Here is a 57,671-nt window from a genome sequence, read left to right on the forward strand (position 1 = left end):
GTTATTGTCGGAGCTGGACCAGCAGGAAGCATGACTGCTAAATATGCAGCAGAAGGTGGCGCTCGAGTGCTGATGATCGAGAAGAGGCAGGAAATAGGTTCCCCCGTTAGGTGCGGTGAGGGGATCTCAAGGGCTTCTCTGGAAGAAGTTGGGATTAGGCCAGATAAGAGATGGATTGCTGCGGAAGTGGAAGGGGCAAAAATCGTTTCTCCAGGCGGCTATATATTCAGAATAAACGAAAGAATGGCAGGTAATGAGGTCGGAATGGTATTGGAAAGAGTACTTTTTGACAAAGCGCTGGCAGCTGAGGCCGCAAGAGCTGGTGCCGAAATAATGGTGAAGACCTCGGCCACCGGTTTGATAAGAGAAGATGGAAAGATTACTGGGATAAGGGCTGTACATCATGGAGAGTCGATAAGAATTAAAGCTAAATGCGTCGTTGGAGCCGATGGATTCGAATCGCAGGTTGGTCGATGGGGTGGATTGGATACCACACTGAAACCAAATGATATCACGAGCTGCTTTCAATACAGATTGACGAACATTGATCACGACTATAGATATTGCGAATTCATCGTAGGGAGTCTTGCACCTGGTGGGTATATTTGGATTTTCCCAAAAGGCGAAGACACAGCAAACGTCGGCATAGGCGTATTATTATCCAAGATAAAATATCCAGGTCAGGTTAAGGATTTGCTTGATCAATTCATCTCAAGGGATGACCGCTTGAAAGATGGCCAGCCACTAGATTGTGTGAGCGGTGCTGTGTCGGTGTCACCACCTCCAGACAAACTCGTTGCAGATAGCTTATTACTTGTAGGGGATGCTGCCAGAATTATTGACCCCATCACCGGAGGGGGTATCGCTCATGCTTGCATATCTGGCATGATGGCTGGAAAAGTCTTAGCAGAAGCATGCCAGGAACAAGATTTCAGTGAAAATAGGTTAATGGCATATGAAGAATCGCTGCGTGACAGATTGGAGAATAAACTGTGGAGAAACTGGATGGCGAAAGAAAAGCTCATAACACTATCTGATGAGATCTTTGACAAAATTGTAAAGACATTAGCAGAAGTCGGTGTAGAAAAAATGTCCGTCGGTAATATATTAAAGGTCATCAAGGCCCGTCATCCGGAACTCATCAAGGAATTTGAAGAGCTTATCTAATGAAGGGGCGAACGATCACGATCATTCAAATATTTGAAGGGGCGGCGAACTCGATACAGCGAGCAGCATGCCTAAACTTCATTATTTGACACGCTAAGAAGCAATCCGGGCAATTTCGTTTCCACGATGTACGGTACTCCACCCTTTTTCCTAATCGCTTCGCTCACTTTTTCGGGTTGATCGGTAAGCGCTATTATGCTTCCTCCGCCACCCGCTCCAGTTAATTTTGCTCCAAATGAATGGGGAGAACTCGCTGTAATGAGCTTTTCTAATGCGGGGGTAGATACGCCCAACATCGACAACAGTTCTTGATTTCTTTTCATCAGTTCACCGAGAGCGACCAGGTCATTAACTCTGAGCTTTTTAATGCCATCAATCGCTATCTGGCCAATCTCCTCAATGATATCGATTCCTGATCTGTTTGTCTCAACAAAGCGCCTTACCCTCTCCACAAGGGGGCCGGTTGGCGCGCTTATCCCGGTAAAGCCGATGACGATTTTCATACGAGGCACTTCGCAATGATGCACAAACCACTCCTTTAACCCGCTTGAGATTCTCCAAAGTAAATCGTCTCCGGGAATACTATTTATAAAAATCCCATGTCCGTGAACGCACGTAGAGGTATCGACTGGACTAGCTCTTCCTTGGACAGCGAGCTCGACATCAAATGCTTTCTTTGCAACTTCCTCAGCCTTCAAGGTTCCCTTCATTGCGAAAAGTCCGCCTATCAAAGCCCCCGTAATAGCTGCCGATGATCCGAGACCGGATCCAGATGGCAAATCCGAATTCACTTTGATTTTCAAAGGTCCTCCTGTCCAATTCTTCTCGAGTGCGGCTACAATATAAGGATGATGTTTTCTTGAGAGGGGTTGATCATTGAACGTAAATTGCATGTCATGAGCAAGGGTGCATCGAAGTCGAAGAGAGATCGCGATCGCAATAGCTGGCTTTCCAAAAACGACGGCATGTTCGCCAAATAAAATGATCTTACCAGGCGCTGAGCTTGTGAGCATCCAGACAATGGATATAATTACATCGGATTAAAGATTGCTACCTATTGCTTCGATGATTAATTCAAGACCTTGAATTATTCGCGCATATTCACATTATTTTTCTTCTCTTTTCCTTTTAATAAAAAAAGACCTCCCATAATAATCAGCAAACCAGCTACCAGAAAAGGTTCTATCCCGATCTTATCCGAGGAGTTGTTTGCAATAATTGAAAGGATTAATGGTCCTGCGACGAATCCCAAATCACTCATCATCCTGAAAACCCCCATAGCCACACTTAGATTTTTGCCACCGGCGCAGTCTGAAACCCATGCCATGATGGGACCAGAAAATCCAAATGCAAACCCCAGGGATGTCATAACCAGGGCGAGAGAAATCATCCCCTCGGCAAATGGGATCAACAGAGTCAAAATACCCGTCAATAACAAGCTTGAGATCATAAACCATTTCCGTCCATATCTATCTGTTAGAGCGCCGGCCGGCAGCATCGTGGCAAAATTCGACAGTGCTGTCAATGTAAGCAATATGCCAATTGTCTCTAGACTCATCCCCAGATTCCTACTTGCAAAAATCGGAACTACAGTAGAGACAACCCCGATGCGAATGAAGAATATGCAGAAAATTGAGAAATTTATTGCCATCAGAGTGTAATTTTTGAAAATACTACCAACTTTTGTACTATCATTTTGTACGCTTGGCCCGAGCTGTGCAATAAGTCTTTCCTCAACTGCAAAGTTCACCAGCAAACTCGAGACCAATGAAAGTAAACCATAAAATACGAAGGGCGTGCGCACACCGTAATTCTCTCCTAGAAATCCTCCTATTGCTGGTCCACTGACTGGTCCGAGAAGCAACATTCCTAAATAGAAACTCATGTACCTTCCTCTCTGAGTCTCTGGAGCTACAATGCCTATGCATGTGAACGAGGTTACTGTGTAAACTGCATAACCAACACCACTGATGAGTCTGCCGAAGAGAAGCATTGTGTAATTGATCGCAAAGGCGCATATCATCGCAGAGACAAATATCAGAAGCAGTCCAGAAACCAATAACCGCTTAGCTCCGAATCTTCGGAGTAGAATTCCGCTCGGCATGTCGATTAATACGCTTGCGAGTCCAAAACTTGAAACGAGTACGCCAACAAGAGCGACGGATACATTAAAAGAAAGGGCATAAAAAGGCAAGATGGGGGAAATTAGCGAGCTACCTAATAACGATACAAAAGCCGCAGAAGACAAGACTAGTATGCACTTTATTCTTGGATTCATGACATTCCCTGGATCTCATCTGATCCAGAATGCTAAAACTATGCATCACAATCCGTATCTTAGCATGACTTCTTCGATAAGCTCATTTGGCGTCTTACCATTTAACTCTTTGCGGGGGTTGTTCCACCATTTCTCTTCAAATTCTTCTAGAACTTTGAAAAATTGAATGTCATCGGCAAAATCGGAACCCATTTCCTTTTCAAATTCATCTTGAAAAGCTTGCAACAAGTCCACATCATACTCGTGATTTACGACCATCACAGCTAAGTAATCATCAAGATTGCGAGCGAGAAGAGTTGAAATGTTTTCCGGGAGAATATCCATCATCATATCTAAAATTGCATTTGAGAGTGCCAAGAACATCAATTCCCTCTTCGCACGTTCTGGCATTTCTTCACCGTCAATTACTGAAGATAGGCCATCAAACCAAAGATCCCGTAATATGTAAGAGCGCTTCGGATTCTTCTCAAACAATTCCTTCTCAAGTAGTTCGTCCTGCATTTCGTCAACATTCCTTTCTAATATACCAATATTGTTTGCCTTTACTTCTGATTTCCCTTTATTCTTTTTTTCTTTAGACACAATCCTACACTCCTGTCCTCGATTGCATGGCTGCACACTCACAGCTCAAAAAATGAAAGGCCGCGAGAATGCATATAACTGAAGTTACTCTTGCATCCACAATCATGCATAAACCGTTCAGGGCTATTCTTAAATTGACATAAGGCTAATTTTTGATATTAAGGTGTCGATCGCAACCCAACGACGACCGCTGTTTACAATGCTGCTCTATATACGGATAATCGAAATCTCATTTTCTCGTATTGAATTGTGTACGAGTGAAATTTCCAAATAACTAAGCTATTTTTAACGCAAATTTTGCGTCTCACAGAGCACTCGAATCATGTATTTCGAAAATCGACTATTTCGCGAAGTGCTATCCTATGCTTAATTAGGCTACCATCACGCATATTGATGGCAAATTTGCCGTTTCAAAAGAAGTCAATTCTGTGGGCTATCAATCAAAGATATACCCACCACAGCAGATCCTTTTGCAAACGATTCCAAACATATTCTATCTATATCTCCTACTTCTTTATATCGCCTCCAGACACGGCATATGGAGATGCGATGCACATATGAGCAAAAGTTCTTCAATTGTCGATAATCGACTAGCTAGGGCCGTTTATTGTGAGTAGCTTCTTGACAAAGATGTTACAGAAATATTTGAAACAATCACAAAGAAAATCATTATAATTTACAGAATCCTGTTAACATATCGTTTGAAAATTTGTATAACCGCAAAAGGGAATAAGATAAACTCGGAATTTGATGAGTGCTTCTGCTCTTCTCCGTATTATCTTTTGTTGGATGATGAAACTTGTGAATTCTTAGTTTTAAGAAATACTGACGTTACTTTTGAAGCAAAGGGATTAAAATTGCAGAGACGCTTATCGAGAATGATATCGATATTTTAATTACTGGTCGTATTGGCCATGCCGCATTGAGAAGGCTTGAACGCAAAAGCATTTGCGTAAGAATCGTGCGGGAATCAAAAAAAGTAATAGATATGCTCGAAAACAATTATCCACGGATCGCTATCCAGCTATGCCAGAAATATTCCTTTTGAAAATACGGTTGAAATCTGTGTAAACAAGAGTGATCAATCAAAGTGACAAGAGCAGTTCCAGAAAGCAATTGATCCTCAATGCCTCCGGGACCGATTTTTTGAAAAATCCTCGAAGAAGCTCCAGAAGTGCGAGGGGCCGGATTTGAACCGGCGAACCTCTTCAGGAACAGATCTTGAGTCTGTCGCCATTGGCCGATGTGATCTCGCCCATCATTGACCAGGCTTGGCTACCCTCGCAACAACGGATTTTCCTTATCAGCGGGTTCCTAATTAAATTTTATTCGAATGCCGTAATTCGGATCAATCGTGAGGAGTACTTGAAGATGCGATGCAGAGGATTTCCTCTCATGCGCATAACGAGCTCATCATGATAAGATTGTGCTATTATGAGCAGTCGTCGATAATCCAAGGACAATGATCAAGGAGCTACAGTGCCAGCTCCAATTGCAGATTCAAACTACTCATTGTAACTACTACTAATATTTGTGACAAAGGGATATCATTAGTTTTTTGATATTTTCTACAATCAACCAAATCCAGAGAAAATAGTGTTTGTCCAAATGTGAACCTGCTCTGAGTATAAATATGCGAATTTGTATCATGGTCGAATGAGTCTTATGAAACGTCCTCGCTTTTCAAAGCTGGTCTCTGCAATGCTGGAAAAACCCTCAGCGATCAAATCAATGATGAAACTTGCAGATGAAAGGAATATCAGAAGAATCGGACTGGACCCTAGTCAAGTTATTTCCCTCGGTGGAGGATGGGTAGGACATCACCCCCCTGAGCGACTGAGGGAAATATATGCCGAAATTGCACTTGACCGGGAGAAATTCTATAGAGTCAGTGGTTATCCGCCAATCCCAGGTGTTCCAGAATGCAGAAAGTCGCTGGCGGAGATGGACCGGTATCTTTTTGGCGCTGATATTATGGAAGAGAATGTTATTATTGGTGCTACCTCAACTGAAATCACGTATGACTTACTCCGGGCACTTTTAGATCCAGATGATCGAATGCTGCTCCTAGATCCTACATACACAAACTATCCTGGTCAGACGATGCTTGCATTGAACGACCCTTCGATCGATTTGTCCTACGATAATTCATCAATTACCGAGTCGAATTCTAAGATTATCCACTTGAAAGTCTTTGATTCGTCGAGCTGGCGGTATATGCCTGACGTTGATCGCTCTATCTGCGAGCTCGAAGAACTGTTCAAAAAACACAAACCGAAGGCAATGATGATTGCGACTCCTGATAATCCCACCGGCCAAATTATTCCGCAAAAGTTCGTAGAAGCTGCAATGGAACTATGCACGGAGAACGATTCATATCTCATTATTGATTTCACTTACAAATGGCAAAACTTTAGCACGAAAAGTCCTGAGTATTTTTCGTGGTCCCCAAGGGAATATGGGAATCTTATTCTTGTTTACTCAGCATCAAAATGGTCCAGAGCCCTTGGGCGCCGATTAGGTTGGATATGTGCCTCCCAGGAAATTGTCGAAGCAATGGAAACGCTGTTGGCATACTCGATTCTCTGTGGAGATCACATGCACCAACTTGCAACTGCTATATATCTAGAAGAATCGATGAACGATGGTAGTCTGAGGAAATACCTGGATTTCTGGAATGAAAGGTACAAGGAAGCGGCAAATATTACGGTTAATTCTATCGATAAGTACTGCGGCTGCCGAAGACTCGTGCCGATGGGGGCGCTTTACACTGTAATGGATTTGGGAATGACTGCGGAGCCAATGGTCGAGAAAATCCTGAAGAACACAGGTGTTCTCTTAATACCTGGCATCATGTTCGGAAGCTCGCTTATCAACGGAGTTCGAATTTCTTACGGACCTCTTGTCGAGAAGCCTAGCCTTATTGAAGAGGGACTCCATAGGGTCGGAGAATATATAAATACATTGAGAAAAAGGTAATTGCCATCATCAACAGACAATTTTCTCCTGGCCCACTCACGGTTTTCTCAACGTCGTTATTTCTTTTCTTGAATTGTGAATAAAAACTGTGTGCTCCGCCTGGCTGACAACCCCGCCATCGACTTCGACAAGAACTGGGTATCCTGAAATCAAACCATGACGATAAAGATATTTGATCAGTACCGATGCCTCTTTGCTGATATCCTGACACCACCTATCACAAAATGGTAAAGTTTTAAATCTCTTCTTTAATTCGTCAAAAAACTCCTTCGCTTTTACGTCTTTAACCGGCTTCTCTACTGAGATTCTGTAGATATTTCCAAGTTTGCCACTCCTGACCTCGCCAGCTCCATTAGTGGCGAATGGTTCGATCGCTACTACCATATCGTTGCACACCTTTGCTGTTATACCATCATCGATGTTAGGGATGCTGAGTCCAGCGTGGAGATTATACTGAGTCATGCTGTGCCCCGTGAGATTGACCACAGGCTTAAAACCTGCATCTTTTATAGTGCGTTCGATGGTTCCTCCAATAACACTTGCAGAAACTCCGTCATTTACGACGTCAATAGCTATACGCAAAGCTTCTTCAGCGGCGCGTATCAGCTCCTCATAGTTTCTTGTTCCTACTTCAACGGTTGCAGCGGTATCACCAATGAAACCCTCGACATGCGCACCAACATCGATCTTTACTAGATCGCCACGCTTTAAGCGTGCACCATCATTTGGAGCTGGTGTGAAATGTGCCGCTATCTCGTTAACGCTGATATTGACGGGAAAGGCTGGCCTTGCACCCTTTTTCTTTATGAACTCTTCAACTTCTAAAGCAATGTCAATGTAACGAACTCCCTCGTCGATCAGATTCTCAGCCATTTCCAAGGCTTCACCTGCGATAGCTCCAGCTTTTCGTATACATTCAAGTGCATGATTATTCATGGAGGGCAGCCTCGATCAGATTTTTCGGAATTGCTCCTTGCCTCACTATTTCTATACCATTCTCCATGACCTGAACAATCGTGGAAGGCTTTCCGATCCTGCAAGGACCACAGTCAATGCAATATTCCACCTTATCGCCTATGTCGGCAATTGCCATCTGCGCGTTAATAGGATCTGGATGGGAATGCAGATTCGCGCTTGTTGAAATGATAGGCCCACATCGTCTTATAAGTCTCAAAGCAAGAGGATGATCTGGGATACGTATTCCTATTTCCATTGAGGAGGAGGTGAGGATGTCAGGAATATTCCCTTTCTTTGTCAAGAGAAGTGTTATGGGACCAGGTGTAAACTTTGACAAGAGCTTTCTCGTTTTGCCGTCGAGCACGGCGATGTCCTCAAGCATATCTATATCTGCAACGGCTACGGATAATGGCATATCAAACGGTCTCCGTTTTACCATATAAACCCTTGTTATAGCCGCTTCGTCAAACGGGTTTGCACCCAGTCCATACAGAGTTTCCGTCGGATATATGACGAGTTTTCCTTTTCGCACCGCATTCGCCATCTCTTCAATTCTACCATCGGGTAGATCGCATATAGCGCAATCTTTCTTTTTGCACGATATAAGCTCCATTCACACCTCCCCCAAGCTATCTAGCGCTCTAAGTACTTGCATCCTCGCATCCTTCAAGGAGTAAGGACCATGACCAGGATATAGATCAGTAATCTCGAATAAAAGGAGACGACGAAGAGACCTCACAAGATCATCATAGCTTCCCGAGGGAAGATCCCAACGCCCAACGCCTCCTATAAACAACAGATCCCCGCAGATCAAAGCGCCTGTAATTTTATCAATAAGCACAATGCTGCCCTCTGAGTGACCTGGCGTGTGATAGACAACGAATTCGTGATCACCAGTCGAGAACACACAACCTTCAGAGAGGGGATGTACTTCAACCGGCTCCATTCTTATTCCTCCGAATTTGGCAAGAGTGGCCCACCCATCACCCTGCACCAGTGGGGGCGCATCTAATTCATGAATGTATACTTCGGCATCGAGAGATCTCATCAGAAAACGAGCGCCACCAACATGATCAAAGTGCCTGTGCGTGAGAATAATTCTATCAATCCTTGAAGGCGGAACTATTTCGGAGATCTGACCAAGTATACTCTTGGTGTGAACGCCGGTACCCGTATCGACCAGAAAAGGATCGCTACCAGTGACCACATAAATATTTGAATCCAGTCCTACTCCTGGCAGGCAATGAACGGTCATTTCAAAATTCTGAAGTTCCATTCAATATATAATATCTTGCACCGATGGGGCATGCCTGTACATTGTTAATGTAATTGCTAAAAAGACATCTAAATGGAGTCCTCTGAGAATGCCATTAGTTACTGCGATATTATGAAAATTGGCGCTGCATAAACACGCCAATGCAGATTAATATAAGTCCGCAAATTAACCATTTGATCGGAAAATTGTATCCATGATTTGGGTGGTTTGATGAATCTTCCTGAGCACTATTCGAAAAAACTCCTACATTCAAAGGGTGTGCCTATTCCCAATGGATATCTTATCAGAAAGCCTGACGAAATTAGGGATTTCCCGATGCCAGCTATCCTAAAGGCGCAGGTGCCTATCGGAAGACGGGGGAAATTGGGTGGCATAAGGAAGGTCAACGATCTGGTTGATGCAGAGAAGAGCGCTTGTGAGATTTTCAAAATGCGATTTAATGGTTTTACTCCAAAAGAAATTCTCGTCGAAGAGTTTGTTGATGCTGCCATGGAAACATATGTTGGAATTACGATCAATAGAGATGTCGGTTTACCCGAGGTTATTGCGAGCGCAGAAGGTGGCGTTGAAATAGAAGAGGTTGCTGATAGTAACATAAAAAGAATCACCGTTCATCCATTTATTGGTATCACAGAATATCAGATTCGGGAACTCTTAGATGCTCTTGATATCCCGCAAGATCTCAGAGATGCCGGAAGGACGCTCCTAAGAACCCTGTGGGAATTATTCTGGACGTTTGACTGCGAATTATTGGAAATCAATCCATTAATGATAACAATGGATAGAAGGCTAGTAGCAGCTGATGCAAAGATCACTATCAATGACGATGCACTCTTTCGCCATCAGCAAATTGGGCTTCTGGATATGAATGTCGACACGCTTGAAGCGGAGGCTAGAAAAAATTCGCTCGTTCTTGTCAAACTCGACGGAAATGTTGCAGTCATAGCCAACGGTGCAGGTTTGACGATGGCTACGCTGGACAATCTTGTATACCATGGAGGGAAAGGGGGATTATTCCTTGATCTTGGTGGAACCGACGATCCCAGGAAGGTTGAATGCGCTCTAGAACTGGCGTTGAAAACATTACCAAAAGTTATCCTAATAAACATCTTTGGTGGAATGACTCGTTGCGATACAGTAGCATCTGGGATAATCGCTGTGAAGAGGAAAACCTCACTGAACATACCCATCGTGATTAGACTCAAAGGCACTAATGAAGGAGTAGCTCACGAAATGCTCAAGAAGGAGGGGTTCCTCGTCTACGAGGAACTTGACGAGGCGTGCAAGACGGCAAGCAAGATGGGAGGCAACTGATTTATGGCAATAATCGTTTCTCATGAAACACGAGTGCTCGTCCAGGGTATTACTGGTCATCAGGGCAGGCAGCAGACATTGGCCATGAAGGAATTTGGTACAAAGATGGTCAGTGGCGTCACGCCTGGTAGAGGCGGAGAATACATACATGGTGTCCCCGTTTTTGACACGGTCAAAGAGGCTGTGGCAAAGACGAACCCTAACACCTCGATCGTCTTCGTTCCTGGACCACATGCCAGAGACGCGGTAATAGAAGCGCTTGATGCAGGAATCAAAACGATAGTTGTCATTACGGAGCATATCCCAGTTCACGACACGATAGAATTTGTCGAATATTCAAAAATCAAAGGTGCCAGAATCATTGGCCCTAATTGCCCAGGAATAGCTGCGCCAGGTATTGCAAAAGTAGGTATCATGTCAAACTCAATTTTCTTAAAGGGACACGTTGGCGTAGTGTCCCGAAGCGGCACATTAACATATGAAATTGTTAATGCATTGAGTCATTCTGGAATTGGTCAGTCAACATGTATTGGGATAGGCGGAGATCCAGTTATCGGCACGAGTTTCACAGAGGTACTCGACTTGTTTGAAAAAGATGATGATACACACGCCATTGTTTTAATCGGGGAAATTGGTGGTATTGCAGAAGAAATCGCTGCGCAGTTCATAAAAGAGTATGTTTCAAAGCCTGTGGTTGCTTATATAGCCGGTAGAACGGCGCCTCCTGAGAAGCGCATGGGACACGCAGGAGCCATAATTGCCAGAGGAATGGGTACTGCTGATAGTAAGATAACGGCTCTGCAGAAGGCCGAAGTTTCTATCGCAAGGCTTCCTTTCGAGATACCCAATTTAATAAAGAGCCGTTTGACGGAGGTATAAGAAAAATGGAATTTGAATTGATTGAGGAGAAATCGGCATTCTTTTTCAGCGCGACCGATACCCTGATGACATACAAAGGTGGAAGGGAGGGCATTCTCGTTGATGCTTTGAAGGAGTTGGGAATTCAAATCACGGTACCACAGGCGAAGATAGGATTTCTTGCCACAGAATTGCAGATTTCCACAAGAGGATACACGATCAAACCAAAAGAAGAACGGGAGAAGTTATTGAATGACTTTTCAAAAGCAGTCATCTCGAACTGCGGTATTAAGGATGACGGGAGGATTGCGGCCTTCGTGGCAAATAGATTCAGATCTTCAGATATATGGATTGCATATCCTGACGCAGAGCCGACCCTCAAATCATTGAAGAAGAGAGGATGTATTCTCGGCGTAATAGCAAATGGGGAAAGGATCATTCGGGAGGCACTCCGAAAATTGTCATTGTCTCAGTATCTAGATGACATCACGCTTTCGGAAGAAGCAGGCGTGGAAAAGCCAGATCCACGAATTTACCAGATGGTGATTGAAAAATTCGGGTTGCGACCTCAAGAATGTGTATTCGTTGGCGATACTATAGACGTTGATCTAAGAGGGGCGAGAATGGCGGGAATGTCCGCCGTCTGGATCGACAGAAATAGGCTTGCGAAGAGAGTCGGAGACATTACTAAAATTGAAGTACTCACAGACGTCGAATTCATATTCCCTATCAAGGCTGTGAAAAACTAAGATTGTCTGGATCTCATTACACAAGCATCGCTTTACCATCAACGATGAAGAAAATAAAAACTGCAGTGTACGGATTGTTGCCATATCACAAATAGCAGCGATGTGAGTTATATCATACCAGCGAACATATTAATAAATTAACGAAGTCTACATTATACAAGTGAACTCAAACGAGAAGATTACAACAAGAAAACAATAGAGGTTCGAAATGCTTAAATAACAACCTTATGATAAAAGAATTTGCCCATTTCAAGGATCACTTGTCGTTGTTTCCCAAAGGAACAACGTATTTATAGACCCTTGAATATGGAGGCAAGCTGCCGTGGGCAGAATATGTATGTTGGCTCATGGCTGATCATGATTCACGATGTGCACCCGCGAAGAGATCCTTCTCGGGGAAGCGGAGAGAACTGCCGAGGAAAGGAAGGTTCTCGGCGTTCCGTGATTCCAATCATACGCAGCCCGGACGTGTGTTAAGCCGATAGTCAGCGGCCTGCTACGCCGTTTGGGGGATGGCTTGGCTCGAGCGCCGAGGAAGGTCGTGTCAAGCTGCGAAAAGCGCCGGGTAGGTGCAAGAAGCCTATGATCCGGTGATCGCCGAATGGGACTTCCTATTCTTCGGAATGATCCGTGAGGATCGGGAACGCGGGGAATCGAAACATCCTAGTACCCGCAGGAAAAGAAATCAACCGAGATGCCGTTAGTAAAGGCGATCGAACGCGGCTTAGGGCAAACCGAATCCTGCTCAGAAATGAGTAGGAGATGTGGAGTTGTTGGGACTCGGTTACCTCTTCGTCAACCAACCCGAAATTGGCTGGAACGCCATACCATAGAGGGTGATAGTCCCGTAGGGGCAAGTTGAAAAGAGGATTGCCGAGAATCCCGAGTAGCGTGCGTTGGATTTCGCGCGCGAAGCTGGGAGTCATTCACTTCCAACCCTAAATACGTCTCGAGACCGATAGCGCAGTAGTAGCGTGAGTGAAAGCTGAAAAGTACCCTTAGCGGGAGGTGAAAAGAGCCTGAAACCAGACGGCTATAAACTGATACGGCGTGAAAGGGAAGAAACCCGAAAGGGTGGACCAACGTCGTATCGTCCGTTTTGAATAACGGGCCAGGGAGTTCCGATCAATGGCGAGACTAAGCGTTTTACGCGCGGAGTCGAAGGGAAACCGACTTGCCCGCAACTTCGAAAGAAGTGAGGGGCGGGGTGAGCTCGCCCGGAGTCATTGGTGGGATACCCGAAGCCAGTTGATCTAGGCGTGGGTAGGTTGAAGCCTCTCGAAAGGGAGGTGGAGGACCGAACCGATGTTGATGTGCAAATCACTCGGATGACCTGCGTCTAGGGGTGAAAGGCCAATCTAAACTGGGAATAGCTGGTTCCTCCTGAAACTAGTCGCAGCTAGACCTCAGCCGAGGCCGACCATGGGGTAGAGCACCGATTGGGTGTTTAGGCGGAGAAATCCGTCGACATCCTGTCAAACTCCGAACTTGTGGTCGCCGTAGACGCTGGGAGTGAGGGCCTCTGGGGTAAGCTTGGGGTCCATAAGGGAGTGCAACCCAGCCTGAGGTTAAGGTCCCTAAGTACTGGCTAAGTGTAATAACAAAGGTAGTCCGCAGTCTAAGACAACTGGGAGGTGGGCTTAGAAGCAGCCACCCTTTAAAGAAAGCGTAACAGCTCACCAGTCGAGATTGCGGGCGCTGAAAATGGACGGGGCTAAGCCAGTCACCGATACCTCAGAGCACCGAAAGGTGATCTGGTAAGGAGGCGTCGTGCACGGGCAGAAGCTTGGCCGTGAGGTCAAGTGGACCGTGTTCGAACGAGGATCCTGGTAGGAGTAGCAGCAAAGAGCGGTGAGAATCCGCTCCGCCGTAGGGGCCAGGGTTCCTCGGCAATGATCGTCAGCCGAGGGTTAGCCGATCCTAAGGCATTCCTTAATCGAGAATGCCGAAAGGGAAGCAGGTTAATATTCCTGCGCCATGTCAGTCTTTGCCTCATATCTGACGCATCGGGATAGACCGAGCAGATATGCCTGTCTGTTCAAGCGTAGAAGCCCGGGGAGAACCGTAATGGTGAGAACCGGGTGAATGCGCGAGTAGGGGGGCGAAGGCCCCCTTCGGTTGATTCCTGGTGCCAATGAAAAGGATGTGAGTTAACAACTGGCATGATCGTACCAAGAACCGACACAGGTGCCCCTGGGTGAGAAGCCTAAGGCGTGTCGGCGTAATCCAGGCGAGGGAACTCGGCAAATTAGCCCCGTACCTTTGGTAGAAGGGGTGCCAGCCACGAGAGTGGCTGGTCGCAGTGACAGGGGAGCTCCGACTGTTTAATAAAAACATAGGTGGCAGCAAGTCCGAAAGGATGTGTATTGCCGCTGAAGCCTGCCCAGTGACGGTATCTGAAACTCCGGTTCAACGGAGCGAAGGACCGTTAAACGGCGGGGGTAACTATGACCCTCTTAAGGTAGCGTAATACCTTGTCGCTTAATTGGCGACTTGCATGAAGGCCCAACGAGAGCTCTACTGTCCCCGCCTGGAGGCCGGTGAAACTGATAGTACCGGCGCACAATCCGGTATCTTCCACCTGAAAGCGAAGACCCCGTGGAGCTTTACTGCAGCCTGTGGCTGTGATATGAACCCGACTGTGTAGGGTAGGCGGGAGACGTTATCAGGGCCTGCCGCTAGGTAGGTACCGAGTCGACGATGAAACACCGCCCTCTTGGATTCGTATCACTAACTCCTTCGGGAGGACAACTATAGGTGGGCAGTTTGGGTGGGGCGCCACGCCCTCAATAAGGAAACAAGGGCGCCCAAAGGTCAGCTCAGGCAGGTCAGAAATCTGCCGTAGAATGTAAGGGTAAAAGCTGGCTTGACGCGGATCCGGACAACAGGGATCCGCGATGCGAAAGCAGGGCCTAGCGAACCAATGAGCCTTCTGAGTGGGGGCCATTGATGACAGAAAAGTTACCCCGGGGATAACTGAGTCGTCTCCAGCAAGAGTCCATATCGACCTGGAGGCTTGCTACTTCGCTGTCGGCTCTTCCTATCCTGGTGGTGCAGCAGCTGCCAAGGGTGGGGTTGTTCGCCCATTAAAAGGGATCGTGAGCTGGGTTTAGACCGTCGTGAGACAGGTTTGTTGCTTTTTGGTGGAAGTGTCTTGGTGCCTGACGAGAAGAACCCTTTAGTACGAGAGGAACGGGGGTTCGCGGCCTCTAGTTCACCAGCTGTCCGGCAGGGCAGGCTGGGCAGCCACGCCGTCGTGGATAAGAGCTGAAAGCATCTAAGCTCGAAACCACCTCGGAAAAGAGGCACCTTACAGCGCTCGTAAATGACGAGCTTGATAGGACCGGGATGTACGTACCAAGGTTCGCCGAGGTACTCAGTCCGCGGTCACTAACGCTGTTATGGTCGCATAATACTGTCGGCAGTGCAATGCGGTTGGCTTCGGCTTAACCGTCATACGGGCTGCGTATGTCCTTCCTTTAAAAGAAAAAAAACTATCTTAATCGATCAGAATCTTTCTTATTATGTTGCACAACATAGGTTCTCGAGTAAAATTTATTACCAAATCAATCCATTTTTTTCCAAGAAATAACGGGAACGGTTTCCTTCTTATTTTCAAGGATTTAAGAAATAATCAATGAATTGAGAGGGCAAAGCAGAATTTTTGAAACATGAGTATCAACTCATTTTACGATTCAAATGAATATTTTTTCATAACACCTCCGCTAGTGATATTCTCAAGCACTGTTTAGACCTCGGAAATTGCATGGCTATGTCTCGTGAATCGAATATTCGTATTTCATCATTCTTCCAAGGAGAAGATAGTTTGCTTCGACTCATTAAGTTAGTTTCCATAAACCATTCAGTTAACCAAACTCACGAGTTATGGTTATAAATCTGCTAGATCTGGATCAATTCAAATTTACCTCTAATCGTTAAAGAAGTTGGAAGAATAAATAAACGGATTTGGAGGTTTTCATAACTGCCAATTAATTTGAGACTGCAACATACTGTGTCAAAAGTTTTGCTAACCCTTGAGCTATTGTATTTACTTTTCGGAGCGATTTTAGAATGAATTTTCGATCATATTCTTTTTGATTTTCAAGAATTTCCAACAATTATAGTAATTTATAAACGCATGAAATATATATATTTCAAAAGCAATTAGAAAATAAATAACTCAAAAAGGGGGGATGAATTGTGTCGCTTGTGTTAGGAGCCATAAACATCATAGCGGGCCTCATACTAGCAATGGGCATTCTGAACAGCATTCCAGCTCTTGGAAAGCACCTGGAGAAACTCGCTAAATGGCTGGGGAGATTTCAAACCATAATCGGGATCATTGCTATAATCGTAGCGATAATTTGGTGGGGATCATTACTTGGAAGTATCGTTGCGATAATCGCTGGTCTTGTACTGTTGACAGGGATATTACCAAGCATACCTGTTTTTGGCAAGCACTTAGAGAAACTTGCAAAGTGGCTAGGTAGATTCCAAACCATAATTGGAATCATCGCGATTATTGTTGGTATTTTGGAATTGTTGTGAGAACGGAAAAAAATTCTTATCCATTAATTTTTTTTCTTATTCGAAATTGTGCTTTTTTTGGCCATAGGATTTATCACTAGAAGTCCCGCGAAATTTGACAAGCTAGACGATTAAAGCAAACAACCGAGTAAAGATTCGTTCAGAGAACTTTTTGAAGAAGATATCACCAATTACAATCTTACCAATACATCAGTTTCATTCATCTATATCGGTAAAATAAACGTACGTCTCCAATTACAAGATTGATATGAATAATCCTATGTGGAATTTTCTGATCCTGATTGGTATAATTTCCTTAGTTGCATACTTGGCTTTCTGCTGTTCTTGAGGTACAAACATATGAACTCTGGACTCTTGCCTCGGCAATGCAGAGGATACCTCACCTGCATCCTCACAATTACAATTATTGGATGAATAATTTACAAATGCAAGTTTAATCTTGCTAATGACATCGCAATAAGATTCATGATCATGCCATCCTCAGAATCGTCATTTTTCAGAATACTTCTCAAGAATACCCATATGATGGTACCAACGATCTTAGACGCTTCAAAGCAGAGAGCTTTTCCTTGTTTCCGAGCTTAGCGCAATAAACGCCATCGATTAACAATTGAATCGATTCGTCCATTGCTTTTCTATCGACGGGGAAAGGCACACCGTCCTTACCGCCCACAGCAAATGAGAACTTGACTGGATCCCTACGGCTTGGCTCCGCACCGTATACGAGCTCACCTATCAGCGCGAGCGCCCTGACCGTGGATGGTCCGATTCCTCGAACTGAAAGAAGTTCCTCGTAATTTGTCGGATGAAATTCATAAGCCTTTCGTAGAACGTTCCAATTGACAGAACGAGGCATATTTAGACGGAATATACGCTCGCCTGTCCAGTATGATAAAAGGGATTGCCCTTTATCTATGTTTACAATTTCTCGCTGAAGTCTTTCAACGCCTTCGTTGACCAAATCCACTGACAATTTCCTTGAATCCCTACTCATTCGCGAAGTCATGTCGAGTACGAGATCCGATTTAACGCCAAGAATCGCACTGTGTGGCTCTTCTACGAACTCGTGTAATTCTCCTGAGAACCAGTGATATCGACGCGCGTAGCCGAGCTTCTCGTCCATTCCCTGTTGAATAACAGTCCAATTACCTTCTCTATCGAATATGAATGAATGGTGATACAAATCGTAACCGTCTTGAACAGCAGAGCTGTCAACTTTAGCAGCCATCCTACTTGCATACACAAGTTCACTTTCCTTTTTTGGAGAGAGTTCATGAGCAGAGGACCACGATCTTATGTCAGCAGGCGCGAGCGTGGAAAACCTCCCTTTGCCTCCTGCCACACACAACTCATCGCTTTGTTTAAGTGCCTCTTTAAGTGCTCCGCATGTTACTGTCGTTGTACCGGAACTATGCCAGTCAAACCCGAGCACACAGGAAAAGGCCTGAAACCAAAATGGATCAGCCATTCGTCGAACGACCTCCTTAGTATCATATTCGATTACAATCACATCAACGATGGCCTTCGCTAATTTCACCATTCTCTCGAACAGCCATCGAGGAGCGCTGCCTCCATGAAGCGGAAGATCGGCAATACCAGTTCTAGGCACACACTATTCTAGACTCTCTGTTCTTAAAAATCTTAGTGAGGCATTTCTGAAATAAGTCGCAATTGGTCTACGGCACAAAAAAGCATGTTGTAGTAGTCGGAAGCTTTTTTCGCAGCTCGAAGAGGTGCGGATAAAATATGCGAATCTCATCTTCTTTTTCTGGTTCACGACCTATGACTTTTGACACGAGCTTGACTTCGATTTTGCCGGATACCCTCCAAGCGCCTCCTGAATCGGTAGTGTCTGTCATAATAATGATTGGCAGTCTCAGCCTTTCTTTGTCATCATCAACCAGGAGTGAGGAAATATAATTGAGTTCTTCTTTTGAGATCGAATACACGTTCCCGTCTTTGCCGCAGTAGGATGGCTTATCTTCTTGAAGGAGATCTGCCAACCTCTTTCTCGCAGTTGGAAGATGTCTATTCATGGATGCAATGAATTTTTCAAATGAGCTTTCACTAAACATTGCGGGCCTCCGCTCTCTTCATCACCAATGGAGAGTCTCTTTCAAGTTATGCATGGATATCATTTAGCTGTGAGACCAATTAATCAACGGGGTTTTAAAATCTTGTGATCTTGCGATAACATTAAATTATAGGATAGCGCAAATCACATGAATGCCCGAATTAGGTAAATCGATAAAAGCAACAGTTGTTTTCACCATCATCGCTGGTTCAGCGATAGGAATCATACTCGCTGGTATCTTGGGCAACAGCAAAATGCTCATCAATGAAAGTTTCGAGAATAATGTGCTTGATTGGCAAATCGGTAAAGATTTGCCGATTGATCCAAACACGCATCTACCAGTGTATGCATCCGTGCAGACCACGAACATTCGCTCGAGGACCGGTGAATTTTCCCTGCTTCTGCAAATTGATGGAAGGCAGGACGATGGGACTATCTGGATAGCGAAAAATATAACCTTAGGGGGAGCCAAATTTGGGAAAATCGAAATGGCGTTCTATGTATTCAGTGAGCAGGCCTCTTTCAATGTCAAGGCTAATGTGGTGGCTTATGTAGGACCATGCCCTCCATTGAATGAATCGTATTTCGAGGTATTAGGTAACGCTGATCGTAAGACAGGATGGACGGAATTTATTGTAGAGAAAAATATTTTTTTCAAAAATACAGACTATGCTTGGATTGCACTCGGCATTACTGTTGCATGGGAGACGATATTGGAATATACTATCGATGATATCACCGTGAGATTGCTGTGGTGATAAATTTCACATCCAGAAATTTCTTTTGCAGAAATTTCTTTTTTTGCTAAGATGCTATTCCACGATTTAATCGGATGCGCACTGTTTTTTAGGTTGCAATCGTCGCATCCTATTTATGTAGTATGCAAGAATTATGACTAGCTATTGACTTAATAAAGTGAAGATGATGGCTTCCAAGGTCGATGAAGAGACGAAGAAAATGCTTGCCTACCACCCTTGCTACAATGAAACGGCTCATAGGCATTGTGCGAGAATGCATGTACCAGTTGCACCACGCTGCAATATCCAGTGCAACTACTGCAATCGCAGGTATGACTGCATGAATGAAAGCAGACCAGGCGTGACAAGTGAAATTCTCTCGCCAATGCAAGCCATCGATAAAATCCGATATGTTAAGCAAAGAATGCCTCATTTAACAGTTATCGGAATAGCTGGACCTGGTGATCCGCTTGCTAATGAAGAAACTTTCGAGACCCTTGGAGGCATCAAAAAAGAATTTCCTGACCTGGTTTTGTGTCTGAGCACTAATGGCCTCCTGCTACCGAAATTCGTCGACAGGCTTGCCACGCTAGGTGTTAAATTCATCACTGTGACAGTTAACGCAATTGACCCCCAAATTGCTGAAAAGATTTACGATTTCGTGATTCTTGACGGAAAGGTCTATAAGGGAGTCGAGGGCGCAAGAATTCTGATCGAGAATCAGCTACATGGCATCGAATTAGCATCGAAATCGGGCATGTTAGTGAAAGTAAACACCGTCATGATACCTGGCATCAATGATGCTCACATTCCGGAAATCGCAAAAAAGCTCAGGGAACTGGGGGCGTATATCGTTAATATCATCCCGCTAATCCCAATTCCTGGGACGAAATTCGGTCAATTAAGAGCTCCGACCCCAAAAGAAAGAAAAATGCTGCAAGATCTTTGCGAAGATACGATCCAGCAGATGCGTCATTGCAGGTTCTGCAGAGCTGATGCTATAGGTTTGCTAGGTGAGGATCGGTCGGCCGAGTTTGCACATGTAACATGTGGCATTAAGTTGACTGAAGCCGGTCCAATTACTGTGCAGCTGGAAGGGAAGACAAAATACAAAGTTGCTGTTGCCTCCAAGGATGGCAGAAATGTTGACGTGCATTTTGGTCATGCTACCAGATTTTTGACTTACGAGGTTGAGGGGAAGAAGATCAAGAGGATTGGCGAGCTTCATGTCGACATCTCCGATGAGGTCCCAATGTTTGGCAGAGATCATTACAACAAGATCGAGCGAGCCGTTGATGCGCTCCAAGGCTTTGATATTATAGTTGCCAAGAAATTTGGCGATCGCGCGGTGGAAGCGTTGAGGCGTAGAGGAATTACGGCAATTGCCAGATCTGGTAGCATAAAACAAGCTATCTTGGATGCAATTGAAATCGCATTTGAAGAGCGAGTCCATACTTTTGAATGAGGTATAGATATGAAAGGGTCGGATCTTCTCGTAAGATGTCTTGAAAACGAAGGTGTTGACAGGATTTTTGGCATACCGGGTGAGGAAAACCTAGACGTCATGGATAGTCTCATCGACTCGAATATTGAATTTGTCTTGACGAAACACGAAGAATCTGCCTCTTTTATGGCGGAGGTCTTTGCTTATCTTACAAATAAACCTGGAGTATGCCTTTCCACACTCGGTCCCGGAGCCACAAATCTGATCACAGGTGTCGCTGATGCTTATTTGAACAATCTGCCGATGATAGTCTTAACCGGACAAACACGTACTGAAAGGGCATATCACCCGCAAAAGCAGTACATCGATCTCGTTGATCTTTATAAGCCTATCACCAAAGACAGTATAAGTGTTCGATCATCTACGAGAATTCCTGTTATCATTCGGAATTCCTTTATGACAGCTTTGCAGGAGAAGCCTGGACCAGTGCACTTAGAGTTACCAGAAGACGTGATGAAATCTGATGCCGAGGGCACGCCACTTCGGAAATCGATGAACATAAGATGTGGCGGAGACGAGAAATCTAAAGAGGCGGCACTAGAAGCAATCCGATCGTCCAGCGCACCACTCATCCTTGCAGGACGAGGAGTGCTGAGGACAGAAGCTTCTAAGGAATTGGTTGCTTTCGCACGAAGCGCCAATATCCCTGTTGTCCACACATGGATGGCAAACGGCATCATGCCTTTTGATGATCCGCTCAGCCTGCATTCCGTAGGTCTGAGGACGCATGACTTCATGAGAAGGGCTTTTGAACTCGCAGACCTCGTTATCACCATTGGATACGATGTTCTAGAGTTTCAGCCAGTTTTTTGGAATATTGGCAGGGCAAAAAAAATCGTTCACATCGGCCAGTCCGAAGCAGAAATTTCGCAGAAGTATAGTCCTGACATTCAGCTGATTGGGGACCTTCAAAAGACTCTAGAAGCACTGACATCGGAGAAAATAGATAAAGAAAATTGGACAGCTGCTTTAAGAGATCAGCTACATGCAAAGTTATCCGAACTGACGCCTGATGGGGGATTAGTGAAACCGCAGACTGCAATTCGATTACTAAGAGAATGCCTTGGGAGGGAGGATATCGCCGTGTGCGATGTCGGAGCTCACCTACTGTGGATGGAGAAACTATATCCAGTATATGCTGAAAAGACGCTCATCGCTTCGAATGGACTTCTGCCAATGGGATTTGGCGTTCCAGCCGCGATCGCCGCTAAGCTGGTATATCCGCAAAGAAAGGTTGTTGCTGTGTGTGGCGATGGCGGGTTCATGATGACCGCGGCAGAGATCGAAACTGCGCTTCGTTTAAAGACCAATTTTGTGACCGTCATTTTTAATGATGGAGGATATGGCATAATAAGAACCAGGCAGCAAAAAAATTTTGGCAGAACGATAGGTGTCGATTTCAAGAACCCTGACTTTGTCAAATTCGCAGAATCCTTTGGAGCAGAAGGATACAGGATCATGACAGCCACCGACTTTAAGGAAATTCTAGAAAAATGTCTAAGAAGCGATGCAACAGCGGTTATCGATGTCCCCGTGGATTACGGAGAGAATAAACGGCTTGTTGACTGAAATTTTTTTGTCTACTAGATTGCCACCTGTGGGTCACCACATTATTAGAACACAGTTCTGGATGTTGAGCACAGATAAAAAGGTTAAATAAAGACCCTCCTAATACGCAAAGCAATGAATCGATCAGAATACGAGCTCGATTATTTCAAACAGAATGGTTTCGTAAAGAAGAAGTGTATCAAGTGCGGTAGATACTTCTGGACACTGGGAGATTGGGAAACTTGCGGTGAACCCCCCTGTGATGAATATACTTTTATAGGCCATTCCCCGATGAAAAAGTCCCTTGGCCTTCATGAAATGAGAGAAGCATATCTTAGTTATTTTGAAAAGAATGGTCATACGAGGATTAACCGATATCCAATTGTTGCCCGTTGGAGAGATGATGTCTTTTTCACTCAGGCATCGATATATGATTTTCAACCATGGGTCATTGAAGGAGTCGTTGATCCACCAGCAAATCCACTTGTGATTTCCCAAACGTGTGTAAGATTCAATGATATTGATAATGTGGGCAAAACCGGAAGGCATTTTACGTTCTTTGAGATGCTCGCGCATCACGCTTTCAATAGGCCTGGAAGAGAGATCTATTTCAAAGATAGAACTGTAGAACTCTGTCATCAATTCTTCACATCTTGCCTCGGCGCTGAGCCAAGCAAAATGAGGTACATCGAAGAGTGGTGGGAGGGAGGAGGGAATTCGGGTCCGTGCCTCGAAGTCATACTCGATGGAGTCGAACTCGCTACCCTCGTCTTTATGATGTATAAGGATACCCCCGAAGGAAGGAAACCTCTTGATATGAAGGTTGTCGATACGGGCTATGGACTTGAAAGAATCACATGGGTTTCGCAGGGAACTTCGTCGGCGTACGAAGCCGTTTTTGGACCGATTTTAACATATCTCAAAAAAGAATCCGAGATATCCACCGACAAGAGGATTCTCGAAGAATACAGCAAAGTGGCGGGCATGACAAATGCCAAAACTGCATCAGATATAAGGAGAATCAGGGAAATTACAGCGGAGCGAATTGGAATATCATATTCAGAGCTGATTAAGCATGTGAGACCATTGGAAGATATATACGTCGTATGCGACCATACAAGAGCTCTTGCATTCATGCTGAATGATGGCGTCGTGCCTTCAAACGTGAGGGAGGGTTACTTCGCTAGGTTACTAGTAAGAAGGGCGCTCAGAGCCATGCGAAACCTCAACTTGAACATTCCCCTTCATGAGATTGTTGGAAGGCAGATCGATTACTTTAGTCTAGTTTTTCCTGATATGTTGGCAAATAAGGAAGACATTCTTGAACTTGTCAGATTTGAAGAGCAGAAATATAAAGAAACTCTGTCGAGAGGAAAACAGCTTGTATCGAGATTAACCAAGGATCTCGGACCTGACGGGCACATCTCGACGGAAATGCTCATCGAACTCTATGATTCACACGGTCTCAATCCTGAAATCGTCCAGGAGTTCACGACGCTGCGGGTCGATATTCCAGATGACTTTTATATTCGCGTTGCTGCAAGGCATGAACAACCTGAAGCCGAAGACGAGGAGGAGACCGTACCAGTAGAGGTGCCTGAGGATCTTCCAGAAACAAAATTGCTGTTTTACGAGGATGCCGAGCTCCTTGAGTTCGACGCAACCGTTGTAGCAACTATTGAAAAGGGTGTTGTCCTTGATAGAACTGCTTTCTATCCAGAAGGTGGCGGACAGGAATGTGATAAGGGAACACTCAACGGACAAGAAGTGGTCAGAGTTCTGAGAAAAGGAAAAAGTGTTCTGCATTTCATTGAGGGTGACATTCCGGAAGTCGGCACCGAAGTGAAGGGGATAGTCAATAAGGGAAGGCGGCTTCAGCTCATGAGACACCATACGGCTGCACATTTGATCAACGGAATGGCAAGGAAGTTGTTGGGCAACCATGTTTGGCAGGCTGGCGCTCACAAATCTGAAGAAATGGGGCGTCTTGACATTACGCATCACAGGAACCTCACCGATGAGGAAATCAAAAAGCTTGAATTGGAGATAAACAAGATAGTGCTGCAGAACATCCCTGTCATAATAAAAGAGATGCCGAGGATAGAAGCCGAGCGGTTATATGGATTTCGACTTTATCAAGGAGGAGTCGTCCCAGGAGCCTTCGTTAGGGTTGTTGAGATCGGAGGCGTGGATGCCGAGGCGTGTGGTGGTTTGCACGCTAGTAATACTAGTCAGGTCGGACTATTGAGCATCCTTAGAACTAGAAGAATTCAAGATGGAGTGGTTCGTATAGAGTATTGTGTCGGGATGCCCGCAGTTGAAAAGATGATCGAATTCAAAGAAAAAGTTTCTTTATTAGCTGAAAGACTCAGGGTGCCACCTGATCAAGTGCCCGCCACAATTGACAAAATCACAACGGAACTGAAAGAAACAAGGAAATCTTACGAATGTCTCCTAGGTGCATACAACAAGCTAATTGTGGAGTATCTTATGGAAAATGCGGCAGATGTGGGCGGGCTAAAGGTAATCGCATACCGGGCAAAGGAACATGAAGATCCAGTGGAAATATCCAGAACATTGGCAAAAGGGGAACGAGTAGTAGCGGTTATTTTCACACGAGACAAACCCTCGAAGGTCCTGGTTTCATGTAGCAAAGAAGCTGATATCGATTGCAGATCTCTGCTCTCCGAAATCACGGCACATGCAGGTGGATCAGGAGGCGGCAAAAAGGATTTTGCGCAGGCGGGCGGAATCCGCGAAGAGTGTATCGATAATTTAATTGATTTAATGCCTAACATCGTGAGAAACATCATCAAAGGTTGTGCTGGCTAAATGAGCAATAACAAACTTCTTGGCAGGCTCCGTGTGTACTCGAGAGTTACCAAACTGGATGCGATTCTTAGGCGCTACTTCATCATCGGTGCCTTCGACGGTGCGCTGACAATTCTTGGGGTCATATTGGGTGCAGCAGCAGCTGGTCACCTAACACGGGAAATCGTCTTGAGTTCTGGCATCGGAGGCGGAATTGCACTAGCAATTTCCTCGATCGTCGGCGCGTATGAGGCCGAAAGAATGGAGTGCCGCGTTCTTCAGACAAATATCGAAAGAGCTATGCTCTCGCCGATATCTGGCACGGAATTTGATGAAGTCCTAAAGGTTTCTGCTGTCCTTTCATCATTGATTCACGGTTTGGCGCCGTTACTGGCTGCCCTCATCCCTGTCTCCCCATTCATTTTCCTTGATGTGAAAACGGCCGCTGTCATGTCAATCACGATCACCCTTTTGTTCCTTTTCTTCATGGGATTTTACTTCGGAAAACTTGCAAGAGAAAAGATGATCATGAGCGGTTTGAGGTTTGTACTCGTTGGTATCATAACGTCGCTGGTTATCGTGATATTCTTCGGTGGACATTAGGAAATGAGATGTGAAACGAAACGGGGATATAAATTCTTGAATTCAAAAAGAGCAATGACTTGATCGGAATTTCAAGATGCTGGGCAATGACCTCCAATAGAGAAACTCTTAAATACAAACTTGCGTGTAGGGGACTTGCTCCGCGTAGTGATAATGTGATTGAAAGAAACGGAGGTAGGCAGATTGGTCGAAACGAGTGAAATGCAAACAGCAGCAAAAGGCGATTTCAAATACATTGTTCGTTTAGCAAACACTGACCTTGATGGAAACAAGGGAGTGGTTATAGCGCTCCAAAGAATTAAGGGCGTTGGAAATCGAGTAGCTGAGATCATCGCAAGGAAAGCTGGTGTGAGTAGAGTTGAGAAAATAGGCAGCCTACCCGATTCAAAAATCGAAGAAATTGCAAAATTGCTCGAGAACTACGCAGATATTGTACCGAGTTGGGCTGTCAATAGGCCTCACGATTTTGAAACTGGTCTTGACATTCACCTGGTGGGCACAGATCTTGAACTTTATAGGAAAGACGACATCAACAGGATGAAAATGATCAGATGCTACAAGGGCATCAGACACGAAATGGGGCAGAAAGTCAGGGGGCAACGCACCAGGTCGAACGGAAGGACTGGTCTTACGCTTGGTGTGAGCAGGCAGAAGGCGCAGCCAGCAAAGGCCGGAAGCTCAGAAAAGGAAAAATCTGATAAGAAGTAGGTGTTTCAATGGGCGATCCGAAATTTCCTCGTAGAACTTATGATACGCCTTCACATCCCTGGAAAGCTGATAGAATTAGGGAGGAGACTGAGCTTGCCAGGAATTACGGATTGAAGAACAAGAGGGAAATCTGGAAGGCAAAGTCAATCGTCAGGAATCTTCGAAGGCAATCTAGGAATTTGCAGGCAAGGCTTAGATTTGGAGAAGAGCAGGCGAAGATCGAAACGCAGAATCTCATGGCGAGATGCGCTAAGATGGGTCTTTTGCCAATGAGCGGTGCAACTCTTGATGATGTTCTCGGTCTAACAGCAGAGTCTGTCCTCAACAGGCGTCTCCAGACGCTTGTATACAATAAAGGACTGGCAAATACCATGGAGCAGGCTAGACAATTTATCGTCCATGGGCATATATTTGTCAATGGTAGAAAGGTCACGATTCCAGGTTACATCGTGAAAAGGGGAGAGGAGGAGAAGATCGAATTCAACCCTGCTTCTCCGCTTGCAAATGATATGCATCCAATGAGGGTTCTGAAGAAGAAAACCAAGGAAGAAAAGGTTCCCGAGAAAGCGCCAGAGAAGCCTAAGGTACCGACGAAGATCCTCAAGGTTAAGGAAGTTGTTGAGGTTCTTGAAGAAAGCGTGCCGGATCTCGAGGAACTTGATGTTGAAAAGGAAGAGGAGGCTGAGTGATGGGCAAGTGGGGAATTGCGCATATTTTCGCAAGCTACAACAACATCATCATTACGCTTACAGATATAACAGGTGCGGAAACGATTACGAAGTGCTCAGGCGGAATGGTCGTCAAGGCGGCCAAAGATGAGGCGTCGCCATACGCGGCGATGAGGGCTGCCGAACGCGTTGCTGAGATTGCAAAAGAAAAGGGAATAGAAGGGATCCATGTCAAGGTCAGAGCCCCTGGTGGTAATAAGTCGTTGTCTCCCGGACCCGGTGCGCAGGCTGCCATTAGAGCGCTGGCAAGGGCAGGACTTAAAATAGGCCGAATTGAGGATGTTACCCCCATACCGCATGACGGTACGAAGAAGAAGGGCGGACGAAGGGGAAGGCGTGTTTAGAGGCGTCGGACTATGGAAATTAAGATCCTTGAATTAACAGAAACTAAAGCAAAATTTATTCTCTCTGGTGCAAATCCAGAAGTGGCAAATGCACTGAGAAGATGCCTTATTTCGGAAATTCCAAAAATGGCGATTGATACGGTTGAATTCCACCTGGGGCCGATCATGGACGAAGAGGGAAATGAATACGAAAGTGTTAGCCCCCTCTTTGATGAAATCATAGCTCATAGGCTTGGCATGGTACCCGTACCAACTGACCTCGATCTTTTCACTTTCCGCGACAAGTGTTCATGCGGTGGAGAAGGGTGCCCCAGCTGCACGATCATGTACTCGTTGAATAAAAAAGGACCGTGCGAGGTGTATTCGGGCGACCTGGAGCCGCTGGGCGGAAATGAACTCAGAGTGAAGGATGAGCTTATTCCTATAGTGAAGCTCGGTCCTGGGCAGGCGCTTCTAGTATACGCGTCTGCGCAGCTTGGAACGGCGAAGCAGCATGCAAAGTGGCAGGTGACGAACGGCGTGGCATACAAGTACTACCCTGAAATCACCATAGACTACAACAAATGCGAGAACGAAGACGCCTGCGTCGATGTGTGTCCTCGCCGTTGTTTCGGCAAGAAAGACGGAAAGACTGTCGTTGAAGATGCGGAAGCGTGCATTCTCTGCATGGCCTGCGTCGAGGCTTGCTCGAACAAAGCTCTGACGGTCAAAGGAAATACCGAAAAGTTCCTGTTTGAATTTGAGACAGATGGATCGCTCAGTGCTGAGAAAACGCTGATAACTGCTCTCAAGATCCTCGAGAAGAAGTTCGAAGACTTCAGGGAGCTCGTCTCATCGATCGAGTCCTGAGTTTTACTCGCCTCAAAAATTACATGAAATCAGCCAGTGTGCACTTTTTCACTTTATCGTTTTCAAAGAGCGAGTTGATCGAATGTTCAATGAGGGCTATGCGCTGCAATGTGTACGACGGCAGTCCGAACCTGTTGCCTATTTCCTTTGTGATCTCCAAGTATTTCTTGATGCCCTTTTCGTGAACGGTGAGGGTAAGGTTAGCACCGCAGTAGCATTTCCCCTTCAGCGGCATGCGCCTATAATTCGCATTACATTTTGTGCACCGAAGGCGCTGCCCTGAAAAACTGTTGAGATTGCCTATCATGTCCGGCAAGAAATGCCGTGTTATCACTCTATACACAACATCAGTTTCATCAACGGCTCTGATTTTCTTCGCAAGTTCAATCTGTGCGTTCATCTTGTCGATCATCGTTTCGAGCGTCTTGTAAGAGGAATCTTTTGGGCCCGCGGAAATGTCGGTTGTATCATGAGTGAACCCAAAGCCTTCGTACTGAAGAACTGAACCTATCCTCTTTGCCACGAGGTCCATCATCTCTTGCAATTCTTTTGGATGCTTGAAACTCGTCGACGCCTCAAAGAATTCTAAAGGATACGACCAAGCAACATCAATGTTGTGCGCTTCTTTGTCGATCTCGTTCGGATCGATGCGTGTTGTAAGAACAAGAGGCGCATCCATAAGACCTCCCCTTCTGTCAGGGAGATAAGAGCGCGAAAAGTTGATGAGCGCATCAAGCAGCAGAATGCAACTGTCCTCGTCGCCGTCGGCATTTCTCCTCTTTGCTGCGTGGAAGAACGGATGACCATAACCCACATTCGTATCCGTGAAGCCGATGATCCTGCAGAGCACACCACCAGAAGTATGAGGCGCAAGACCCATTGCCAGATGCCCTATCAGTTCCCCGCGGTTGCTCACATTGTAAAAAGGCGCAAGACCATAATGCTTCTGCAAAAGCTCGTCGATGAACTGCGCAACCCGGACAAGGTAGTCGCCGCATGAGTTTGAAGGTATTATGTCCTGGACTTTCAGTTCACACAACTGCGAGGCATCGATGAGCTCATTTCCGAATACATCTTTTACATAACCAAGTTCCCTTGCTCTCTCAACGCTCAGTCCAATTTCCCGAGGTCTGAAGTGCGTCAGCGGTACGTCTGTCATGTCAAATCTGATCGTACCATCTTTGAATACACACACATCATACTTCGCCCTCAGTATTCCCTTTTCGAGGGCTTCAGGGGTCTTGTTCTTCGATATCATGCCTTGGACAGCCTTGATTTCTGGCAAGCTCCGTTCTCCAAGGCGTTCCATTGCATCCTTCACGAGTTTAGAGATATCGACGCGCTGGAGACGAGGTTCCTCTATTGGAACCGTATGAGATCCACACTCGCACGCGCACAGTAGTGTTTTTTTCCCACAGGTTTTGCACTGCCTGATACCAGCTTCGACCTCGATTTCTCCCTCTGATATGGCCTCATTCACCAGCCGCTGCATTCCGCCGCTCTGCCCGAGAGGAAAGAGCACGTGGGGTGGTGGACGCATCTTTCTCTCTTTCGCTTTTTCTGGTCTTGCCATTCTGGCACCAATGCGGGTAACGGCTCTCGGCCGTACAGCGATCCCCATAGCCGCCGAAACTGCTTCGATGGCACTGCGACCATCAAATGGTGCACCCACTACGATCTTTTCTCCCTCATGGGCAAGTCCCAATCCAAGGAGCAGGGGTTCCGCATACTTTTCAAGCACGATCGCAGAGCCGACAATTCTGTGAAGCGCACCTAATTTTTCGAGCGTCAGCTTTGCTTTTGAATCATTTTCAATGTAGAGATGACCGTCGGCCCACCTGGCATGGGCTAATACATACGATCTAAGATCTTTCAATTCATCCAACTCAATATCTGACCAGAAAAGATTGTACTTGGGATGGAGGGGTACGTTGAATTTTTTTGAGAGTTCAATCGATTCCTTGAAGTTTGGATCCTTCCAGTTATCGGGAAGCACGCCAGCTGCCTTTTTCAATTCCTCGCGGTACCACTCAAGAGAGTAGGACCCAGGCACAAGGACGTGGTTGTTTTCAACAAACTCGCCGAATGAAATGAGTATCTCGCCAAGATCGACGATTTCCTTTATCTTTCCGCGGACGATTTCAAATTCCTCAAGAGAGTTGACTTGCACGAGATCGCCATTATCTAGGAGAAGAATCGGTCCTTCGATTGAATCACAGGGGGTAACCGCGCCAGCCTTTCCCGGTCTCTCAAGCTTGATTTGCGTCCCCACGGCAATGAATTCATCGAGAGCATACATGGTGGCTGGATTCAGTCCTACGGCAGCCAGACCTGTCGTCCTCCCCCTACCGTACCTCAATCGAAATCCGCCGATCCTGGAAGGATGCGATAGTACCGGCCTTCCTGCTACGATGTCTTTGAGATACTTATAATCTGGCGCGACGCCTGCAACTTCAGAGTCCTGCGCTGATTTTTTTCGGAGTTCAAGATATTCATTAATGAATTCCCATCCATCAATTCCCAACCGCTTCACGTGCTTCTGTATTTTTGGCGCCTTAAGGCAAAGACCTTCGGCGATAACGAGGCACGCACCTCCTCTTACCTTATTCGTCTGAACCCTCGGGAGATCCCGATATCCTGAGATTTCAACATCCTCTGTGCCCTCACCATCGATACAAACGGGGCAGTTTTTAACGATGAGTTCGATCTCCTCATTCGTAGGCGTATACTGCAGGTGCTGGCACTGCTTGTAAAGCGGTATTTCTTCCTTGAACCGCTGGACTTCCCCATGAGTCGGCTTGTATTTTCCGATGCCGAGTTCTCGTCGCACGACATCGCCGATGAGGACGCTGAGAGCCTGACCCGTTCCGCCAGCTGATCGTATAGGACCGGCAAAAGAAATAGTGAGATACTCGCTTCCGTCTGGATTTCGACCGATTTTCACACCAGCAATTCCCTCAAGCGGAGCAACGAGGATTCCTTCAGTAAGCACGGCGAGCCCGACCCTGATAGCCCTATCAATCGCATCTTCTCTTGATTTGGCGGGATTGCTGGCAATTTCTTTTGCAAGGAGGAGAGAAACTTCCTCCCGATCGTGGTTTCTGCTCAATGTTCTGATCTTTTCAGCAACGCCTTCAACATCCCATGAGGCGAGAAGTTTCTCCACTCTCATCGCAAGGTCGTCAGCCCTTGGTATTTCGACATAAGTCTCAGGATCAAGACCTCTCGCCCTTGCCTTCCTTGCAAGGGCATAGCACCGGTCAAGTTCGCCTGCTAAATGCTCAAAATACCTTTTCATTTCCTCGCTACAGGCGACTTCTTTCATCGTCCCCCTTCTCTTTCAAAGCATGGCATTTCCGACTAAATAACTATCGAGTCAACCGCATTCGCATCGCCAGATCTGCTCAGCATATCGACAAGGACTCTAACCAATTCCTCGACACCTTCACCCGTGAGCGCCGAAATCTTCAATCTGGGGCTGTCCGTTTTCAAAATATCGGATTTGTTCTCCACCTCGATCATCGGGATTCCAGAAAAACTCATTTTCACAGATTCTAACAAAGCGAGCTGGCTTTCGAGCGCGTAACCAGATGTTTCTGTGGGATCGATAAGGAAGATAATGACGTCTGCGAGATGCTTAAGCGCTAGTATAGCCTGCAACTCTATCTTATTGCGATCTTCGAGTTTCCTGTCGAGCAACCCCGGTGTGTCGATCACCTGATACCTCCGCCTGCCGGCCTCAAAATGACCAATGCCTATCCCCTGCGTTGTAAAAGGATAAGGCGCAATCTTTGGCTTCGCGCTTGAGATTCTTTCAACGAGCTGGCTCTTTCCTACATTGGGAAAGCCTGCCACTACGGCGGTAGGGATAGATGAATCCACCTCAGGGATCTCTTTCAATTTGTCCCTTGCATAGCCGATGAATCTCAAATCTGCGTCAATCTGCCTAACAAGCGAGGACAGCCTCCCGTAAAACTCCCTTCTCAACCTAGAAACATCGTCAATCGCTGCTGCCTTGCTAATTCTGTTCTTATACTCCTTTTCAAGTTCTAGCGTCTTTTGTGAAGCCCAGTTGAGTCCTCCTAGAGACTTTTTCAGTGCGTCGATGCCCAGGATGACATCTATGAGTTCCATATCGAACTCGCTGCTCCTCGAAAGGCTGGGGAATGCCTTCACGTACTTCTCAAGGCTGGTGGCGATAATGTCGCCGGCTGCAGAAACTTTCGAGATTGCAGTTTTTCTCGCAGCATCGAGTCTATTCGTTCCTTTCTTTTGCACTTTCGAAGCTCGCTTAAAGGCCTTGTCGAGCAGCTCCTTTGACTGCAGTATCGTTGGGATCTTCTTTCGTTTGACAGCCACAGGGGAGGTAAATTACTACAGAAGCTTTAATCTATCATGACACGAAATTTCTTCGCAATGGTGGTCGTTTGGATTACGAGGTTGATTACAGGATCTGGCTGAAAAAGGGCGGTCATTTTCTCTTGAGCGATGGACGAGCGAAACTGCTGCGTCTGGTGAAGGAGTGCGGATCTCTTTCAAAGGCTGCTACAGAAATGAAAATGTCCTACAGGCATGCATGGGGTGCGATCAAGAAAATAGAGGATGCACTCGGTGCAAAGGTCGTTGTTTCTGAAAGAGGGGGTCTCGAAGGCGGGGTTTCGAAGCTGACGCCAGAGGGGGAAAAGCTACTCGAGCAATACGATCTCCAGAAAAAGCTTTTCGAGGAGCAGCTCAAAATGCTATACAAGAAACCTACTATTGCCACAGATGGAATTGTGGTCATCGATGGAAAAATTCTTTTGGTAAGGAGGGGGAAGGAGCCGTTCAAGGGGAAGTTCGCACTACCGGGCGGCATTGTTGAATATGGCGAGACAGTTGAACACTGCGTCGTGAGAGAGTTGTTGGAGGAGACCGGACTCAAAACGAGGATCCTTGAAATCCTCGGCGTGTATTCCGATCCCAGTCGTGATCCGCGCGGACACTTCATTTCTATCGTTTTTCACCTCCAGAAGGTGGGGGGTGAACTCAAATCAGGTGATGATGCTAGTGCAGTCGAACTCTTACCGATCAACAATCTTCCAGAACTTGCATTCGACCATCAGAAGATTGTCGATGATTTCTTGGCAAGAAAACACTCGGATCCGCTTTTGTGACTTCTCTCGCCTTGGGACTTCATTCATGCTGAAAAATATATTTACGCATCGGGCAATATTCCAATGACCTACATGGAAGACGATCTCGACAGGGAAATACTGCGATTACTGCAGAAAAATGCTAAGATCACGTGCGAGGAGATCGGCAAGATACTGAATCGATCACCTTCTACTATAAGAGACAGGATCAAGCGCTTGGAGGAGATGAGGATCATTTTGGGGTATGCAGCGATAGTAGATTACGAGCGACTCGGTATCACGGCCGATGCCATTATCGCTGCCGATATTGACCCTACAAATTACCCGGCGGCGGTCTCTTCGCTTTTTTCCATTGAAAACGTGATAGAGATACTCAACGTCTCGGGGGAAAGAAGAGTCATGATAAGGATGAGGGCAAAAGATAACAGGGAGCTTGCAGACCTCATTGAAAAGAAAATAAAACCTTTAGGCTTCAGGAATATTGAGACAATCGTAGTGCTGAAGCCAATCGTTAGATATCCCGGTCTGTGATGGACGGACTATGGAGGCTACTGAATCCGCCGTGCGTTTTCATAAATCGCTTCGATAATCTTCGTCTTTCCTGTCCTTTCCAGCTCGTCGAGTATGATTCTAGCAGCCCACACTGCTGCCTGTGCCACCAATTCGGGACATTTATTTCCCTGATACGCGACCTTGTCAAACGAAATGTAGTCTTCCGGACTCCAGAGGTTGTAGCTCCTACCAAGGTAATTCTTCTGGATTTCCCTGCAGACCACGCTTCCGTACCTCTCAATGAATTTTTCGCTTAACTCTTTCGAAAGGCGGTAAGCGATCATACGCTTCTTCTCGGGATCTTTGAATTCCGCCCTTTCCCTGCCAAAGAACAGCCCTATAGCCATCACACCGCCTGAAAGCGCCCCACAGGAACCTAGCGTTGTCAAACCAGCGCCACCTGAAAGGCCGCTCGCAGATCTGAAGACATTGTCATCCCTTACGCCCATCACGTCTTGAAGAGCGGCGAGACAGGCCTGGGCACATCCCCTGTTTTCTTTTTCGTACTTGAATGCAAGTTCCCTGACCCTTTGTAAAATGAATTCTAGATCTAATGCCATTATTTCCGAAATCATCTGGAGATTATAAATAATCTCTAATGGAGAATTGCAAGAAAGATGAAGAATTGAAATAAAGTCCTCACCGAATTGGGTCTGTAATTCCAGAGAAATCCACAGACTCTATCAAGATCTGTGAACCATTCCAGTTTAAAGTTCGAAGGTATCGGATTATAAATCCTCAGATTCTAACAATCGGCCTCGAGAAATCGCCAGAAGGAGATGGGGATAATTGAAAATTTCCCAGCTTCCTTGAGATCACCCAGCACCTTCTTTCAAGAATCCCTCCTTGAAGTAATAACTGATGAACTCTAGCGAGCCGGTCCAGCTGATCCTCAGAAAAGAGCTTTGAATCATATTGACACATGATCCTCAGATTATCAGGCACTCCACGCAGATCGATCGCGCATTCATAGCGAACAAATGAATCAAAAAACGAAGGGTAATCGCTGAGCCAGGAGATATCACCGACAACCGTTGCGCCACGATAACCATTATTGCTGAGTTTTATACTCAGTTCTTCCCAAAACCTCAACATGCGGTCTATTTCAAAATGTTCGTCAGGACAGTAGGTGGCAAATGACGGCAAAGCTCGCAGCTTTCGTTCATCGAGGCCATCTTCTATGCTGCGACGTGTTTTTGTATTCTTGCATTGCTCGATTTCTCTCTCAATATCCAAGTCGGTCACATAAACGATAATTTCATCATCAGGCGTGAAATCAATCAAATCAGAGAGAGACTCGATCGACTCAAATTTGCTTCGGAAGATGTGCATGACGTGATCCCGCTTTCGAAATCTCTCCGGCCACATTTGCATTTATTGATTTCTCCCTGCAACCCTTCTGATAATAGAGGTGTAAGGAAGCAAATGATATAAGTTAATTGCTCACCAATTTAGCCTATTCCTTATTGTCTTCTTACGATGCGAGCGTGTTTTTTGGGCAAATCCAGCGAATATGTCATGAGGAAATTTGAAACCAATACTGAAGATTTCGCCGCATGCATCGGAACGGTTTTTGCTTTACACTAAAATTATGAAAATCGCGTTCTCAATAGAGCTGTCAAGATGACATGAGTTCTATAACCTCAGCCTACGCAGAAACAGTGCTCCCAGTGTATTCTGTATATTTCATTCTGCGTTGATATCGACGAGTGGCGCGATCCTTTCAATCGAGGATTTCATGAAATTTTCGTCCTCGATAACAAGCTTCATCGCCCTATGCGTGCAGAATTCAACGCACCTTGCACAGCCTTTGCAGAGGTTTTGATTTATTGATGCTCTCTCTCCTTGTATTTTTATTGCATTAACAAAACAAATTTGCTTCGATACGCATCGACCACACCCAGTGCAGAGATTCTGCTCGACCTCGACGCGTATACCAGGCATTCTTGTGACCGTGCTGCCTATCTTATTCGAAAGGTATGGTATCATCTTCCACAGACAGCAGCACGGACAGCAACTGCAAATCGAAAGAAGATCCTCCTTGGGACTGTTCGAAAACACCATAGCATCGATTTTATTTCGGCCTATCAAATGCACAAGACCAGCTTCCCTACATTTTCTCAGGTGCTCAAGCGCTTCTTCCTTCGTTGCCAGTCTTCCCAATCGGCTGTCAATTTTCAAGACGCCCCTTCCGAGGAATATGCAACCCAGCTCGTGCGGATAATCTTTACAGCTGTTGGATTCCCTACAGATGCAATGATTCATGATAAAGTGGTACCGCGATTTTTCTATGAAGTGCTCGATGATCTTGGATGGAAGGACTATCGATTCTAGCTCGACCGCAATATTCAAGCTGATCTTCCTTGATGGTTCCCGATTCTTTGCGAGCGCACTTTCCATCGGGAGAATGATTATGTCGTCGTCTTCAAAGAATGCAAATTCGATCATTCGACCAAAAACAGGAAACTTTGTTAATTTTGCGAGTAAAAAGCGCTTTTTGAAGAAACGTTTCACCAACTTAATAGCTAGGACAGTTCTAATACTCATGTTCACCTTGAGAAAAGAACTCTAATGAATTTAGAATTTTGGAAATGTGTCCAAACCCCTGATTGTTACTTTTCACGCCCTAATCGATAACTCTAAAAAAAGAATTTTACTTCGCAGTCAGTCTATCTAGGCATAGAGCCGTCGATCTTTTGAAGGAAAGAACAGGGTAAGTGTTATAGAGGGGCGCTTCAAATGCGGACACCTAACGAATGACGTACTTCTAAGGCTTTTCAAAAAGAAATCCTCTTACTAGATTTTTCTAAAAGGTGTATTCAAAAAGACCGTGTCTTGGAGTTAATAGCCAAGGATTTGAAAATGAAGAGCAAACTCAGTCCTGTATCAAATACCCAGTAAGGGAAACGCAGAGATCTAATAGCCATTGGGTACAAGAGCTCCTATCGAGCTTCAGGAAAGTGATAATTCAAAGCTGTCTCTATAAATGCACATCGGTTTTCAATGACGAGAATCTAAAAAGAGTTACCCTTGAAAAAGAAGCATTCAAGAGGACATTGGAAAGGTACGTCAATGTGAGACTCTTCCCGCATAACTGAATCCCTAAAGGCATGATTAATATGGCAGAGGTTAGAGAACACTCGATGGTCTTCTCGCGACAGTGCAATCTAATTCTGAAATACGAAAAGCAAAAGAAATTAATTCAATCTAAATAAAGATACCCGCAAAATTTAGATTGAAAGTCTATCACTCTCAAAGTTTTTATTCGAAAATTGAAATAGGTTAGATGAATTTTCAATATATAATTTATAATTTATACATGATTTAAATGGTATTTTAAGAAAACTAGATAAATATAGGTATCTGTTGACGTTAGGTGCAGAAGCAATCTTCCTTGGATCAATCGGCAGCTTTCTAGCAGGCCTAGCAACAGGAGCAGGCGCCCTGCCCATATTGTTTATTCGGAAACTCTCAGATAGGATGCTCGATGTGATGCTTGGACTTTCCGCAGGCATCATGCTTGCTGCTACGTTCTTCAGCCTCCTTATTCCAGCAATAGATTTCGGAGGAGTTGGGATTGCCATATTAGGAATAATCATTGGAGCGCTTGTACTTCACCTAGCAGATCGCTTCATTCCTCACACTCATGCAATCATCGGAAACGAAGGAAGTCCTGCAAGAATTGCAGGCGTGTGGCTTCTCATATTAGCGATGACGATACACAACTTCCCAGAAGGGCTTGCAGTAGGCGTGAGTTTTGGGGGAGAAGGGGTTGCGACAGGTATTGAAGTTGCAACAGCAATCGGTTTACAAAATATGCCAGAGGGTTTAGCAGTTGCATTGCCATTGGTGGGAATGGGTTACAGCAAAATTAGAGCGATCGGATATAGCACACTAACAGGTCTCGTTGAGCCCATTGGAGGAGTTCTGGGCGCTGGTTTAGTAACAATCTTTCATTTTATACTGCCGTTGGCACTTGCCTTTGCAGCCGGAGCAATGATTTTTGTTGTCAGCGATGAGATGATACCTGAAAGTCACAGAAAGGGGTTTGAAAGGCAGGCCACGTTTGGACTGATCATTGGCTTCATCGTCATGATGATGCTTGATTCAATGCTGGACTAGGCACTCCTAATTGTAAAATGAAATGCAATCATTCAAATGTCCAACCAGCCCACTAGATTTGATCCAAAAAGTCATCATAAAACATTTTTTTAGGCTGATTTCAAGAAACCTTCGTCAAATTTGATAAGCATTTAGTGAGCATATTATAATTTTCAACTTGCTTCTTAATAGTCTTTTGAAAATTTGCCGTGAACTCTATTTCAATCAGTGCTTAAGATTTGACGATCACTCTCCTCAAGCTGGAGACTTTTTTGTAAGAATTTCAAAGTAATTCGATTGTAGAAATGCAACAAGAAAAGATATTTGTAACTTTGATTCAAACACCTCGAATTTTCTTTCTTTTATATACTTATTCACAATTCAACTTTTTAGGATGAATGGAAAAAGCCAGCGTTGTGAGTGGACCGAGTGGGATTTCTTACTCTGAAAACAACTGGATAGAGGCTAAAAGTGCCCTAAATCGGGCACCTCGCTGTGGAGGAGATCGAATCCCCTTCATATCGGAATACATACAAATCAATCCCGTCATATCGTGGAAACTACTCCTTAACAAAGGTAACAAGGTAACACTTTTGACATCTGGATCAGGTGTTACCTTTGTGTTACCTTTGTTTGAAAGGTAACAGTTTCCGATATCTGGATTATTTATATAAAAGGTAACACAATAAAATTATGGGACAAAAGCCATTATTAAGACTAGGAATATGTGAATTGTAAGCGTATCAATTCGACAATTTTCAATCCTCTTTTCTTATCAAGACTTTCATATGGTCAACAATCCGAAAGATTACCAATTTCTTTTAATTGGATCAATTTTATAACAATGAATCGTCTCGTTTCATCATTGTGACATAATAACCATTATATTTCAGTGTATATTCCGTAGCATTTCCAGGTACTTTATAAACGATGGTTGTCGTATAATTGATGCATTATATATATTATTGATAGCAAATGAAAAGCGAAATCAGACAGCGGGGACTTCAAGACGAAATAATCAACATGAGGCTTCTTGGAAAGACTTACCAAGAAATAGCAGATCAATTTGGCTTAAGTGTGAGCCAAGTAGGAAGATTTCTGAAGAGGCAGACGAGATTTTCAATTTTTCCGCAAGTTTCTCAGCTAAAAAAAGAAATTTCCCGAGAATTTGCAGATTCAGAGCTCAAGAAACAGCTATCCGAGTATGAAACACTCTTCAACAATGCGCTTACAAATAATAACGAAAAAATGGCTTATCGGTGGGCGGCTTTAAGGCTCGAATGCCTAAAGCTTATTTACAAAGTATATTCCGGCGCCGAAGGGCCATCGACGATAAAAGTGATTTTTGAACAAGTAAAAGCTGATGAGAAAAATATAAATAATGCTTCTTCAACATCTTGACAGCCAGCATATCCTGTAACTCGTTTGTGCACTATATTGTGCATTATATATATCATTGAGAAGTCGAGGCATCTGAAACCTTGACTCTCAGGAATGATAAAATATGAGAGAAGAAGACATGAAAACGGATGTTTCTTTTGGGCTTGTTTTGCGAGTGCCAATCGAAGTTATTCCTCTGTTAAAGAGGAAAATCTTCGAGGTTGAAGGCGTCCGAACAGTGTATTATCGGATCAGTGCCAAGCATCTTGTAATAAAGGAGGAGGAAGATGCCGAGTGCTGAGATCCTCGACATCGAGCCATACAGAGAGAACGGAGAGGTGTACCTTGCGATAGTCTTTTCAAACTCTCAGGTTAAGTATGTGGAAAGGAAAAGTTTAAGAAAATGGAAAGAACAAGCCACTGAAGAAAAGGATATCAAATTTCAAACGCTCCTGCTAAACTACGAGAAGAATATTTTTTGGGAAACAGCAGATACGCCGCTCCCTTCAGGGGTTGATGAAGATATAGATCTCTTCATGTTGCAAAGGGACATCCAGAGATGCATGAATGACTATATTGTACTAAATGACAGCAGATATTACACTCTGGTAGCACATTTTATCATGTGCACCTGGGTTCACGAAGCATTTAATCACGCCCCGAGGTTGCTCATTTATGCCCCTACTCGCTCGGGAAAAACCCAACTTATCAGATTCCTAAGCGCCATGTGCTACAGGGGACATGATTACACCAATCCGAGCGTTGCAGCGCTCTATAGAGATATAGAAGAATACCACCCAACGATCTGCATTGATTCGTGGCAAAGGATCAACGATGAAAGAAAGAAAGAACTCGAATGGATCTACGAAAAGGGCTTCACAAGGGGAGGCAGTGTAGCAAGGGTAAACAACGACGGAGGAAAAGTGCAGAGGTTCCGAGTCTTCTCATTTATGGCAGTAGCAACTAAAGACCTCAATATCCCAGAGGATCTGCAGAATAGAAGCATTCTCATTCCAATGAGCGAGGGGAAACCCGAGAAAAAGAACTTCGACCTGGAAGAAATCAGCAAAATCAAGAGTATGCTCCTTGGTTTGCGTTTCGCATTCCTTACCGGCAAGACTAGTGTTGAATCAAAGGAAGTCAATAATACGTCATTGGACCCAAGGTCAATAGACATGGCAGCCACTCTTTTATCACTCTGCACGAACGAGGATAATGAAGAAGCAATCCTCTCCCTCATTGAAGAAGCTCAAGAGGCTTCAAAAGAAGCTTTGAAAGAGACAACAGAAGCTGACGTATTCTATGCGCTTTGTGAGGTCATTAAGGAGAAGTTGCTCGCCTCAATTGATCAAAAGCTTGATCCATCTTCGATAACTGTCTCTGAAGTGACAGAAAAGGTAAATGAAGGCAGAGAATACCATCTGACGCACAAAAGGGTCGGACAATTACTCAGAACGCTTGGCTTTGAGTTAAGAAAGGGAAGCAGGAACAGGACATATTTCACCAGAAAGCACTTTCACAGCGTATTTAAGAACAACTGCAGCAAATTCGGTGTTACCATTGATGTTACCTTTGACGAAGGTAACACAAAGGTAACACCTGATCCAGATGTCAAAAGTGTTACCTTGTTACCTTTGTAGGGGGGTAGGGCAGCAGTGTACTTTCGGTGCATATATCAATAATAGTATAAAGAACTAGAAATAAATAATAACGCAGTGCCTCAGCATGCCTTTTATACCGGCAACCCCTACTTCAGTGATGGAGGAGCCTTATGCCGACGAAATTGAGACTCCTCCGCAGCGATATTGAAAAGTATCTCAGCGAGCTCACGGAAGGGGGCAGGAGCTCCGTGACAATCAGAGACTACAGATATACATTAAATAAACTCTTCCAAGCCCTGAACGACTCAGGCAGAGAAATTAATCCCAGAAAGGTAACAAGAGAAGACATCCTCTTTCTAAAGGACGAGTTTCTTACTGGGGGAGAAAGATACAAGAAAAATGCGATATCGATCCTTCTCTCCTTTCTCAAGTGGTCTGGAAACACTGAGTCCACAAAATGGCGGTTTGGCTATGGCGATATTTCTCCGAAGAACATCCGTTGGTTGACCGACGAGCAGGCAGCTCTGGTCAGATTGGAGGCGAGAGGCATCGAGAGGATCATCGTGCACCTCGAACTCGATTTGGGATTGAGAAGGTGCGGCGTGCTGAACCTAAAGCTAAAGGACTTCTACAGAGGAAGGCAAAACACCATCCACGTGCTTGAAAAGGGTAGAAATGGAGGGAAGCCGAGGATCATCCCTTGGGATCCCGAGACGGAGATGTATCTAGCGGAATACCTTGAGCTGAGGGAAAGAGAAATCGAAGAGGCGAAAAAGAAGAACCCCGATGTCAAAATCCCAGAGAACCTGCTCATATACGAAAGGGGAGGGAAGCTGCATCCTTACAGGAAGTCAGCAATCAACAAGATTCTCGATCATCTGGGCAAGCGCCTAGGCTTTCCCCTGTCGAACCACGACCTCAGGAGGACATGCGGAAGGCAGATGTATTTCTCCGGAGTGCCGATTGAGGAGATTGCGATGATGCTAGGGCACTCGGATACGAAGACGACTCTTCATTATTTAGGCATCAACACCGATCATTTAACGGAAGCCCAGAAGAAGTATGCTGAGTACAGAAGTGCCCTAAATCGGGCACTTTTTGAGAAAGCCAGCGTTGTGAGTGGACCGAGTGGGATTTGAACCCACGGCCTCCTGCTTGCAAAGCAGACGATCTTCCAGGCTGATCTATCGGCCCGCTGGAATGGCGTAGTATCTCATTTATTCATATAAATTTCGCTCGCTCTAGACCCTATACTTAGTTGACGAGATCAAAAGACTCACAAGAATTGAAAAATAAATAAAGATAGAGAATACAAAACTGCTCATTTGCATATAGCACCCCTTGCCGCACTAGATACCAGCTGACGATACTTCATAAGAATGCCTCTCACTTGTTTCTCAGGGATGCGCGCTTTCGACAATCGATTCTGGATTTCGTCATCCGAAACCACGAGTTCAAGCCTCCTTTTCGGTATATCAATGAGGATTTCGTCGCCATCCCTTACAGCAGCAATCGGCCCTCTCTCGTATGCTTCTGGTGCTACGTGTCCTATACAGGGTCCGCGCGTGGCACCAGAGAATCTCCCGTCTGTGATGAGGGCCACACTCTCTGAAAGTCCCATGCCAGCAATCAGACTCGTTGGTGAAAGCATCTCCGGCATCCCGGGTCCTCCCTTTGGACCAACGTACCGTATGACGACGACATCCCCCTCTGCAATCTTTCCCTTCGAAATCGCCTCGATTGCATCGCGCTCCGAATCGAATACCCTTGCTTTTCCTTTGAATTTCAACATGTTCTTACTCACAGCTGCCTGCTTCACAACCGAGCCTTCGGGAGCAAGATTGCCGTAAAGCACTGCAATTCCTCCTTCACTGTGAAACGGCCTTGTGATAGGTCTGATCGCCTCGCAGTCGTAGATCCTCGCCTCATCGGCAATCTGATAGATCGTCTTTCCGGAGACCGTCATGACATCCGCAAGTTTACTCTTGAGCCTCTTGAGAACGGCAGGCACACCTCCCGCTCTTTCAAAGTCGCTCATGAAGTAGGGTCCGCTAGGCCTGAGGCTCATGATGTGAGGTATTTCCCTTGAAACCTTGTCAAATGTTTTCAGCTGGATGTCATAACCAAACTCGGCTGCGATCGCAGGGATGTGCAGCGTCGTATTCGTCGATCCACCGATAGCCATATCGACTTTGATCGCGTTGATGAAAGTTTCTTTTGTTACAAATTTGCTGGGCTTCACACCCTTGCGCACTAATTCAACAATTCTCCTCCCGGTCTCCCTTGCGATTTCTCTTTTCTTCCTGCTGATCGCGAGTGACGTGCCGCAACCAACGAGACTAAAACCCATAGCCTCTGTAAGGCACGCCATAGTGTTTGCCGTAAAGAGACCGGCACAAGACCCCTCTCCGGGACAGGCGAACTTCTCTACAATTTCGACTTTTCTACCATCTGCCTTGCCGGCAGCGTACTCACCGAGAACCTCGAATACGCTCTGCGTATCGTATTTTTCATCGTCAGCGCAGCCTTCTAACATGGGGCCGCCTGTAAGAATGATACCTGGAATATCAAGCCTGCCGAGGGCCATCAGCATGCCCGGCGTGATCTTGTCGCAATTTGTGATGCCGACCCACCCATCGAAGCAGTGCGCTTCAATCATGAGCTCGACACAATCGGATATCGTTTCCCTCGACGGCAGTGCAAAGCGCATGCCATCGTGGCCCATTGCGATGCCGTCGCAAACGCCGGGCAGACCAAAGGTGAACGGGATCCCACCAGCCTCAATTATTCCTTTTTTCACCTCTTCAAGAAGCCTATTCAAGTGAATATGACCGGGAATGACCTCATTCCACGAATTCGCTACCCCTATGAATGGTTTCGAAAAATCATCGTCAACCAATCCAGTCGCCCGGAAAAGCGCTCTGCTCGGCGCCTTTTCCAGACCCTTCTTTACTGTATCGCTCCTCATGTTTTTCCCCAAAAATTGTATAGTCGAAGAATTAGAATAAGGTATCTAAAAGATCATAACACAGGCATGAGATATGTAGAGTATTCTTAGATTCATGATCTCCATTTGTGCGTGACTACGCTGCATTCAGTTCCTACTATTGTTTCCATAGGTGATTAAAACTGGATGTAATCTTGAGTAAACTGGTGAACTTATTTCTATTGGGTGAATGCAGACTAGGAACCTCACCATAAGGAACCTCCATGCTTCCTCCAAACCAAAATGTCCTCTATTTGATCAAATAATTACTGATTTAATCAAGTCGAAAAAGTATTAATTTAATGGCCATCAATTGACCGTATAGAACCAATAAAAAATGCGTGAATTCGAATTGACGGAAAAAAAAGATTTTATTTCAACAGTGAACCAAATCAGGATCGCAGGACAATTTCAATGTTGACACCGTCAGGAACTTGAATCCTCATGAGCTGCCTTAGCGCTCTTTCGTCAGCATCGAGGTCGATCAGTCTCTTGTGGATCCTCATCTCCCAACGATCCCATGTTTCCGATCCTTCGCCGTCTGGCGATTTTCTGCACGGCACGACAAGCCGCTTCGTCGGAAGAGGTATAGGTCCTCGGATTGCCACTCCTGTTCGCTGTGAGATCGCCTTGATCTGATTGCAGACGCTGTCCACCTTTTTGGGATCAGTGCCGCTCAATGAAATCCTTGCTCTCTGTGCCATATAAAACACCTAAAATGTAAAAGGAAAAGGGTTTACATTTCTTTCTTCTCGACGTCGATACACACACCAGCGGCAACGGTGATACCCATGTCCCTGATGGCAAATCGACCGAGTGGCGGGAAGTCCTTAGCCCTTTCGATAACCATTGGCTTTGTAGGCTCGACCTTCACAATTGCTGCATCACCAGTCTTGAGGAACTGCGGGTTCTCTTCTTTCACAGCGCCAGTCCTCGGATCAAGCTTCTTCTGCAACTCAACGAACCTGCATGCTACCTGAGCAGTGTGGCAGTGGAACACTGGAGTGTATCCGACGGTGATGACCGACGGATGGTTGAGTACCATGATCTGCGCGGTGAAACTCTTTGCCACTGTTGGCGGATTATCAACCGGTCCAGCCACGTCGCCGCGCTTGATATCTGTCTTCGCGATACCCCTTACGTTGAACCCAATGTTATCGCCAGGTACCGCCTGCGGCAGAGGCTCGTGGTGCATTTCGATGCTTTTGACTTCACCCACTTTGTTTGAGGGCATGAAGATGACCTTTGTATCTGGCTTGAGCACGCCTGTCTCAACCCTTCCCACAGGTACAGTACCGATACCTGTGATCGAATATACATCCTGAATCGGGATTCTTAGGGGCAGGTTGATAGCCTTTGGAGGTTCTTCCAAAGCATTCAATGCCTCAACAAGCGTCGGGCCTTTGAACCAGCTGAGATTCGGCGTCTGCTTGACAACATTATCCCCGTTGTAGGCGCTGATGGGAATAAACTGAATTTTCTCAACTTTATATCCTACGAGTTTCAGGAGGTTCGTCACCTGATTCTTGACCTCTTCATATCGCTTCTGATCATACGGCGGCTTGGTGGCATCCATTTTGTTGATTGCAACAACGACTTGGTTCACACCTAGGGTTCTTGCAAGGAAAATGTGTTCCTTCGTCTGTTCCTGCGGACCTTCCGCAGCCGATACCACAATAACCGCTGCATCCGCCTGGCTCGTACCTGTGATCATGTTCTTAACGAAGTCCCTGTGGCCCGGTGCGTCGATGACTGTGAAGTAATACTTATCCGTATTGAACTTCTTGTGAGAGACGTCGATCGTCAGACCGCGTTCTCTCTCCTCCTTCAGGCTGTCCATAACCCAGGCAAATTCGAAAGTCGCCTTTCCCTTTTCTTCAGCCATCTTACGATACTTCTCAATCAAATACGGTTCAATGTGGCCAGTGTCGAGCAGCAATCGTCCTACAGTCGTCGATTTACCGTGATCGACATGACCAATGAACACCAAGTTCATGTGAGGTTTTTCAGCCATGTTCTTGCCTCCATTTTTTACAGTAAAGCATTCAATTTTGAATCTTGTCCTGAGTCTCCATAATGTTCTTGATATTTAACGCTTTTTCCATTCAGCCAGCATAATACGATGCGTCGTAAGGTTCTGGCTTCAATCCTTTTCTCGTTCGGATTTCCGACACGATCTTTGGCTGCAATTCAGGCGGCACACGCACAAATCCCGCATTCTCGGTTGACCAGAGTGCCCTTCCTTGCGTGGCGCTCCTGATTGCACTCGCAAATCCGAACATCTCGGCAACAGGACACTTCGCCACGATGACCGTTGCATCCTGTTCCTGCTTAATATCCTCGATGATGCCTCTTCGAGACTGCAGTTCCCTGACAGCATCTCCCATGTATTCTTGCGGCACGTTGATGAAAACCTTCTGAATTGGTTCAAGCAGTATTCGCTCGGCCAAACACATGGCACCATATATCGCCGATCGTGTCGCTGGTATGACCTGAGCAGGGCCTCGGTGAATGCTGTCTTCATGGAGTTTTGCATCGACCAGCCTTACCTTGAGACCCATGACCTTCTCCTGGGCTAAAGGCCCCAAATTCATAGCCTCCTCAAACGCCTGCTTGCACAGCTCAATCGTTTCGTGCAGGTACTGGATTCCCTTCGTTACGTCGAGGAAAACGTTTGTGTCTTTGAAGGCCACGACTCCCTTCGATTCTTCCTTATCCATGCCGAGGTCCTGAAGCTTCTTCGCGAGCGCCTTCGCATCCTTGATCCTTCCCTCAGTTTGAATCTCTCCAGATCGAATCGCTTCAACCACAGCTTCTTCAAGCGGTTCGACTTCTATGTAGAACCGATTGTGCTTGTTCGGCGATTTTCCTTCAAAGGGTCCTCCTTTGCCTTTTACACATTCCCTATAAACGACGATTGGCTTAGAGGCCTTAATCTCTACCTTGTAATCATTAATGATCCTATACTGGGTAACTTCCAAGTGAAGCTCTCCCATACCGGAGAGAAGATGCTCTCCCGTTTCCTGATTGATTTCTACCTGAATTGATGGGTCTGCTTTTGCAACGGTCCGAAGGACTTCGACGAGCTTGGGCAGATCCTTCATGTGCTTCGCTTCAACTGCAATCGTTACAACAGGCTCGCTGTAATGTACAATTTTTTCAAAAGGCTCCATGTCTTTCATTGAGGAAATCGTGGCACCAGCAATTGCATCCTTTAAACCCGTGACGGCTACAATATTGCCAGCAGAAATCGAGTCGACGGGAATCCTGTCAGCTCCCACAGAGAGGGCAACGGTCTGAACCCTGTTGATATCAGGCATTCCTATTACATAAAGCTCGTCGCCCTTCTTGATCGTGCCACTGAACAGACGGCCGACCGCGACCTCGCCGGCGTGGGGATCCATAATGATTTTAGTCACCATAAACGCTGTTGGACCGTTGGGATCGCAGCTCAGCATCGCCTTCCCTATTTCGGACTCGTGATCACCCTTCCAAATAATTGGTATCCTGATCTTCTGTGCCTCGAGGGGATTGGGAATGTGGTGAATGACCGCGTCCAACAGTACCTCATGGAGCGGCGATCTCTTCGAGAGTGTTTTCTGATCGTTGTTCTTGCAGTACTCATAAATGTCGTTGAATGTGATCTTGTTTTTCTTCATAAAGGGAACGGAAATCGCCCATTTGTTGAATGCAGATCCAAAGGCAACGCTCCCGTCTTCTACTCTTACCTGCCAGGTCTTATTGAGAGGCTCGGGAAGGTACTTTGCGATTCGCCTGTTGACCTCTGTGATGATGTTGACGAATCGCTGCTGCATTTGCTGGGGCGTGACTTTGAGTTCATTGATGAGTCTGTCAACCTTGTTTATGAAAAGGATCGGTCTAACCCGCTCCTTTAGCGCCTGTCTGATCACGGTTTCCGTCTGCGGCATGACGCCCTCTACCGCGCATACAAGAATGATCACACCATCAAGCGCACGCATGGCCCTTGTTACATCACCGCCAAAGTCGACGTGACCAGGCGTATCGATCAGATTTATTAGATATTCCTCACCTTCAAAAGTATGGACCATCGAGGCGTTGGCGGCGTTGATCGTGATACCGCGGGCCTGCTCCTGTTCGTCGTAGTCAAGGAGCAACTGCTTACCTGCGAGCTCCTCCGACATCATGCCCGCACCGGCGATCAAGTTATCGCTGAGCGTCGTCTTTCCGTGGTCGATATGTGCCGCCGTGCCAATATTACGAATGTGCTTAGGATCCGTCATTATCTTTTGGGCTTTCTTGATGTTGTCCTCTTTACGACCCATATATTTCCCCCATAGAAATCAAAACGTCAAACTTTCTGGATATGTTCGATCATCGCGCTGATGCAGCTACGCGCTCAATCTCTTCTTTCTTAGCGACCGAATAGCTGTTCATATCGCCCTTGGACGCGAGCATGAGTTCATTTGCGAGGCACTCTTCAATAGGCTTAGGACTCTTGAAACTCGCAGTAATCGCGCCAACAGCGATATTCCTTAATGCGATGTCAAGTCGTCTCGAAGGCGAGATGTCGACGGCTTTGGGAACAGAAATTCCTCCAAACTGAAGCCTTGTTATTTCCTCTCTAGGCGCCGCGTTTTCGATTGCCTCAATCAATACCTGAATAGGATTCTTCTTTGTCTTCTCAGCGACAAGTGCGAAAGCTTTCTTCACGGTCGTGTATGCTTTCATTTTCTTCCCTGTGAAGTCCTCCGTCCTCATCATGTTGTTTATGAGGCGCTCGACGATGTTGACCTTCGACTTTCCAAACCATTTGTTGGCATGCTTACCCCCGGAGTGTGGAACAAGAACTGGCGTGAGATCAATATACTTGGCGAGACCGCTGTCTTTGATGATGACGTCGCGAATGTCGTAGCTCCCAAAAAGAAGCACGTTTTTTCCAAGCACTTGCTGATTAGACTGTTGAGTCTGGATATTTGGCTGCAATTCTTCGGGCAATCAATCACCTCACTGGCTTCTCCTTTCGTCCTCTCACGAGTTCCCTAAGGGAGACGTTATTTACCTTGATGACTTTGTACCTTACACCAGGAATGTCACCATAAGACCTTCCGAGTCGCCCTCCAATTCCCTCGACGAGAACCTCATCATGTTCATCAATAAAGTTAATCGCACCGTCACCAACGGCAAAGGCCGTTATCTGGCGGCCATTCTTGATCAGTTGAACTTTAACACATTTTCTGATTGCGGAGTTGGGCTGCTTCGCCTCAATACCGACTTTTTCCAATACTATGCCTCTTGCTTGCGGTGCGCCCTCTAACGGATCAGATTTCTCCTTTAGATGCAGCATTCTTCGCTTATAACTGCTATCGCTCCACCTGAACTTCTTGCGATTTTCTTTCAATTTTCTTGCAGTGTAAAGTCCACTTGGCAACCTTTCACCTCTTTATCAGGGGCGGCGACCCTATTACGGTCGTCGTATTTAAGCGTTAGGTGACGCTCAGTATTTTCAGACCATCAAGACTCTAAATTTGATATTAAAAGATATCGGTTGTTGTGACCATTGCGAATCTGGGGCGGATAACTTGACCGGTGAGCGAATTGCACTCACGAGCGCTTTCTCAGATTCTAGCCTTGTTATGTTCTCTTCTTATTTTTAATTCACACTCGTAGCTCTTTAATCGGCGATCTTCTGATTAAGGATGGTTCAAAGTGAACTAGAGTTGCGATAAACGTAGCGTTTGTTGATCATAAAGCCGAAAATATCAAGAGGCGAAGAGTCCTGCAAATGAATTTATATCTGGAATCCAATTGAATGCATGGGATGGGATGATCGGGATTTCGGAAAGTCAGTATGAGTCTCAGGTGGAAAAGTGGCAAACAGTTATTGAATTCTGGCTCGGGGTAGTAATACCTTCAGTGTTTTCAATTATGTTATATTCATATCTGATTTTTCCTCTTGCAGTCCAGTGGTTATTTGGCACCTCGCTTGTTATAGCACTTTTTCTGCTTGTCCCAGCAAAAAAATTGCACGATCTTCATTTCCATTGCTGGTCTACGAATGTAATGCCGATAAAAATTATAACTGGTATGGTAGGCATGATATACATTACCGTCATTTCGATCTTCACGATCTCCCTTTTGTCAATATATAAAGGACTGGAACCAAATGAGCCGACAACCGCTGTCGTACTCGTTGTCCTACTTGCGGTACTGATAGTTCTGCTCGCACTGCATTCAAAATACAAAGAGCGCTTTCTTTCATCTGAAAAGCGCTTTTTTGCCACAAACTCATTTCACATCGAGAGGATCATCATAGAATTTCTGGAACGATCTGGTGAACGGTACATGCGATATCCCCAAGAAACTGGACTCAATGTACATCTCGATGCGGCTGGTTTGACTGTTAGAGTCTTACCCCTATGGAACGGATCTTCCGAGGTTATCATCGAAAATATTGAAGCAAAGAATCTAGACACTCTCATGGCGATCAAGTCCCTTCTCAGGGAAAAAGTTTAGGCGGGACCTCTCGATTCGCCGTGGACAATCGCACTGGCGATCAAATGGGCCACTCTAATAGGTTCGGGAATGTTGCCGCGAAGGATGCACGATCGAATGATGCTTGTTGCCTCTTCGAATTCCATGCCGTCTACGGCCACGAAGATCCGTTTGTGATCGATTGATACGGGATTAGGGAAGAAGCGCGTGATGACTTCGAAACGTCGCTCCCAGTCGGGAAAGTGTTTTACCAGCGCTTTCTTCATCATATCTAGATCTGGCTTCTTTCTTGTGATTGTAGCGCACGGTATTCCCGTTGCTTTATGTATTATTGAAGGGTCAATAACGTTGAAGCCACCGAGGGCGATTCCGTCGATGAGAATAATTTTAATCTGCTCCTTGAATCTTGAATTTATTATCATCCTGATGACGGAGTCATTCGCGTCTGAGCCGTCGATATCGCACTCACTCTTCGTCACCCCTTCGATGTACGATGGAAGTCTCATTACAACGCCTATTACTGTAACGCGGGAAGTACCAAATGTGAAAGGCGAATCATCGATACCCAAGACACGGATTTGGTTCTTCAATCACACCAGCCCCAGGTGTCCAGTCACTTTGTCCAGCGTTTCTTCCGGAGCCGGTCCTATGCCGAGGCAGGTTGTCGTTCCCGGCGGAAGCTCCGTCAAACCTGCGTCTACGACTAAGGAAGTGATGAGCCCGATAGCTTCAGCTGTGCCCTTTATTTCGTAAAGTTCACTGAGATTTTCAACTTTGACAACAACCTTTTTCTGCCCTTCATCGTACCATTTCTCAAACCACTCAGGTCTTTTTTTCATCGACTGGATTGCGCAGTTAACCGCTGCATGGGCTACTTGGACCGCCATTTTTCCCGGCGACAGTCGGAGATCCTTTCTCACCACAATGACCATCTTGTATTCCATGTCATCATCTGGCACTGGCATATCGCTTTGTGAAAGACTTAAAAACTTCGGTGCACTTTGCTACAGAGTGTTCGAAATCATAGAGAGAGACGGGCTGGCGAGGATTTGCAGATTTCATACGAGGCGGGGGATTCTAGAAACACCGTGTCTGCTGCCCGTCGTAAATCCTAATGTAAATACGATTCCACCGAGAGAATTATATGCAGATTTCGGGGCACGGGCTGTCATCACAAATTCGTATATCATTTTGAGAAATAAGGAACTGCGTGAAAGAGCGCTGAGAGATGGAATTCATGGAGTGCTCGATTTTCCAGGCGTCATAATGACGGATTCGGGCACCTTTCAGTCTCATGTATATTCCGAAATTGAAGCCGAGAACAAGCAGATCGTGCAATTCCAAAAAGACATCGGATCAGACATCGGAATGGCCCTTGATATTTTCACGGAACCTCACTGGGATCGAGAAAGAACCCTCCAGGCAATTGAACTAACAATTGCACGTACTAAGGAAGCTTCAGAAATGAAGGGCGACATGCTGATCGGTGGGGTCATTCAAGGATCGATTCATGCCGATTTAAGGGAGCACTGCGCCAGAGAGATGAGCGATCTTGATGCTGACATACACCCCATCGGCGGAGTCGTGCCTCTGATGGAGAGCTACAGGTTTGATGATCTTGTTGATGTGATCATTTCGTCAAAAAAAGGCTTGATTCCTGCGCGCCCCGTGCACCTTTTCGGGGCGGGACATCCGATGATCTTTGCTCTTGCAGTGTTACTAGGATGTGACACATTCGATTCGGCTTCCTATGCGAAATTTGCCAGAGACGGTCGTTTCATGTTTCCAAACGGAACATTCCGCATCGAAGACATGAAAAAGCTCGTATGCAATTGCCCAGCTTGCAGAGATACAGACATTGCTGCAATTAAGAAAATGAGTGAAGATGACCGCGCGCAGCTCATCGCGAGGCATAACCTTTTCATATCATTCACGGAAATCGAAAACGTCAAGAAAGCGATAATGGAAGGAAATCTGTGGGAACTTGCCGAGCTCAGATGCCGTTCGCATCCAGCACTTTTAGACGGTTTAAGAAGGATTGCGAAATATAAAGACTTCCTAGAAAAATACGAGCCACTCAGCAGGGACGGCGCATTCTTTTACACGGGAACTGAAAGTCTTGACAGACCAGCGGTTTACAGGTACGAGAAGAGGTTTTTCGAGCGTTACACTCAGCCGGATACGCAGGTACTTGTAGGATTCGAAGATTCTGAGAAACCATATAGCTCGAGATATGATAAAGAAATGCACAAAATTTTGTCGATCTGCGATGCACATTTCGTCGTTTCATCTCCCTTCGGTCCAGTTCCCATTGAGCTCGACGAAATCTATCCAATAGCGCAGTCTGTTTTTCCTAAGAATCGCGACAGCGTGCTCGAGGAAAGAATGAAGCATTTAATGGAGAGGATGTCGCATATCCAGAGGTATGGTATAGGTGTGGTCTTTGAAGGTGACGAAACAATAAGATTGCTGGAAGCGATTGCTCCTGGCAAGTCCACATTCAATATTGATATCGCGAGGATTAGGGCTGTCGCAGATTATCAATTTGGAAAAGGGGCTTCGGATGCGCTATTAAGCGGTGTGATATCCCTTGTGAAATCAAAGAAAACAGGAAGGATCCGCAATGTTCTGGTTGACGGAGAGCTCGTGCTTTCCATAAGGGCGAGTGATGGGTTTTTCTCACTCAGGCTTGCCGGTGCTAAGAGACTTCACTCCGCATTTCGTACGCCCACACTCAGGGTGATTGTCAATAAAGATTCTGCCGAATTCAATCGAAAGGGACGGAACGTGTTCTGCAAATTTGTCATCGATTGCGATGATGAGATTAGACCGAGAGATGAGGTCATCGTGGTCGATGAAGAAGATCGGCTCGTCGCATGTGGCAGGTCACTTATGACGAAAGATGAAATGCTCTCATTCAAGAAGGGAGTTGCGGTCGAAGTGAGGGAGGGGGTCGCTGATAAAGAGAATTCCACTTAACCTCACCGCATCCTCAGCAGCTTTCATGCACGACAAAAGATCCTCCAGCGTGTGGAGCATGCTGAGTACTGAATGTGAGGAAGTTTTGACAACCAATATGCGACCTGTAACGAATGCCGTTGCGTACTTATCATTTTCGAGTTCAATAGCACTCTTGACAATGCTGGCTATTTTCTCATCGCCGTAATCGACTTCAAGAACGCACTCGAGAGACACTGGGGGCAGATGAGATTCTAATCATTTAAACATCATCACGTGGGCATTACCCAACTTGAAGGAAAAATTGTAATGCCCGAATCGACTAATATTTGATGTGATAGTCCATGGAACTCGTTGAGTGTATTCGTAAGAGAAGAAGTGTCAGGAGTTACAGCGATGAGCCCGTGCCTGAAGATGTGATTATAGAAGCAATTCAGCTAGGTAACCTTGCACCATCGGCAGGGAATTTGCAGGCAAGGGATTTTATAATCGTAAGAAACGAGGAGACTAAACGAAGGCTTGCCACGGCGGCGCTCCGACAGAATTTCGTCGCTCAAGCACCCGTTGTCATCGTTTGCTGCGCGAATCTGGAAAGGATAAGGAGCTACGGTAGAAGGGGAATTGAGCTCTACTGCTTGCAGGATGTAGCCGCTGCTGTCGAAAATATGCTGCTTTATTTTGTTGACAAGGGCTACGCAAGTTGTTGGGTAGGAGCCTTTGATGAGGATGCGGTTTCGAGAATCTTGTCGATACCGTCGCATGTAAGACCTGTAGCGCTATTACCTGTAGGCAAGCAAAAGGGAGCTTCAGGAGGCACTTCGAGGTTAGGAACTCAAGAGATTATTCACAGAGAAAGGTGGTAGCTCGGGTTATCGAAGGCATTAAAAGATCGGTGTTCAATCTTCATATCACAATTCATAGGATGGTGATTTGGTGATAAAGGGAGTTGACCATATTGCAATTACGGTATCGGACCTCGAGAAATCGGTTGCATTCTACAAGAAAGTTCTCGATCTCGAAGAGGTTATGAGACTTAAATCAAAAATACCTGGCATAAAGGAAATTGTCTTTCTGAAATCTCAAAATACAATGCTCGAACTTTTGGCAGTGGAAAATCCGAAAAAGGCGATGCCGGAAGAAATGGCAGTTCCAGGTGTCAAGCATCTCTGCTTCTCGGTGGAAAACCTCCACAAAGAAGTTGAACGCATCAAGAGTCTTGGCGTGAAGATGGTGGAGGACAAACATATTCTCAACGCCCAGCATCTCGAAACTATATTTAGCAAGATTAAGCACGCGAGTATTGAAAGGGGTCTCGAAAGGGCCGTATTTGCTGACCCTGATGGCATTCTGATAGAAATTGCTGAGTGGAAGTAGGGGTAAATTCGATCAATCTAATGATTAAGAAGTAGCCCCGGGCAGATTCGAACTGCCGTCGCCGGCTCCAAAGGCCGGCATGATTGACCACTACACCACGGGGCTATTCTCTGCGCCGATATAGTTTCGGCTATATAACAGTCCCTCTTAAGATTTATCCAAATGATTCACGGACAGGGAAAATGATTTCTTAATCGGTCAATCTAATGACTTTCAAATTCTAACATCTTGTTAAGCCTCGCAATCTGAAACGAAAAGATTGGACCCGATTTGTAATACGGCGATTAGGGACTTCTCCTGTCGATAACTTCTCCATAGAGGTGGGTACGCGCAGCACCGATAATTTGTACCTTGGCGAACATACCAAGTTCAATTTGTTCCTTGACGACAACAGGCACATATGCGTTCGTTCTGCCGATCATCGTTCCGGATTTACCATGCTCTGTGATTAGTATCTCCTCCACTGCACCAATTTTCGACTGGTAATTCCGCTCACTGATGTCAAAGCGCAACTTCGTTAGTTCTCTGGATCTATTCTTGGAAACCCATGAAGGGACGCGCGGCATCATTGATGCAGCTATGGTGCCTGGTCTTGGAGAAAACCGCGTTACATTGAGTATGTTTGGCTCGATGTCTTTGATAAGTGCGACCGTCGCCCTGTGATCTGCTTCCGTTTCGCCAGGGAAGCCCGTGATAACATCGGTCGAAAGCGAAAGTTCTGGAAATACATGCCTAATAGTGTTCAGCTGAGTTTTGAACTGATCCACGGTATATCCTCTTCGCATCAGTGTGAGGATCCTGTCACTTCCGCTCTGAACAGGTATATGGAAGAACTTGTAGACTTTTTCGTTGCCCCAAATCTCAAGGACATCATCTAGGATCTTCTGCAGACTTTCGGGGTTCATCATCCCTATTCTAATTCTGAAGTCTCTTTCTATGCTGACGATCTTCGCTAGCAGGTCGCGTAGAGTTAAACCTATATCGATACCGTACGCAGCTGAGTCCTGAGCTGTCAACAGAATTTCCCTAGCCCCCATTTCAAGCGATTTTCTGACTTTCTCAACTATTTTTTCCGGCTCGTAGCTTCTCAGATTTCCGCGAGCTAGTTTTGTAATGCAATACGAGCAGTTGCCCAAACATCCCTGTGCAATCGGGATTATAGCAGTTGTTTTCTTATCACAAGGTGCACCTTCAACAGCGATTCGACCATAATTCGTCTCAATAATCTCTTCAAAGCGATAATAATCACGAGGCATGAGTATCGTGACATCAGGGGCAATTTCACGTATGTCGTCAGTCTGAACCGCAGCCATGCAACCAGAGACAATGATTTTCTTGCTGCAGCGATGCAGGTTTTCAAGGCGTTTAAGTATTTTGAGCTGAGTCGATTCGATAACAGTACAAGTGTTCAAAACAACCAACTCTGCTTCATCAGACGAGCTAACAGGCTCGTGACCGAGAGCTCTCAACCTATCATGGAATTCCACGCCTTCGCCTTGATTCAACGTACAACCGTACGATTCAACGAAGAACTTCACGTTCAATTCAATCAAATTCTAATATATTACTTTATGGCATTGAGAGGTATGTTGTGAAAAGCAATTGTCAGCGGAAATCATAGGGCAGAATGTCTTACAAATGAATGGAATCGAATGAAAGTTTGAATATTGCTCGGACTATATTATTAATTATTTGAGTCATTATCAAATTATCTAATCGGAGCTCTAATTCGTATCGATGCTCATATTGAGTATTGTAAGCGCAGTCAAAAGGAGATGTAGCTCTTGAACGTTGTAATGGCGAGATTTTTGAAAGCTGCTTGTTCGGGTTGGATGATTATGTCACTGTCGTTATTTGACAATATGAGAGATTTTTACGATTCATATCTAAGCTAATTCTTGGAACAATGTACGTCATGCGGAAAATGCATCGAAGTCTCTCCACTACTTAAGTTCACCCATTTGGAAGACATCGACCCCAAAAATGCAATTGAAATTGTGCTAAATTACGTAAAATCGGGAAAGCACCTGCCCGATGCTTCTACAAAGGCTTACACTTGCTCGAGTCGTGGGCGGTGTTCGATGGCTTGCGAAAGGGGACTCGATCCTCTACTGGCATTTGAGGCAATAAAATCCAAATTAGCAAGAGAGGGACTAGCTCCTCAAGACTTGAATCAACTGAACCAATCGCTAAGAATCTGGAAGATACTTGCCGCCTTGCAGGCAGAGTTCTTGAAAATTCGATTAACAAATAACATGACAGTTTCCAGGACGAGAAGACCTCATGTATTATTTCTTGGCTTTACTCTGAGCGCGTTTCTAAACATTGTCGATTCCATGCTTGATGTCCTAGGAAACATCAAAGAAGAATTCGTAGTGCTCCAAGGCGGAAATCTCTGCTGCGGATTTCCATATGGGCCAGCGTGCGGTCTAATGGATGAGGTTGACACAAAAGCTAGGGAACTAATATCAACCATCAAGAGTTTCAATCCCGAGAAAG

Annotated in this window: 51 protein-coding genes, 3 tRNA genes and 1 rRNA gene (2 of these 55 cut by a window edge); 29 read left to right on the top strand and 26 right to left on the bottom strand. The window is 45.6% G+C overall.

Translation table 11 applies throughout. The annotated features are described in order from the left end of the window. Window positions 1-1,167, top strand: partial view of an NAD(P)/FAD-dependent oxidoreductase gene (locus QW087_00255; GenBank protein ID MEM2943167.1) — the 3' portion only. 24 nt of this gene lie to the left of the window's left edge; 1,167 of the gene's 1,191 nt are visible here — the last part of the coding sequence; its start codon lies beyond the left edge, outside the window; it ends in the stop codon at window positions 1,165-1,167. Window positions 1,168-1,238: 71 nt separating this feature from the next. Here the strand turns inward: QW087_00255 and mvk are convergent, their stop codons facing one another. The 4 genes from mvk to QW087_00275 form a co-directional block, all read right to left on the bottom strand. Continuing rightward, the gene (mvk, locus tag QW087_00260) at window positions 1,239-2,180 is read right to left on the bottom strand and encodes a mevalonate kinase (protein MEM2943168.1); all 942 of its coding nucleotides are present in this window, start codon (window positions 2,178-2,180) and stop codon (window positions 1,239-1,241) included. A gap of 74 nt (window positions 2,181-2,254) precedes the next feature. Continuing rightward, entirely contained in the window at window positions 2,255-3,445 is a 1,191-nt protein-coding gene (locus QW087_00265; protein MEM2943169.1) for an MFS transporter, read from the bottom strand. Window positions 3,446-3,490: 45 nt separating this feature from the next. Then, on the bottom strand, window positions 3,491-4,027 hold the full coding sequence (locus QW087_00270) for a hypothetical protein (GenBank protein MEM2943170.1): 537 nt from the start codon (window positions 4,025-4,027) through the stop codon (window positions 3,491-3,493). A 1,175-nt stretch (window positions 4,028-5,202) separates the two neighbouring features. After that, a tRNA-Leu gene (locus tag QW087_00275) sits at window positions 5,203-5,312 on the bottom strand. A 371-nt stretch (window positions 5,313-5,683) separates the two neighbouring features. Between QW087_00275 and QW087_00280 the strand changes: the two genes are divergently transcribed. Next, window positions 5,684-7,006 carry a pyridoxal phosphate-dependent aminotransferase gene (locus QW087_00280; protein MEM2943171.1) on the top strand — a complete coding sequence of 441 codons (1,323 nt, stop codon included), beginning with the start codon at window positions 5,684-5,686 and terminating at the stop codon, window positions 7,004-7,006. Window positions 7,007-7,042: 36 nt separating this feature from the next. On the opposite strand, the gene map is transcribed toward QW087_00280, so the two are convergent. Genes map through QW087_00295 form a run of 3 tightly spaced genes read right to left on the bottom strand, consistent with a single transcriptional unit; the run spans window position 7,043 to window position 9,218 of the window. After that, a complete protein-coding gene (gene map, locus QW087_00285) occupies window positions 7,043-7,942 on the bottom strand; it encodes a type II methionyl aminopeptidase (GenBank protein MEM2943172.1) in 900 nt (299 codons plus the stop codon). Beyond that, complete coding sequence (locus QW087_00290) at window positions 7,935-8,576, bottom strand: L-threonylcarbamoyladenylate synthase (GenBank protein MEM2943173.1); 642 nt, start codon at window positions 8,574-8,576, stop codon at window positions 7,935-7,937. The genes map and QW087_00290 overlap by 8 nt, the downstream gene beginning before the upstream one ends. Next, window positions 8,577-9,218: an MBL fold metallo-hydrolase gene (locus tag QW087_00295; protein ID MEM2943174.1), complete on the bottom strand. Its 642-nt coding sequence runs from the start codon at window positions 9,216-9,218 to the stop codon at window positions 8,577-8,579. A gap of 231 nt (window positions 9,219-9,449) precedes the next feature. Here QW087_00295 and QW087_00300 point away from each other — a divergent pair, with 231 nt between their 5' ends. From QW087_00300 to QW087_00320, 5 genes are all read left to right on the top strand, one after another. After that, the gene (locus QW087_00300) at window positions 9,450-10,553 is read left to right on the top strand and encodes an ATP-grasp domain-containing protein (GenBank protein MEM2943175.1); all 1,104 of its coding nucleotides are present in this window, start codon (window positions 9,450-9,452) and stop codon (window positions 10,551-10,553) included. 3 nt (window positions 10,554-10,556) lie between these two features. Beyond that, window positions 10,557-11,432 carry a succinate--CoA ligase subunit alpha gene (gene sucD / locus QW087_00305; protein ID MEM2943176.1) on the top strand — a complete coding sequence of 292 codons (876 nt, stop codon included), beginning with the start codon at window positions 10,557-10,559 and terminating at the stop codon, window positions 11,430-11,432. A gap of 5 nt (window positions 11,433-11,437) precedes the next feature. Beyond that, entirely contained in the window at window positions 11,438-12,160 is a 723-nt protein-coding gene (locus QW087_00310) for an HAD-IA family hydrolase (GenBank protein MEM2943177.1), read from the top strand. A gap of 484 nt (window positions 12,161-12,644) precedes the next feature. Continuing rightward, a 23S ribosomal RNA gene (locus QW087_00315) occupies window positions 12,645-15,573 on the top strand. 787 nt (window positions 15,574-16,360) lie between these two features. After that, on the top strand, window positions 16,361-16,708 hold the full coding sequence (locus tag QW087_00320; GenBank protein MEM2943178.1) for a hypothetical protein: 348 nt from the start codon (window positions 16,361-16,363) through the stop codon (window positions 16,706-16,708). 508 nt (window positions 16,709-17,216) lie between these two features. On the opposite strand, the gene QW087_00325 is transcribed toward QW087_00320, so the two are convergent. Both QW087_00325 and QW087_00330 read right to left on the bottom strand, forming a co-directional pair. Continuing rightward, window positions 17,217-18,317: a DUF763 domain-containing protein gene (locus QW087_00325; protein ID MEM2943179.1), complete on the bottom strand. Its 1,101-nt coding sequence runs from the start codon at window positions 18,315-18,317 to the stop codon at window positions 17,217-17,219. A 67-nt stretch (window positions 18,318-18,384) separates the two neighbouring features. Beyond that, complete coding sequence (locus tag QW087_00330; protein ID MEM2943180.1) at window positions 18,385-18,783, bottom strand: DUF61 family protein; 399 nt, start codon at window positions 18,781-18,783, stop codon at window positions 18,385-18,387. Between the two features lie 151 nt (window positions 18,784-18,934). Here QW087_00330 and QW087_00335 point away from each other — a divergent pair, with 151 nt between their 5' ends. From QW087_00335 to QW087_00375, 9 genes are all read left to right on the top strand, one after another. After that, on the top strand, window positions 18,935-19,540 hold the full coding sequence (locus tag QW087_00335; protein MEM2943181.1) for a hypothetical protein: 606 nt from the start codon (window positions 18,935-18,937) through the stop codon (window positions 19,538-19,540). Window positions 19,541-19,703: 163 nt separating this feature from the next. After that, window positions 19,704-20,984, top strand: coding sequence for a nitrogenase cofactor biosynthesis protein NifB (gene nifB / locus QW087_00340; protein ID MEM2943182.1), 1,281 nt, complete (start codon window positions 19,704-19,706; stop codon window positions 20,982-20,984). A 9-nt stretch (window positions 20,985-20,993) separates the two neighbouring features. Further along, window positions 20,994-22,592: an acetolactate synthase large subunit gene (locus QW087_00345; GenBank protein ID MEM2943183.1), complete on the top strand. Its 1,599-nt coding sequence runs from the start codon at window positions 20,994-20,996 to the stop codon at window positions 22,590-22,592. Window positions 22,593-22,706: 114 nt separating this feature from the next. Further along, window positions 22,707-25,403 (top strand): alanine--tRNA ligase, encoded by a 2,697-nt coding sequence (gene alaS / locus QW087_00350; protein MEM2943184.1) that lies wholly within the window; start codon window positions 22,707-22,709, stop codon window positions 25,401-25,403. Then, window positions 25,404-25,985, top strand: a complete 582-nt coding sequence (locus QW087_00355) for a VIT1/CCC1 transporter family protein (protein ID MEM2943185.1) — start codon at window positions 25,404-25,406, stop codon at window positions 25,983-25,985. It abuts the gene before it with no gap. A gap of 159 nt (window positions 25,986-26,144) precedes the next feature. Beyond that, window positions 26,145-26,693: a 30S ribosomal protein S13 gene (locus QW087_00360; protein ID MEM2943186.1), complete on the top strand. Its 549-nt coding sequence runs from the start codon at window positions 26,145-26,147 to the stop codon at window positions 26,691-26,693. Between the two features lie 8 nt (window positions 26,694-26,701). Then, entirely contained in the window at window positions 26,702-27,382 is a 681-nt protein-coding gene (locus tag QW087_00365; GenBank protein MEM2943187.1) for a 30S ribosomal protein S4, read from the top strand. Continuing rightward, window positions 27,382-27,765: a 30S ribosomal protein S11 gene (locus QW087_00370; GenBank protein MEM2943188.1), complete on the top strand. Its 384-nt coding sequence runs from the start codon at window positions 27,382-27,384 to the stop codon at window positions 27,763-27,765. The genes QW087_00365 and QW087_00370 overlap by 1 nt, the downstream gene beginning before the upstream one ends. A 12-nt stretch (window positions 27,766-27,777) precedes the next feature. Further along, on the top strand, window positions 27,778-28,614 hold the full coding sequence (locus QW087_00375) for a DNA-directed RNA polymerase subunit D (GenBank protein MEM2943189.1): 837 nt from the start codon (window positions 27,778-27,780) through the stop codon (window positions 28,612-28,614). Between the two features lie 19 nt (window positions 28,615-28,633). On the opposite strand, the gene QW087_00380 is transcribed toward QW087_00375, so the two are convergent. Both QW087_00380 and QW087_00385 read right to left on the bottom strand, forming a co-directional pair. Further along, window positions 28,634-31,939, bottom strand: coding sequence for a DNA polymerase II large subunit (locus tag QW087_00380; protein ID MEM2943190.1), 3,306 nt, complete (start codon window positions 31,937-31,939; stop codon window positions 28,634-28,636). Window positions 31,940-31,974: 35 nt separating this feature from the next. Continuing rightward, window positions 31,975-32,973 (bottom strand): GTPase, encoded by a 999-nt coding sequence (locus QW087_00385; protein ID MEM2943191.1) that lies wholly within the window; start codon window positions 32,971-32,973, stop codon window positions 31,975-31,977. Window positions 32,974-33,041: 68 nt separating this feature from the next. Here QW087_00385 and QW087_00390 point away from each other — a divergent pair, with 68 nt between their 5' ends. Together QW087_00390 and QW087_00395 are read left to right on the top strand one after the other, a co-directional pair. Beyond that, window positions 33,042-33,767 carry an NUDIX domain-containing protein gene (locus QW087_00390; protein MEM2943192.1) on the top strand — a complete coding sequence of 242 codons (726 nt, stop codon included), beginning with the start codon at window positions 33,042-33,044 and terminating at the stop codon, window positions 33,765-33,767. Window positions 33,768-33,839: 72 nt separating this feature from the next. Next, complete coding sequence (locus tag QW087_00395) at window positions 33,840-34,277, top strand: Lrp/AsnC family transcriptional regulator (protein MEM2943193.1); 438 nt, start codon at window positions 33,840-33,842, stop codon at window positions 34,275-34,277. Between the two features lie 17 nt (window positions 34,278-34,294). Here the strand turns inward: QW087_00395 and QW087_00400 are convergent, their stop codons facing one another. The 3 genes from QW087_00400 to QW087_00410 form a co-directional block, all read right to left on the bottom strand. Continuing rightward, window positions 34,295-34,858: a C-GCAxxG-C-C family protein gene (locus tag QW087_00400; protein MEM2943194.1), complete on the bottom strand. Its 564-nt coding sequence runs from the start codon at window positions 34,856-34,858 to the stop codon at window positions 34,295-34,297. Between the two features lie 178 nt (window positions 34,859-35,036). Continuing rightward, window positions 35,037-35,672, bottom strand: coding sequence for an MEDS domain-containing protein (locus QW087_00405; GenBank protein ID MEM2943195.1), 636 nt, complete (start codon window positions 35,670-35,672; stop codon window positions 35,037-35,039). A 312-nt stretch (window positions 35,673-35,984) separates the two neighbouring features. Beyond that, window positions 35,985-36,845: a hypothetical protein gene (locus tag QW087_00410; GenBank protein MEM2943196.1), complete on the bottom strand. Its 861-nt coding sequence runs from the start codon at window positions 36,843-36,845 to the stop codon at window positions 35,985-35,987. A gap of 819 nt (window positions 36,846-37,664) precedes the next feature. On the opposite strand from QW087_00410, the gene QW087_00415 reads away from it, so the two are divergent. The 6 genes from QW087_00415 (at window position 37,665) to QW087_00440 (ending at window position 42,519) form a co-directional block, all read left to right on the top strand. After that, complete coding sequence (locus QW087_00415) at window positions 37,665-38,420, top strand: ZIP family metal transporter (protein ID MEM2943197.1); 756 nt, start codon at window positions 37,665-37,667, stop codon at window positions 38,418-38,420. Between the two features lie 377 nt (window positions 38,421-38,797). Further along, window positions 38,798-39,043: a hypothetical protein gene (locus tag QW087_00420; GenBank protein ID MEM2943198.1), complete on the top strand. Its 246-nt coding sequence runs from the start codon at window positions 38,798-38,800 to the stop codon at window positions 39,041-39,043. Between the two features lie 331 nt (window positions 39,044-39,374). Next, complete coding sequence (locus tag QW087_00425) at window positions 39,375-39,800, top strand: helix-turn-helix domain-containing protein (GenBank protein MEM2943199.1); 426 nt, start codon at window positions 39,375-39,377, stop codon at window positions 39,798-39,800. 118 nt (window positions 39,801-39,918) lie between these two features. Beyond that, window positions 39,919-40,080 carry a hypothetical protein gene (locus tag QW087_00430; protein ID MEM2943200.1) on the top strand — a complete coding sequence of 54 codons (162 nt, stop codon included), beginning with the start codon at window positions 39,919-39,921 and terminating at the stop codon, window positions 40,078-40,080. Continuing rightward, complete coding sequence (locus QW087_00435; GenBank protein ID MEM2943201.1) at window positions 40,067-41,419, top strand: hypothetical protein; 1,353 nt, start codon at window positions 40,067-40,069, stop codon at window positions 41,417-41,419. The genes QW087_00430 and QW087_00435 overlap by 14 nt, the downstream gene beginning before the upstream one ends. A gap of 131 nt (window positions 41,420-41,550) precedes the next feature. After that, window positions 41,551-42,519 carry a site-specific integrase gene (locus tag QW087_00440; protein ID MEM2943202.1) on the top strand — a complete coding sequence of 323 codons (969 nt, stop codon included), beginning with the start codon at window positions 41,551-41,553 and terminating at the stop codon, window positions 42,517-42,519. On the opposite strand, the gene QW087_00445 is transcribed toward QW087_00440, so the two are convergent. The 7 genes from QW087_00445 to QW087_00475 all read right to left on the bottom strand — a co-directional run bounded on the left by QW087_00445 (window position 42,501) and on the right by QW087_00475 (window position 49,776). Next, window positions 42,501-42,574, bottom strand: a tRNA-Ala gene (locus QW087_00445). The genes QW087_00440 and QW087_00445 overlap by 19 nt on opposite strands. Window positions 42,575-42,701: 127 nt before the next feature. After that, window positions 42,702-44,348: a dihydroxy-acid dehydratase gene (gene ilvD / locus QW087_00450; GenBank protein MEM2943203.1), complete on the bottom strand. Its 1,647-nt coding sequence runs from the start codon at window positions 44,346-44,348 to the stop codon at window positions 42,702-42,704. Window positions 44,349-44,758: 410 nt separating this feature from the next. Then, entirely contained in the window at window positions 44,759-45,070 is a 312-nt protein-coding gene (gene rpsJ / locus QW087_00455; GenBank protein ID MEM2943204.1) for a 30S ribosomal protein S10, read from the bottom strand. A gap of 32 nt (window positions 45,071-45,102) precedes the next feature. Beyond that, the gene (gene tuf, locus QW087_00460; protein ID MEM2943205.1) at window positions 45,103-46,380 is read right to left on the bottom strand and encodes a translation elongation factor EF-1 subunit alpha; all 1,278 of its coding nucleotides are present in this window, start codon (window positions 46,378-46,380) and stop codon (window positions 45,103-45,105) included. A gap of 91 nt (window positions 46,381-46,471) precedes the next feature. Continuing rightward, a complete protein-coding gene (locus QW087_00465) occupies window positions 46,472-48,670 on the bottom strand; it encodes an elongation factor EF-2 (GenBank protein ID MEM2943206.1) in 2,199 nt (732 codons plus the stop codon). Between the two features lie 49 nt (window positions 48,671-48,719). Continuing rightward, on the bottom strand, window positions 48,720-49,343 hold the full coding sequence (locus QW087_00470; GenBank protein MEM2943207.1) for a 30S ribosomal protein S7: 624 nt from the start codon (window positions 49,341-49,343) through the stop codon (window positions 48,720-48,722). Window positions 49,344-49,347: 4 nt separating this feature from the next. Then, window positions 49,348-49,776: a 30S ribosomal protein S12 gene (locus QW087_00475; GenBank protein ID MEM2943208.1), complete on the bottom strand. Its 429-nt coding sequence runs from the start codon at window positions 49,774-49,776 to the stop codon at window positions 49,348-49,350. Window positions 49,777-50,171: 395 nt separating this feature from the next. Between QW087_00475 and QW087_00480 the strand changes: the two genes are divergently transcribed. Then, window positions 50,172-50,861 carry a hypothetical protein gene (locus tag QW087_00480; GenBank protein MEM2943209.1) on the top strand — a complete coding sequence of 230 codons (690 nt, stop codon included), beginning with the start codon at window positions 50,172-50,174 and terminating at the stop codon, window positions 50,859-50,861. Here QW087_00480 and QW087_00485 read toward each other — a convergent pair. Continuing rightward, on the bottom strand, window positions 50,858-51,430 hold the full coding sequence (locus tag QW087_00485; GenBank protein ID MEM2943210.1) for a DUF99 family protein: 573 nt from the start codon (window positions 51,428-51,430) through the stop codon (window positions 50,858-50,860). The two genes, QW087_00480 and QW087_00485, sit on opposite strands and share 4 nt — an antisense overlap. After that, window positions 51,431-51,799 (bottom strand): peptidyl-tRNA hydrolase Pth2, encoded by a 369-nt coding sequence (pth2, locus tag QW087_00490; GenBank protein ID MEM2943211.1) that lies wholly within the window; start codon window positions 51,797-51,799, stop codon window positions 51,431-51,433. 52 nt (window positions 51,800-51,851) lie between these two features. Between pth2 and tgtA the strand changes: the two genes are divergently transcribed. Continuing rightward, window positions 51,852-53,819, top strand: coding sequence for a tRNA guanosine(15) transglycosylase TgtA (gene tgtA, locus QW087_00495; protein MEM2943212.1), 1,968 nt, complete (start codon window positions 51,852-51,854; stop codon window positions 53,817-53,819). Here tgtA and QW087_00500 read toward each other — a convergent pair. Then, complete coding sequence (locus QW087_00500; protein MEM2943213.1) at window positions 53,754-54,035, bottom strand: hypothetical protein; 282 nt, start codon at window positions 54,033-54,035, stop codon at window positions 53,754-53,756. The genes tgtA and QW087_00500 overlap by 66 nt on opposite strands. A gap of 107 nt (window positions 54,036-54,142) precedes the next feature. On the opposite strand from QW087_00500, the gene QW087_00505 reads away from it, so the two are divergent. After that, window positions 54,143-54,661 carry a nitroreductase family protein gene (locus QW087_00505; GenBank protein MEM2943214.1) on the top strand — a complete coding sequence of 173 codons (519 nt, stop codon included), beginning with the start codon at window positions 54,143-54,145 and terminating at the stop codon, window positions 54,659-54,661. A gap of 70 nt (window positions 54,662-54,731) precedes the next feature. After that, window positions 54,732-55,172: a VOC family protein gene (locus QW087_00510; GenBank protein MEM2943215.1), complete on the top strand. Its 441-nt coding sequence runs from the start codon at window positions 54,732-54,734 to the stop codon at window positions 55,170-55,172. A gap of 32 nt (window positions 55,173-55,204) precedes the next feature. Here QW087_00510 and QW087_00515 read toward each other — a convergent pair. Then, window positions 55,205-55,277, bottom strand: a tRNA-Gln gene (locus tag QW087_00515). Between the two features lie 179 nt (window positions 55,278-55,456). Further along, window positions 55,457-56,710, bottom strand: coding sequence for a tRNA (N(6)-L-threonylcarbamoyladenosine(37)-C(2))-methylthiotransferase (locus tag QW087_00520; GenBank protein MEM2943216.1), 1,254 nt, complete (start codon window positions 56,708-56,710; stop codon window positions 55,457-55,459). Window positions 56,711-57,070: 360 nt separating this feature from the next. Between QW087_00520 and QW087_00525 the strand changes: the two genes are divergently transcribed. Beyond that, a protein-coding gene (locus QW087_00525; GenBank protein ID MEM2943217.1) for a (Fe-S)-binding protein crosses the window boundary here: on the top strand, window positions 57,071-57,671 show its 5' portion. Its footprint extends 251 nt past the window's final position; the window shows 601 of its 852 coding nt (coding positions 1-601); it begins with the start codon at window positions 57,071-57,073; its stop codon lies off the right edge, out of view.

The organism is Methanomassiliicoccales archaeon (assembly GCA_038850735.1).
Classification (GTDB): domain Archaea; phylum Thermoplasmatota; class Thermoplasmata; order Methanomassiliicoccales; family JACIVX01; genus JACIVX01.

Excerpts from the sequence above, each read along its gene's own strand:
- rpsJ (MEM2943204.1), bottom strand. The coding sequence starts at position 45,070 with ATGGCACAGAGAGCAAGGATTTCATTGAGCGGCACTGATCCCAAAAAG.
- QW087_00335 (MEM2943181.1), top strand. The coding sequence starts at position 18,935 with ATGCCCGAATTAGGTAAATCGATAAAAGCAACAGTTGTTTTCACCATC.
- nifB (MEM2943182.1), top strand. The coding sequence starts at position 19,704 with ATGATGGCTTCCAAGGTCGATGAAGAGACGAAGAAAATGCTTGCCTAC.
- QW087_00280 (MEM2943171.1), top strand. The coding sequence starts at position 5,684 with ATGAGTCTTATGAAACGTCCTCGCTTTTCAAAGCTGGTCTCTGCAATG.
- QW087_00310 (MEM2943177.1), top strand. The coding sequence starts at position 11,438 with ATGGAATTTGAATTGATTGAGGAGAAATCGGCATTCTTTTTCAGCGCG.
- QW087_00420 (MEM2943198.1), top strand. The coding sequence starts at position 38,798 with ATGGAAAAAGCCAGCGTTGTGAGTGGACCGAGTGGGATTTCTTACTCT.
- QW087_00365 (MEM2943187.1), top strand. The coding sequence starts at position 26,702 with ATGGGCGATCCGAAATTTCCTCGTAGAACTTATGATACGCCTTCACAT.
- QW087_00380 (MEM2943190.1), bottom strand. The coding sequence starts at position 31,939 with ATGAAAGAAGTCGCCTGTAGCGAGGAAATGAAAAGGTATTTTGAGCAT.
- QW087_00410 (MEM2943196.1), bottom strand. The coding sequence starts at position 36,845 with ATGAGTATTAGAACTGTCCTAGCTATTAAGTTGGTGAAACGTTTCTTC.
- QW087_00435 (MEM2943201.1), top strand. The coding sequence starts at position 40,067 with ATGCCGAGTGCTGAGATCCTCGACATCGAGCCATACAGAGAGAACGGA.
- QW087_00370 (MEM2943188.1), top strand. The coding sequence starts at position 27,382 with ATGGGCAAGTGGGGAATTGCGCATATTTTCGCAAGCTACAACAACATC.
- QW087_00300 (MEM2943175.1), top strand. The coding sequence starts at position 9,450 with ATGAATCTTCCTGAGCACTATTCGAAAAAACTCCTACATTCAAAGGGT.
- QW087_00395 (MEM2943193.1), top strand. The coding sequence starts at position 33,840 with ATGGAAGACGATCTCGACAGGGAAATACTGCGATTACTGCAGAAAAAT.
- QW087_00405 (MEM2943195.1), bottom strand. The coding sequence starts at position 35,672 with ATGCAAATGTGGCCGGAGAGATTTCGAAAGCGGGATCACGTCATGCAC.
- alaS (MEM2943184.1), top strand. The coding sequence starts at position 22,707 with ATGAATCGATCAGAATACGAGCTCGATTATTTCAAACAGAATGGTTTC.
- QW087_00430 (MEM2943200.1), top strand. The coding sequence starts at position 39,919 with ATGAAAACGGATGTTTCTTTTGGGCTTGTTTTGCGAGTGCCAATCGAA.
- ilvD (MEM2943203.1), bottom strand. The coding sequence starts at position 44,348 with ATGAGGAGCGATACAGTAAAGAAGGGTCTGGAAAAGGCGCCGAGCAGA.
- QW087_00400 (MEM2943194.1), bottom strand. The coding sequence starts at position 34,858 with ATGGCATTAGATCTAGAATTCATTTTACAAAGGGTCAGGGAACTTGCA.
- QW087_00465 (MEM2943206.1), bottom strand. The coding sequence starts at position 48,670 with ATGGGTCGTAAAGAGGACAACATCAAGAAAGCCCAAAAGATAATGACG.
- QW087_00480 (MEM2943209.1), top strand. The coding sequence starts at position 50,172 with ATGATCGGGATTTCGGAAAGTCAGTATGAGTCTCAGGTGGAAAAGTGG.
- QW087_00505 (MEM2943214.1), top strand. The coding sequence starts at position 54,143 with ATGGAACTCGTTGAGTGTATTCGTAAGAGAAGAAGTGTCAGGAGTTAC.
- mvk (MEM2943168.1), bottom strand. The coding sequence starts at position 2,180 with ATGCTCACAAGCTCAGCGCCTGGTAAGATCATTTTATTTGGCGAACAT.
- QW087_00425 (MEM2943199.1), top strand. The coding sequence starts at position 39,375 with ATGAAAAGCGAAATCAGACAGCGGGGACTTCAAGACGAAATAATCAAC.
- QW087_00345 (MEM2943183.1), top strand. The coding sequence starts at position 20,994 with ATGAAAGGGTCGGATCTTCTCGTAAGATGTCTTGAAAACGAAGGTGTT.
- QW087_00265 (MEM2943169.1), bottom strand. The coding sequence starts at position 3,445 with ATGAATCCAAGAATAAAGTGCATACTAGTCTTGTCTTCTGCGGCTTTT.
- QW087_00290 (MEM2943173.1), bottom strand. The coding sequence starts at position 8,576 with ATGGAGCTTATATCGTGCAAAAAGAAAGATTGCGCTATATGCGATCTA.
- sucD (MEM2943176.1), top strand. The coding sequence starts at position 10,557 with ATGGCAATAATCGTTTCTCATGAAACACGAGTGCTCGTCCAGGGTATT.
- QW087_00375 (MEM2943189.1), top strand. The coding sequence starts at position 27,778 with ATGGAAATTAAGATCCTTGAATTAACAGAAACTAAAGCAAAATTTATT.
- QW087_00330 (MEM2943180.1), bottom strand. The coding sequence starts at position 18,783 with ATGTTTAGTGAAAGCTCATTTGAAAAATTCATTGCATCCATGAATAGA.
- map (MEM2943172.1), bottom strand. The coding sequence starts at position 7,942 with ATGAATAATCATGCACTTGAATGTATACGAAAAGCTGGAGCTATCGCA.
- QW087_00295 (MEM2943174.1), bottom strand. The coding sequence starts at position 9,218 with ATGACCGTTCATTGCCTGCCAGGAGTAGGACTGGATTCAAATATTTAT.
- QW087_00355 (MEM2943185.1), top strand. The coding sequence starts at position 25,404 with ATGAGCAATAACAAACTTCTTGGCAGGCTCCGTGTGTACTCGAGAGTT.
- tuf (MEM2943205.1), bottom strand. The coding sequence starts at position 46,380 with ATGGCTGAAAAACCTCACATGAACTTGGTGTTCATTGGTCATGTCGAT.
- QW087_00440 (MEM2943202.1), top strand. The coding sequence starts at position 41,551 with ATGCCGACGAAATTGAGACTCCTCCGCAGCGATATTGAAAAGTATCTC.